Source organism: Flavobacterium columnare, from assembly GCF_014844295.1.
In the GTDB taxonomy this organism is placed as follows: domain Bacteria; phylum Bacteroidota; class Bacteroidia; order Flavobacteriales; family Flavobacteriaceae; genus Flavobacterium; species Flavobacterium columnare.
The window spans coordinates 2,074,115-2,131,785 of the sequence record NZ_CP054494.1 but is presented as its reverse complement, the minus strand read 5'-3'; the positions used below and the strand labels follow the sequence as shown (position 1 = coordinate 2,131,785).

Annotated in this window: 49 protein-coding genes (2 of these 49 running past the window's edge); 16 read left to right on the top strand and 33 right to left on the bottom strand. The window is 32.7% G+C overall.

The genetic code is table 11. The features are described 5' to 3' along the window. The 4 genes from rpoN to HUE53_RS09260 form a co-directional block, all read right to left on the bottom strand. Nucleotides 1–946, bottom strand: the 5' portion of a protein-coding gene (gene rpoN, locus HUE53_RS09275) for an RNA polymerase factor sigma-54 (RefSeq protein ID WP_192188432.1). The gene continues 524 nt to the left of window position 1, outside the view; the window shows 946 of its 1,470 coding nt (coding positions 1–946); its start codon is at nucleotides 944–946; its stop codon lies off the left edge, out of view. A gap of 79 nt (nucleotides 947–1,025) precedes the next feature. Next, a complete protein-coding gene (asnS, locus tag HUE53_RS09270; protein WP_014164721.1) occupies nucleotides 1,026–2,471 on the bottom strand; it encodes an asparagine--tRNA ligase in 1,446 nt (481 codons plus the stop codon). 954 nt (nucleotides 2,472–3,425) lie between these two features. Next, on the bottom strand, nucleotides 3,426–5,195 hold the full coding sequence (locus HUE53_RS09265; protein WP_097609327.1) for a MutS-related protein: 1,770 nt from the start codon (nucleotides 5,193–5,195) through the stop codon (nucleotides 3,426–3,428). A 96-nt stretch (nucleotides 5,196–5,291) separates the two neighbouring features. After that, nucleotides 5,292–7,712: an efflux RND transporter permease subunit gene (locus HUE53_RS09260; RefSeq protein WP_065213768.1), complete on the bottom strand. Its 2,421-nt coding sequence runs from the start codon at nucleotides 7,710–7,712 to the stop codon at nucleotides 5,292–5,294. 173 nt (nucleotides 7,713–7,885) lie between these two features. Here HUE53_RS09260 and HUE53_RS09255 point away from each other — a divergent pair, with 173 nt between their 5' ends. Continuing rightward, nucleotides 7,886–10,156, top strand: a complete 2,271-nt coding sequence (locus HUE53_RS09255) for a cation:proton antiporter (RefSeq protein WP_014164182.1) — start codon at nucleotides 7,886–7,888, stop codon at nucleotides 10,154–10,156. Here HUE53_RS09255 and HUE53_RS09250 read toward each other — a convergent pair. Next, nucleotides 10,139–12,373 carry a DUF5686 family protein gene (locus HUE53_RS09250; RefSeq protein ID WP_065213769.1) on the bottom strand — a complete coding sequence of 745 codons (2,235 nt, stop codon included), beginning with the start codon at nucleotides 12,371–12,373 and terminating at the stop codon, nucleotides 10,139–10,141. The genes HUE53_RS09255 and HUE53_RS09250 overlap by 18 nt on opposite strands. A 181-nt stretch (nucleotides 12,374–12,554) precedes the next feature. On the opposite strand from HUE53_RS09250, the gene HUE53_RS09245 reads away from it, so the two are divergent. The 5 genes from HUE53_RS09245 (at nucleotide 12,555) to HUE53_RS09225 (ending at nucleotide 18,559) form a co-directional block, all read left to right on the top strand. Next, nucleotides 12,555–13,226 carry a TetR/AcrR family transcriptional regulator gene (locus HUE53_RS09245; protein WP_014164180.1) on the top strand — a complete coding sequence of 224 codons (672 nt, stop codon included), beginning with the start codon at nucleotides 12,555–12,557 and terminating at the stop codon, nucleotides 13,224–13,226. Continuing rightward, nucleotides 13,223–14,875, top strand: coding sequence for a peptidase domain-containing ABC transporter (locus HUE53_RS09240; RefSeq protein WP_065213770.1), 1,653 nt, complete (start codon nucleotides 13,223–13,225; stop codon nucleotides 14,873–14,875). The genes HUE53_RS09245 and HUE53_RS09240 overlap by 4 nt, the downstream gene beginning before the upstream one ends. A 3-nt stretch (nucleotides 14,876–14,878) precedes the next feature. Then, nucleotides 14,879–16,231: an HlyD family secretion protein gene (locus HUE53_RS09235; protein WP_014164178.1), complete on the top strand. Its 1,353-nt coding sequence runs from the start codon at nucleotides 14,879–14,881 to the stop codon at nucleotides 16,229–16,231. Next, nucleotides 16,231–17,607, top strand: a complete 1,377-nt coding sequence (locus HUE53_RS09230) for a TolC family protein (protein WP_014164177.1) — start codon at nucleotides 16,231–16,233, stop codon at nucleotides 17,605–17,607. The genes HUE53_RS09235 and HUE53_RS09230 overlap by 1 nt, the downstream gene beginning before the upstream one ends. 349 nt (nucleotides 17,608–17,956) lie before the next feature. Continuing rightward, nucleotides 17,957–18,559: a hypothetical protein gene (locus HUE53_RS09225; RefSeq protein ID WP_065213772.1), complete on the top strand. Its 603-nt coding sequence runs from the start codon at nucleotides 17,957–17,959 to the stop codon at nucleotides 18,557–18,559. Nucleotides 18,560–18,874: 315 nt separating this feature from the next. Here HUE53_RS09225 and HUE53_RS09220 read toward each other — a convergent pair whose 3' ends face one another. The 9 genes from HUE53_RS09220 to HUE53_RS09180 form a co-directional block, all read right to left on the bottom strand. Beyond that, nucleotides 18,875–19,558: a porin family protein gene (locus tag HUE53_RS09220; protein WP_065213773.1), complete on the bottom strand. Its 684-nt coding sequence runs from the start codon at nucleotides 19,556–19,558 to the stop codon at nucleotides 18,875–18,877. Nucleotides 19,559–19,652: 94 nt separating this feature from the next. Next, nucleotides 19,653–21,455 (bottom strand): cytochrome c oxidase subunit I, encoded by a 1,803-nt coding sequence (locus HUE53_RS09215; protein WP_014164175.1) that lies wholly within the window; start codon nucleotides 21,453–21,455, stop codon nucleotides 19,653–19,655. A gap of 33 nt (nucleotides 21,456–21,488) precedes the next feature. Further along, nucleotides 21,489–22,667 (bottom strand): cytochrome c oxidase subunit II, encoded by a 1,179-nt coding sequence (locus HUE53_RS09210; protein ID WP_192188431.1) that lies wholly within the window; start codon nucleotides 22,665–22,667, stop codon nucleotides 21,489–21,491. A gap of 19 nt (nucleotides 22,668–22,686) precedes the next feature. Further along, the gene (locus tag HUE53_RS09205) at nucleotides 22,687–24,174 is read right to left on the bottom strand and encodes a cation-translocating P-type ATPase (protein ID WP_065213774.1); all 1,488 of its coding nucleotides are present in this window, start codon (nucleotides 24,172–24,174) and stop codon (nucleotides 22,687–22,689) included. A gap of 19 nt (nucleotides 24,175–24,193) precedes the next feature. Continuing rightward, nucleotides 24,194–24,742: a c-type cytochrome gene (locus HUE53_RS09200; RefSeq protein WP_060381574.1), complete on the bottom strand. Its 549-nt coding sequence runs from the start codon at nucleotides 24,740–24,742 to the stop codon at nucleotides 24,194–24,196. Nucleotides 24,743–24,749: 7 nt separating this feature from the next. Continuing rightward, a complete protein-coding gene (locus HUE53_RS09195) occupies nucleotides 24,750–25,274 on the bottom strand; it encodes a DUF3341 domain-containing protein (protein WP_014164171.1) in 525 nt (174 codons plus the stop codon). Between the two features lie 6 nt (nucleotides 25,275–25,280). Continuing rightward, on the bottom strand, nucleotides 25,281–26,687 hold the full coding sequence (nrfD, locus tag HUE53_RS09190) for an NrfD/PsrC family molybdoenzyme membrane anchor subunit (protein WP_014164170.1): 1,407 nt from the start codon (nucleotides 26,685–26,687) through the stop codon (nucleotides 25,281–25,283). Between the two features lie 26 nt (nucleotides 26,688–26,713). Continuing rightward, a complete protein-coding gene (locus tag HUE53_RS09185; RefSeq protein ID WP_065213775.1) occupies nucleotides 26,714–29,740 on the bottom strand; it encodes a TAT-variant-translocated molybdopterin oxidoreductase in 3,027 nt (1,008 codons plus the stop codon). 33 nt (nucleotides 29,741–29,773) lie between these two features. Beyond that, the gene (locus tag HUE53_RS09180; protein WP_014164168.1) at nucleotides 29,774–31,108 is read right to left on the bottom strand and encodes a c-type cytochrome; all 1,335 of its coding nucleotides are present in this window, start codon (nucleotides 31,106–31,108) and stop codon (nucleotides 29,774–29,776) included. Nucleotides 31,109–31,323: 215 nt separating this feature from the next. Here HUE53_RS09180 and HUE53_RS09175 point away from each other — a divergent pair, with 215 nt between their 5' ends. Then, nucleotides 31,324–31,713 (top strand): SPOR domain-containing protein, encoded by a 390-nt coding sequence (locus tag HUE53_RS09175; protein WP_014164167.1) that lies wholly within the window; start codon nucleotides 31,324–31,326, stop codon nucleotides 31,711–31,713. 67 nt (nucleotides 31,714–31,780) lie between these two features. Here the strand turns inward: HUE53_RS09175 and HUE53_RS09170 are convergent, their stop codons facing one another. The 16 genes from HUE53_RS09170 to HUE53_RS09095 form a co-directional block, all read right to left on the bottom strand. Further along, on the bottom strand, nucleotides 31,781–33,154 hold the full coding sequence (locus tag HUE53_RS09170; protein WP_192188430.1) for an NADH-quinone oxidoreductase subunit N: 1,374 nt from the start codon (nucleotides 33,152–33,154) through the stop codon (nucleotides 31,781–31,783). A gap of 60 nt (nucleotides 33,155–33,214) precedes the next feature. Continuing rightward, nucleotides 33,215–34,657, bottom strand: coding sequence for a complex I subunit 4 family protein (locus HUE53_RS09165; RefSeq protein WP_014164165.1), 1,443 nt, complete (start codon nucleotides 34,655–34,657; stop codon nucleotides 33,215–33,217). 12 nt (nucleotides 34,658–34,669) lie between these two features. Then, nucleotides 34,670–36,553 (bottom strand): NADH-quinone oxidoreductase subunit L, encoded by a 1,884-nt coding sequence (nuoL, locus tag HUE53_RS09160; RefSeq protein WP_192188429.1) that lies wholly within the window; start codon nucleotides 36,551–36,553, stop codon nucleotides 34,670–34,672. A gap of 6 nt (nucleotides 36,554–36,559) precedes the next feature. Continuing rightward, nucleotides 36,560–36,880, bottom strand: a complete 321-nt coding sequence (nuoK, locus tag HUE53_RS09155) for an NADH-quinone oxidoreductase subunit NuoK (protein WP_041253135.1) — start codon at nucleotides 36,878–36,880, stop codon at nucleotides 36,560–36,562. 1 nt (nucleotide 36,881) lies between these two features. After that, entirely contained in the window at nucleotides 36,882–37,391 is a 510-nt protein-coding gene (locus tag HUE53_RS09150) for an NADH-quinone oxidoreductase subunit J family protein (RefSeq protein WP_014164162.1), read from the bottom strand. Between the two features lies 1 nt (nucleotide 37,392). After that, on the bottom strand, nucleotides 37,393–37,929 hold the full coding sequence (gene nuoI, locus HUE53_RS09145) for an NADH-quinone oxidoreductase subunit NuoI (RefSeq protein WP_192188428.1): 537 nt from the start codon (nucleotides 37,927–37,929) through the stop codon (nucleotides 37,393–37,395). 6 nt (nucleotides 37,930–37,935) lie between these two features. Then, entirely contained in the window at nucleotides 37,936–38,973 is a 1,038-nt protein-coding gene (gene nuoH, locus HUE53_RS09140) for an NADH-quinone oxidoreductase subunit NuoH (RefSeq protein ID WP_192188427.1), read from the bottom strand. A 3-nt stretch (nucleotides 38,974–38,976) separates the two neighbouring features. Beyond that, complete coding sequence (locus HUE53_RS09135) at nucleotides 38,977–40,005, bottom strand: 2Fe-2S iron-sulfur cluster-binding protein (RefSeq protein ID WP_065213779.1); 1,029 nt, start codon at nucleotides 40,003–40,005, stop codon at nucleotides 38,977–38,979. A gap of 100 nt (nucleotides 40,006–40,105) precedes the next feature. Beyond that, on the bottom strand, nucleotides 40,106–41,473 hold the full coding sequence (gene nuoF, locus HUE53_RS09130) for an NADH-quinone oxidoreductase subunit NuoF (protein WP_088466307.1): 1,368 nt from the start codon (nucleotides 41,471–41,473) through the stop codon (nucleotides 40,106–40,108). 4 nt (nucleotides 41,474–41,477) lie between these two features. Further along, nucleotides 41,478–42,017, bottom strand: a complete 540-nt coding sequence (locus tag HUE53_RS09125) for an NADH-quinone oxidoreductase subunit NuoE family protein (protein ID WP_077225466.1) — start codon at nucleotides 42,015–42,017, stop codon at nucleotides 41,478–41,480. Nucleotides 42,018–42,021: 4 nt separating this feature from the next. Next, on the bottom strand, nucleotides 42,022–43,257 hold the full coding sequence (locus HUE53_RS09120; protein ID WP_014164156.1) for an NADH-quinone oxidoreductase subunit D: 1,236 nt from the start codon (nucleotides 43,255–43,257) through the stop codon (nucleotides 42,022–42,024). A gap of 15 nt (nucleotides 43,258–43,272) precedes the next feature. Beyond that, nucleotides 43,273–43,794 (bottom strand): NADH-quinone oxidoreductase subunit C, encoded by a 522-nt coding sequence (locus tag HUE53_RS09115; RefSeq protein ID WP_065213785.1) that lies wholly within the window; start codon nucleotides 43,792–43,794, stop codon nucleotides 43,273–43,275. A 1-nt stretch (nucleotide 43,795) separates the two neighbouring features. Further along, nucleotides 43,796–44,347: an NADH-quinone oxidoreductase subunit B gene (locus HUE53_RS09110; protein WP_065213786.1), complete on the bottom strand. Its 552-nt coding sequence runs from the start codon at nucleotides 44,345–44,347 to the stop codon at nucleotides 43,796–43,798. 80 nt (nucleotides 44,348–44,427) lie between these two features. Next, nucleotides 44,428–44,793 carry an NADH-quinone oxidoreductase subunit A gene (locus HUE53_RS09105; RefSeq protein WP_014164153.1) on the bottom strand — a complete coding sequence of 122 codons (366 nt, stop codon included), beginning with the start codon at nucleotides 44,791–44,793 and terminating at the stop codon, nucleotides 44,428–44,430. A 155-nt stretch (nucleotides 44,794–44,948) separates the two neighbouring features. Next, complete coding sequence (locus tag HUE53_RS09100) at nucleotides 44,949–46,496, bottom strand: Rne/Rng family ribonuclease (RefSeq protein WP_014164152.1); 1,548 nt, start codon at nucleotides 46,494–46,496, stop codon at nucleotides 44,949–44,951. 338 nt (nucleotides 46,497–46,834) lie between these two features. Beyond that, on the bottom strand, nucleotides 46,835–47,143 hold the full coding sequence (locus HUE53_RS09095; RefSeq protein WP_014164151.1) for an HU family DNA-binding protein: 309 nt from the start codon (nucleotides 47,141–47,143) through the stop codon (nucleotides 46,835–46,837). Between the two features lie 131 nt (nucleotides 47,144–47,274). Here HUE53_RS09095 and mutY point away from each other — a divergent pair, with 131 nt between their 5' ends. The 7 genes from mutY to HUE53_RS09060 all read left to right on the top strand — a co-directional run bounded on the left by mutY (nucleotide 47,275) and on the right by HUE53_RS09060 (nucleotide 53,732). Then, complete coding sequence (mutY, locus tag HUE53_RS09090; protein WP_014164150.1) at nucleotides 47,275–48,306, top strand: A/G-specific adenine glycosylase; 1,032 nt, start codon at nucleotides 47,275–47,277, stop codon at nucleotides 48,304–48,306. Nucleotides 48,307–48,348: 42 nt separating this feature from the next. Continuing rightward, a complete protein-coding gene (locus tag HUE53_RS09085) occupies nucleotides 48,349–48,771 on the top strand; it encodes a single-stranded DNA-binding protein (protein WP_014164149.1) in 423 nt (140 codons plus the stop codon). 2 nt (nucleotides 48,772–48,773) lie between these two features. Continuing rightward, nucleotides 48,774–49,337, top strand: coding sequence for a gliding motility lipoprotein GldD (gene gldD / locus HUE53_RS09080; protein ID WP_041253134.1), 564 nt, complete (start codon nucleotides 48,774–48,776; stop codon nucleotides 49,335–49,337). Between the two features lie 164 nt (nucleotides 49,338–49,501). After that, the gene (locus HUE53_RS09075; protein WP_041253299.1) at nucleotides 49,502–50,911 is read left to right on the top strand and encodes a TolC family protein; all 1,410 of its coding nucleotides are present in this window, start codon (nucleotides 49,502–49,504) and stop codon (nucleotides 50,909–50,911) included. Between the two features lie 16 nt (nucleotides 50,912–50,927). Further along, complete coding sequence (locus tag HUE53_RS09070; RefSeq protein WP_077225469.1) at nucleotides 50,928–51,881, top strand: HlyD family secretion protein; 954 nt, start codon at nucleotides 50,928–50,930, stop codon at nucleotides 51,879–51,881. 18 nt (nucleotides 51,882–51,899) lie between these two features. Beyond that, nucleotides 51,900–53,069 (top strand): ABC transporter permease, encoded by a 1,170-nt coding sequence (locus HUE53_RS09065; RefSeq protein ID WP_014164145.1) that lies wholly within the window; start codon nucleotides 51,900–51,902, stop codon nucleotides 53,067–53,069. 102 nt (nucleotides 53,070–53,171) lie between these two features. Next, the gene (locus tag HUE53_RS09060; RefSeq protein ID WP_014164144.1) at nucleotides 53,172–53,732 is read left to right on the top strand and encodes a Crp/Fnr family transcriptional regulator; all 561 of its coding nucleotides are present in this window, start codon (nucleotides 53,172–53,174) and stop codon (nucleotides 53,730–53,732) included. A 70-nt stretch (nucleotides 53,733–53,802) separates the two neighbouring features. Here HUE53_RS09060 and HUE53_RS09055 read toward each other — a convergent pair whose 3' ends face one another. The 3 genes from HUE53_RS09055 to rplU form a co-directional block, all read right to left on the bottom strand. Continuing rightward, the gene (locus HUE53_RS09055) at nucleotides 53,803–54,255 is read right to left on the bottom strand and encodes a 6-pyruvoyl trahydropterin synthase family protein (protein ID WP_014164143.1); all 453 of its coding nucleotides are present in this window, start codon (nucleotides 54,253–54,255) and stop codon (nucleotides 53,803–53,805) included. Between the two features lie 76 nt (nucleotides 54,256–54,331). Then, nucleotides 54,332–54,592, bottom strand: coding sequence for a 50S ribosomal protein L27 (gene rpmA, locus HUE53_RS09050; protein WP_014164142.1), 261 nt, complete (start codon nucleotides 54,590–54,592; stop codon nucleotides 54,332–54,334). A 25-nt stretch (nucleotides 54,593–54,617) separates the two neighbouring features. After that, complete coding sequence (rplU, locus tag HUE53_RS09045) at nucleotides 54,618–55,046, bottom strand: 50S ribosomal protein L21 (RefSeq protein WP_014164141.1); 429 nt, start codon at nucleotides 55,044–55,046, stop codon at nucleotides 54,618–54,620. Between the two features lie 203 nt (nucleotides 55,047–55,249). Between rplU and HUE53_RS09040 the strand changes: the two genes are divergently transcribed. Together HUE53_RS09040 and HUE53_RS09035 are read left to right on the top strand one after the other, a co-directional pair. Further along, nucleotides 55,250–56,551: a M16 family metallopeptidase gene (locus tag HUE53_RS09040; RefSeq protein ID WP_065213787.1), complete on the top strand. Its 1,302-nt coding sequence runs from the start codon at nucleotides 55,250–55,252 to the stop codon at nucleotides 56,549–56,551. Next, nucleotides 56,548–57,671, top strand: partial view of a M16 family metallopeptidase gene (locus HUE53_RS09035; protein ID WP_065213788.1) — the 5' portion only. Its footprint extends 241 nt past the window's final position; only the first 1,124 of its 1,365 coding nucleotides appear in the window; it begins with the start codon at nucleotides 56,548–56,550; the stop codon falls past the right edge of the window. The genes HUE53_RS09040 and HUE53_RS09035 overlap by 4 nt, the downstream gene beginning before the upstream one ends.

Here is a 57,671-nt window from a genome sequence, read left to right as displayed (position 1 = left end):
CCTTGTATGTCTTCATCATTTCTTGATAGTCTTTAGAAACATGAAGTTCCGGAGCATTTCTTCCATTTAAAGTCAATTCTAATTCATCGTCATTAATACGAATCATAAAATCAGGAACTATGTGCTCCGTAATTCTAGTATTGCCAGCAAAAGCCCCTCCTGGTTTAGGATTTAGTTTTTCAATCTCGTCAATTGCTTTTTTTAATTGTTCTTTAGAAATACCATATTTTTGGAGCAATTTTTCGTAATGCTTTTTAGTAAAGGCATCAAACTGTTCTTCTATTATCTTTATTGCCAACTCAACTGATTCTGTTGGTGTTTTGTGTTTTAACTGTAGGAGTAAGCATTCTTTCAAATCACGAGCCCCTACTCCAGACGGCTCTAACTCATGAATGATAGAACAAAGAATTTTGTTTACACGAGCTTCATCAGTATAAATAGCTTGCGTAAACGCCATATCATCTACAATATCCACAATACTTCTTCGTAAATAGCCGTCGTCATCTATACTTCCAATTAAAAACTCGGCTATACCATTTTGCTCTTCTGTTAAAACAAATGTATTGAGCTGATTGATCAGATCCTGATGAAAACTAACAGAGGCAACAAAAGGAGCTTCATAATCCTCATCATCATCGCTATAATTATTGTTCTGTGTTTTATAATCAGGTGTTTCGTCGTTGCTCAGATATTCATCTATATTTATATCATTGGCATCAATGCTTTCTGAATCATCAAAGTCATCATATTCATCGGTGTCAAATTCATCTTTTTCAAACTTTTCTTCATCCTCTACGATTCCCCCTTCTAAAGCAGGATTTTCGTTCATTTCCTCCATCAAACGTTGTTCAAAAGCCTGAGTAGGCAATTGAATTAATTTCATCAACTGGATTTGTTGAGGAGAAAGTTTTTGAGATAATCTTAAGTTTAAATTTTGTTTTAACATTTTTAATTATTCGATTATTGGTTGATTTGATTATTTAAGAAGCATTAATAAATAACCAAATCAACGAATCTATTTTTTATTAGAATTCAGCATTTTGTGGAGTTCTTGGGAAAGGAATTACGTCACGAATATTCGTCATACCAGTTACGAATAACACTAAACGCTCAAAACCTAAACCAAATCCTGAGTGAACAGCAGAGCCAAAACGACGGGTATCTAAATACCACCACAACTCTTCTTCATGAATTCCTAATGCTTTCATTTTTTCAATTAAAACCTCTAAACGTTCTTCTCTTTGTGAACCTCCCACAATTTCTCCTATACCTGGGAATAAAATATCCATAGCACGTACTGTTTCTTTTCCTGGCTCTGTATTTTCATTCAAACGCATATAAAAGGCTTTGATTTTTGCAGGATAATCAAAAAGAATTACAGGACATTTAAAATGTTTTTCTACTAAGAAACGTTCGTGCTCGCTCTGTAAGTCGGCTCCCCATTCTTCAATTAAATATTGGAATTTTTTCTTTTTATTAGGTGTTGAATCTTTTAAAATATCAATAGCTTCTGTATAAGACACACGTTTGAAATTGTTGTCTAAGACAAAACTTAACTTTTCTAAAAGGGCCATTTCGCTACGCTCTGCCTGCGGTTTTTGTTTTTCTTCATCTAACAAACGGGTTTCTAAGAATTTCAAGTCCTCTGTACAATTATCAACAGCATATTTGATTACATATTTAATAAAATCCTCTGCTAAATCCATATTGTCCGCTAGATCATTAAATGCTACCTCTGGTTCAATCATCCAGAATTCAGCTAAGTGGCGTGACGTATTTGAGTTTTCTGCACGGAATGTAGGTCCAAAAGTATAGATTTGACCTAATGCCATTGCGTATGTCTCTCCTTCTAACTGGCCTGATACGGTTAGATTGGTTTCTCTTCCAAAGAAATCTTCCTTAAAATTGATGTTCCCTTCTTCATTTTTAGGAGTATTTTCAAAAGGTAGAGCGGTTACACGAAACATTTCGCCTGCACCTTCAGCATCAGAACCTGTAATAATAGGGGTGTTTACATAGTAAAATCCTTTTTGTTGAAAATATTGATGCACAGCAAAAGACAAGGCTGAACGCACACGCATAACAGCCCCAAAGGTATTCGTACGAATACGTAAATGTGCATTTTCACGTAAAAACTCTAAGGAGTGTTTCTTAGGTTGCATTGGAAATTTTTCAGGATCACTGTCTCCTAAAATTTCCAATTTAGTAACTTGTATTTCGTATTTTTGACCCGAACCACGACTTTCTACTAATTCACCAGTTACTGCTATAGCGGCTCCTGTTGTAATTCTTTTTAAAGTACTTTCAGCTGTGTTTTCAAAATCTACTACACATTGGATATTATGAATCGTTGAACCGTCGTTCAAAGCGATAAATTGATTATTTCTAAAAGTTCTTACCCATCCTTTAGCGGTTACTTCATGTAGCGTTTTAGTGCTGTTTAGTAAGTCCTTAATTTTTGTATGTTTCATTTTATATCTATAGGTTTTAAAAATTAGAATTCAGAATGACTGAATCTAAAAAACTTTTTAATCTTATAATCTGCAAATATAGTGGATTTGCTCAAAAAGTGAAAGTTATTATCTTTAGTAAAAAATAAAGACAATGAGAATTGTTTGGGCTTTAGTACTCCTATTGGATTTATACTCTTACAAGAAAAAGAAGAAAACACTCCTTTTATTATTTCTCAAAAACGGAAGGAATACACAAACTACTTAAACACTCATCCAAAAGACCCAAGAAGGAAATACTTTACCTCCTCCTCCAAAATACAAATAGGAATATGGAAATCCAAACTTTATAATTGATGCTCCTTCTAATTTATATTACTATCAGTTCAGACCTACTTTACCAGAAATTTGTACTGATAAGAAAGAGGATACAATTCCTTTTTTCCAGAATTTAAAAATTTAAATACCTGTAGAAATTTCTATAAAATCAATTAATGATTTTGTAAAATTAAATAGTGTAAAAAGGAATACATAAAATAGTAAAAATAGTTTTTATGAAAGATACTTCAAATTCTGAATTTTATTGTCATTTAAAAACAGGTATTGAAGGAATATTTTGATTTTAAAAAGATCGAGATATATAGGTTATTTTTTCAATTATTCAAGAGGAAGATATTGTTTGGTATTATAAAAATGAAGACTATTATTTTTCAAATTATATTAAATCTAGATTACGCATTAGAAATTTATTACAAATAAAAATGATTTTGAATCTAAAAAAGCACTCATTTTTTGTCCTTCAATGCAACAAACTACAATTGGGATAACAATTTCTGTATCTTTTATCTTCTTTGCCCTTTTTATCTTCATGACAAAGACTGAGCACATACTCTGGGTTAAATGGCTTGTCAGGAGAGTCTTTCTTTTCCAAAACCTAAAGCAAGCAAATGAAATCAAAGTAGTTTTAAAGAGGTATTATATTATTCCCATTTTTTTCATTAGGAAAGTAGCGCTCTTATTTTTACAAATCCCTTCTCGTAGTTTATAATCAAACGATAATTCATTATCAATTATTTCTACTTCAAAACATTTGTTAAAAAGTTGATTTTCATAAGATTCACTCATTTTACACACTTCTAAATCATGTGTAGCAATACAACCAATTGCTTTTTTTGAAATTATTTTTTTAATTACCTCAATAGTTCCATTTTGTTTATCATCAGAATTGGTTCCTTTTAAGATTTCATCAAGTAAAACAAAACAAACTTCGTTTTCTAATTTTTGAACAATTTGCTTTAATCTTTTCACCTCAGCAAAAAAGTACGATTCCCCATCTGACAATGAATCTGATTGTCTCATAGAGACTATAACATCGTAAGGGTGTACATTTGCCTTAGTAGAACAAATAGGTGCTCCAATACCTACCAAAACCATGTTGATCCCTAAGGTTCTTAAAAAGGTACTTTTACCAGCCATATTTGAACCGGTAAGAATAACAAACTCATTAGCTTTTAATACAAACGTGTTACACACTCTCTTATTTGATTGTAGCAATGGATGTCCAATCTTTTCAAAATTAATTTCTCCATGCGTATTAATTTCTGGGAATACAAAGTTTGGATTATTATATGAAAAGTTAGCCAAGCTATTAAGTGCTTCAAACTCGCCTATGATTTGCAACCAAATTTTTATTTCCTTTGAAAATTGATCTTTCCATAAATATAATTTTCTCAGTGTATGAATATGATAAAGAAAAAAGCCGTTTACAAAAACAGCTCCTAAAACGTTTTGTACAGTATTAATATTAGTAACTATGGTAAATAGTTTTTGGCTGTTTTGAGAGGCTGATTGGTTTTCTTTTTGCAATTTGGATTGAAGTGCAATGAGTTTTAATTTTTCAAATTTTTCAAATTCAATTACTTTAAGGATGGAAGTATATGATTTTATAGATTGTAAAATTTCATTCGAATTAGCTATTTCTTTTTTTATTTTTTTTAACTGACTTACTGTTATTAACAAATTGATTATAAAAAAAGTAGATACTAAATTATAAAAAAATATGTTTTGGGAAAGAAAAGTTGCTAAAGCCACTAATAGAACAGTTATTGGTAACAAATAAGAAACAAAAATAATAGATGGTCTAAATGGTTTTTCTTTCGTATCTGCCCAATGAATTAGCTTTTCATATTTTTCTTGATTGTCTTCACCAAAACTTGCTAAAGCCAGTAACTGTTGCCTCCATTCAATTTTTTGAGATAATTCTTTTATTGCCTCTTGATTGTCTTTTATCTCTTTATTACTCAATTTTCCTTGAAGTAAGTTCGCTAATTTTTCTTTTCCTACGAAGGTAGCGGTTCTATTCAGATTTTGAAATAATGATTTTCTTCCAAATAAATCCAAGTCAAAAGAGCAAAAATGGTTCGAATCTATGTATTCTGTTCCCTCCTCAAAAGGAATGTCTTTTCCTTCTAAGTACTGAATTTCGTGGTTGTTAATTAAAATCAGTTTTTGGTATAATTTTTTATTCCATTTTATCTTTTGATGTTGATTAACCAAAACAAAAAAAAGGAGAATAGAAAAAAGACCAAGCACAAGAAAAAAAGAATCTTTATTTTTAAAGTAGTTGTAACTAAAAAATAGAAAAGAGCCAATAAAAAGAAATCGCATTAAACTTATTACTGTAAATTTTGTATTTAGTTTATTAACAATTAGAGTGTTTTGATCTATAAGTTGGTTGTATTTCATTTTCAATCACTAAATTTTAAAACTAATTAGAGGCTAATACTAGGATTTTTTATAATAATAGTTAGACTTAACTATATTATAAAAAAATCAAATAGGCTAACTTTTTTTCTTTTCAAAGGCTTCTACTTCCTCGTCAGTAGGTTCTAAAATATCAAAGATAGGCTCTGGCAATTCTTGTTTGTTGGCTAATTTTTTATTCAATGAAAGGACTAATGACGGCAACAAAACTAGATTAGACAACATTCCAAAACTTAAAGTCAAGGCTACTAACCCTCCAAGAGCTACAGTTCCTCCGAAGCTTGATAACATAAACACAGAAAAACCAAAGAAAAGTACTATTGAAGTGTAAAACATGCTAATTCCTGCATCATCAAATGTAGCAAATACTGATTTTTTAATCTTCCAATCGTTACGAGAAAGTTCTAAACGATACTGTGCTAAAAAACGTAATGTATCATCTACTGACATCCCAAAAGCAATCCCAAAAACTAAAATTGTGGAGGGTTTTAAAGGTATTCCTAAAAAGCCCATTAATCCAGCGGTCATCAATAATGGTAATAAATTAGGAATGATAGATACTAGTACCATTTTGAATGAACGAAACATAATAGCTACTAAAGCGGCTGTTAAACCAAAAGCCATTAATAAAGAGGAAAGTAAATTATCTAATAAATACTGTGTCCCTTTTTGGAATACAGACGGTTTACCCGTTATAATAACGTCATAGCGTGGCGATGGAAATAGTTTATCAATTTTGGTACGCAATTGGGCTTCAATTGCCTCCATTTTTTCACCGTTTTCATCTTTAATAAAAGTAGTTATTCGTGCATAGCGTCCTGTATTATCGACATAACTTTTCATTAAATTTTCTTTCGAATTTTTAGTTGCATTTTTAGCATACGAAAGGATAAAGGCTTGCTCTTGAGCAGTCGGCAACTCATAAAAATCAGGATTGCCGTTGTAATATGCTTGTTTAGCGTATTTTACTAAATTAACAACAGAGAGAGGTTTTGAAAGTTCAGGAATGTCATGAATTGTTTCCTGTAACTCTTCCATACGTTTAAGCATTGAAAGTTTCATTACCCCTTTTTTACGTTTAGTGTCAATCATAATTTCTAAAGGCATCACACCATCAAACTCTTTTTCAAAAAAACGAATATCATCAAAAAAAGCTGTTTTTTTAGGCATATCCTCTATTATTGACCCTGATATTTTGATTTTGTGAATACCAATCATTCCAATGATTAGTAAACAAATAGAAACGGCATATACACCTACCTTGTTGTGTTTTACTGTATCAACAATCCATTTAAAAAAAGAAGTTAAATATTCTCTTTTTAAGTGCCCTAAATGCCTTGAAATAGGAGCTGGTATATAACTAAAAAACACAGGTATAATAAGTACACACAGTATATAAATAGCCAAGATATTAACTGAGGTAATAACTCCAAATTCAACTAATAATGTATTATTTGTAGCAATAAAAGTAGCAAAACCTAAAGCTGTTGTTAAATTGGTCATTAAGGTAGCAGTACCTGTTTTAGTTATGACCCTTTGTAAGGATTTAGCTTTGTTTTTGTGTTTGTAATATTCTTGATGATACTTGTTTATTAAAAAAATACAATTGGGTATTCCTATAACAATAACTAATGTAGGAACCAAAGCAGTTAATACCGTTATTTCATAATTCAGCAACCCTAGTAAACCAAAGGACCACATAACACCTATTATGACTATTACAAGCGAAATAGCTGTAGCTCGAAAAGAACGGAAAAAGAAAAAGAAAATAAGTCCTGTAACTAACAAGGCTGCGCCTATAAAAAGGCCTATTTCATCAATAATAGTTTTAGCATTCAGTGTGCGAATATAAGGCATACCTGACTTATGAAGTCTAACACCTGTATTTTTTTCAAATTTTTCTAATTCAGGAATAAGTTTGTTTAATACGTAATCTTTCCTTTTTTTAGTATTAATTATTTTTTTATCTAGATAAATGGCGGCACGAATAGCACCTGACTGTTTATTATATAGGAGTCCCTCATAAAAGGGCAAACTATCTAATAACGCTTTTTTAAGGTTTGTTAAGTAATTGGGCTTACTGATTTGGGTAGAATCCACAAGATTTTTTAACGTAAAGGTGTGTTGTGCATCCTCTTTTACAAGTGTTTTTAAATTATCTGGTGAAATAACTAAATCTACTTCTTGATGCTTTTGAATCTTACGGATCATACCTCCCCAAGTTTTAAAAACTTTAGGCGTAAATAATTTAGCATCTTTGGTAGCAATAACTATTAAGTTTCCCTCTTCTCCAAAAGTGTTTAGAAAATGTGTATAATCAACATTGATTTTGTCATCTTCTGGTATTAGGTTCGCTTCTGTTTGAGTAAAACGGATGTATTTCCATTGAGAAGCTAATCCTATTGTTAATACAATAACAATTGATAGTACTGTGATTTTATTTCGTAAAATGAGTCGGGCAATTAATTCCCAAAAACCAAGGCTTAATAATTTTTTCATATTCTATAACAGCGATTACAAATTTAGAAAAACCAATTCTATTTTTTAGGTCAATTGGTCTAACTTTTATTATTAAAACTTTGTAGAATTATTTTTTGATTAAATCTTAGGATTATTATTTTATTTGAATACATATTTTAGCATATTTGTAAACATTATGTATTTATGAAAAAATGAAAAAACTTAAAAACGCTATTTTCTATTTTACTGTTACTGGAGTTTTTACAGCTTTGATGTACTGGATTGTACAACAAGGCAAAAACCTAGAAATAGGAAGAAAAGTTACAGCTCCTAATTCACATAATACATTATGGGGACAATTTTTAGAATCACTTATTCATAATGTAAAACATCCTTTAGCTATTTTATTAGCACAAATTATTACGATAGTCATAGTCGCTCGATTTTTTGGTTGGATTTTTAGAAAAATTGGACAGCCATCCGTAATAGGAGAGATTATTGCGGGTATATTTTTAGGGCCCTCCGTTGTGGGGATGTATTTTCCTGAGTTTACTACTCTTATCTTTCCAATAGAGTCATTAGGCAATCTGCAGTTCTTAAGCCAGATTGGTTTAATCCTCTTTATGTTTGTAATAGGAATGGAGTTAGACTTAAAAGTATTAAAAAACAAAGCCAATGATGCCGTGGTAATAAGCCACGCCAGTATCATCATTCCTTTTGCTTTAGGTATGGTATTAGCCTATTTTGTATATCATAAATTTGCTCCTCAAGGGGTAGAATTCTTATCTTTTGCTTTATTTTTAGGTATTGCCATGAGTATTACCGCCTTTCCTGTTTTAGCACGTATTGTACAAGAAAGAGGATTGCATAAAACAAAGTTAGGAACAATCGTTATTACTTGTGCGGCAGCTGATGATATAACCGCTTGGTGTTTACTAGCAGCAGTTATTGCCATTGTAAAAGCAGGTACTTTTGCTAGTTCATTATATATAATTGCACTGGCCGCCATTTATGTTTTAGTAATGCTGTTCTTGGTAAAACCCTTCTTAAAAAGAGTAGGTGATTTATATTCAAAAAGTGAAAGTTTGAGTAAACCTGTAGTAGCTATTTTCTTTTTAACCTTAATTATTTCATCATACTGTACTGAAATCATAGGAATCCACGCCTTATTTGGTGCTTTTATGACAGGAGCTATTATGCCTGATATTGCCAAGTTTAGACACATATTCATTGATAAGGTTGAGGATGTTTCATTAATCTTATTGCTTCCATTATTTTTTGTTTTTACAGGATTAAGAACACAAATTGGATTAATTAATGAGCCGTATTTATGGAAAATAACAGGATTTATTATCTTAGTTGCTGTAACAGGCAAATTTATTGGAGGAGCATTAACCTCTAAGTTCGTTGGGCAAACCTGGAAAGATAGTTTTATAATTGGAGCTCTGATGAATACCCGTGGTCTAATGGAATTGGTCGTACTAAATATCGGGTATGATCTAGGAGTACTTACCTCTGAAATCTTTACCATGATGGTTATAATGGCTCTAGTTACAACCTTTATGACAGGTCCTGCTTTAGATTTAATTAATTTTATTTTTAAAACTAAAGATCAAATTGTTCCTGAAATCACAGAGGGTTTCCATAGATTTAAAATATTAATTTCTTTTGGAAATCACGAAAAAGGCAAATCCTTACTAAAAGTAGCCAATGCTTTAATCAAAAAAGAAAAAGAAAGCTCTGTTATTACCGCTATGCACCTCTCTGTAAGTGACGAAATGCACGGTTACAATACGGAAGAATATGAAAAAGAATCCTTTATTCCTATTTTAGAAGAATCTAAAAGCTTAAATCAAGAAATATCTACTATTTTCAAAGCAACTGTAGATATAGAAACTGATATTGCTGAAGTAGCTGGAAAAGGAGATTATGATTTATTATTAGTTGGTTTAGGAAAATCAATTTTCGAAGGTTCGCTTTTAGGAAAAGTAATTGGCTTTACAACTCGATTAATCAATCCTGATCGCTTATTAGACAAATTAACAGGAAAAGAAGGTTTGTTTACCAATTCTATATTTGACGAGAGAACCCAGCAAATAATATCTAAAAATAAAACGCCTCTGGGAATATTGGCTGACAACGAATTGCAATCTTTAGATAAAATTTTTGTCCCCTTATTTTGTTCGGAAGATGCTTTTCTGGTAGACTATATTCAAAAATTTGTCTACAATAATAATTCTAAAGTAAATTTAGTAGTTGTAAAACATCAACTAGAAAATAATTATTTAATAAAAAATGCTATTGAATCATTAAATAAAGAATTTCCAGATAATATTTCTGTAGTTAAAGAAAATCAAGTTCAAAAAGCATTTTTAGTTAAACAAGATTTAATGTTAATAAGTCTTGAAAGCTGGAAAAAACTAGTCGCTTCTAATAATTTATGGTTAAGCAATTTACCCTCTGTATTAATTATCAAACCCTAAATTAATCTGTAGACTTAACTTTATAGCTAGATTATCTTTAAAAGAAGGTAGCTGATTAGACCCAAATCTATAAAAACTTGATATTCCCAAGCCATTATAGATTTGGGCTATTTCTATACCCGATTCCCAGTAACCTTTTTCTAATGTTTTGAAAACAATTTCTTTATGATTTTCTTTCGAACTAAGACTTCCTATTCCATACCTAAGCACCGTATTAAAAACAGGTTTTATTTGCCTATTTATTTCCCATTTCGGGAACTGATATCGAATATGCGTATAGAGTTGTTTATTGGAAAAAAATTCGTTGAAAAACATTGTTTCAAAACTATCTTTTCCTGCAAAGTTAACCCGTTCAATCATCTTTTCTTTTTGTAAATTATTTGGCGAATGATTATACAAATGTGTAATAGGAACTATACCATCTATAGAACCCACCTCTAATTGAAAATCAATTTTATGGTTATTAAATACTTTCTTATAATATTCTAATCGAAAGTCATACCGTTTATACTGAAACAAGTCATTCGATGAATTAGGAATTGTTTTTGAAAACTGAAAAGTAAACTTTGGATATTCATTTTTGTATTCTATCCTACCACTAGGGATTTGCATATATTTACTAAAAGGATTCCATTGCATAGAGAATGTAAATGTATTTAAATAAAATTCTTTATATAAATCACCCTCTAATTCATAATGATAGTTAAATAGAGGTGCAATAACACTCCTAGTTACTTGAAGAATAGATTCTGTCTTAGGTATTATTTTGTTTTCTATAAAAATTTTAAGAGTTCGATGGTTATAAAAAGTAGTTAAATTAAAAGGTCTTGAATCATAAATTTTAAATGTTTTTTTATCTATTTCAAGATTCTCATTAGCTATTTCAGTTACATCCTCTTGATACCCTACCCCGAACCATGTTTCAGAAGCACGATCCAACAAAAAAGTAGCGGATCCCCCTTTTTTGAAATCGTAATCTTTAGTACCATATCCAAAATAAGCCTCTGCTCTAAAGTACTTAGAGAAAGAATCATTAGTAATACCACCTAGTCCTAAACGTACCCCTTCGTGATTATTATATTTAAAAAGGTATCGCAAATCCATATCAAAAAAAGGTATAGGATAATATCCCTTTATGATTTTACGTCCCATTTTTAGTTTGTTTTCATATTTCCTAGCAGTTATTAAACTGTCTAGGGAAATATAGGTAGGCAAACTTCGTTTATCTATAGAATCCTTAAACGACTCAAACCAAATAGCCTCTTTTCGTTTAGTAGCTTTATTAGATAATGATATAGGAAAATATCTTTTTTTTATAGGAAAATCCCCTAATGTTAATTGTGAATATTGAGTAGTAACGATTATTTCTATAAAATCAGTAGCATATTTTTTTCCTCTGGGATTGTATTTTTTTTCTGAGTCTTCAAAAGTAATGTATTCTCCTAATATTTTTATAGGGTATTTACTATTTCCTTTTTTTAAAATTAATTGTGTTCGTGAAGGAAGCCAATTATTTGCTGTTTCACTATATGTATAGGAATGAACTGAATGGCATTCTATTTTTCCTAATGTATAAAAAGTAGCTTTAGCGATATTAAAATTTTTAGTATCTACAAGCAATTCTCCTCTTACTAGATTCAAAGCTTTGGCATTTTTAGGATCGAATGTTATCCGAACCAGTTCACGGTTTTGTTCAAAAGCATAATTAGTCACAGAAAAGATGTATTTAGTCAACCCTTTTTCTGAAATGGGATTTATGTATTCTTTTTCTACTATTTCTAATTTAGGATCGTATAATTCAAAAGGATGCAATTGCAATGTAAAATATTCCGCTATAGGCTCCTTAAAACCAGCCATACGGGTAGCAACTATCTCTTCTTTGATCCTTTTATTGTTTTTTGTGATTACTGAAATTTTCTCTGCTTGGTACAAATGTTGTTTTGAAATTATTTTTTTAAATATATAATCAGACGAATCAATTTCTTTAATAATTTTATTTCCTTTCTTAAATTTATAAAGAGTGTCTATATGACCTTGAGAGTTTTTAGGATTAGCTGTAATAATAAGATTATTATAACTTGTCAACTGATAATTAACAAGTTGGCTATTGTGTTGACAAAATACAATTTTCTTTATATAAAACTCAGCATTTTCCTGTCCATGCAAACACATAGAAAACAAAAAAAAACAGATTATCAAGTAATTGTATTTGTTCATTGGGCTTTTTACCCAAATTTACAAAAAGCTTTTTTATATTTTTTAGTTTTTTACGTTTTATCATTTCGATACCCAAAAAATAGCTTGTACACAATAATCATTAATGAACTATATAAAAGTTTAACTTTTTAAATCAATAGTAATACTATTATTTTTTATATCTTTGTTCAAAAGAATAAAGATGAAACATCTTCTCTCAAATATAAAAATAGCGATCAATGACAAATTGTATGTCAAAGACCCTGAAACTTCGGAATTAGGAAGAAAAATCATTGAGCACAGTATCGTCCTTATTAACGAAATAGGATTTGAATTATTTACATTCAAAAAACTAGGTGAACGTATTCAATCGAATGAGAGTTCTATTTATCGCTATTTCGAAAATAAGCATAAGATGATGTTGTACTTATCTACTTGGTATTGGGCATGGATGGAGTATCATATTGTTTTTAGTACAACCAATATCTCCAATTCAATAGAAAAGTTAGAAAGAGCTATTCAAATCGTTTCTCAAAATATAAAAGATGATACAAATACCCCCCATATTAATGAAGCTCTTTTAAATAAAATTATCGTTTCTGAATTTACAAAAACCTTCTTAACCAAAGAAGTAGACGAGGAAAACAAAGAAGGTTTTTTCTTGGTATATAAAAGAGTCATAAACCGAATTTTTGATATTATTAATGAAATAAATCCATCGTATAAATACGCTAAGAGTTTAGCTTCTACCATAGTAGAAGGATCATTACATCAACAATTTATAAAACAACATTTTAAAACTATTACTAACTTTAATGAAAAAGATGATGTGTCTGACTTCTTTATTGACTTAGCTAAAAAATCTATATTATGACCCCTTTTGAACGATTTAAAAAACTTATTTCTTTAGATAAAAAAGACATTTCTCAGATCTTTTTGTATGCTATTTTTTCAGGCATAATAAGTCTATCATTACCATTAGGAATACAATCTATCATTAACTTTATACAAGCGGGACAAGTAAGCACCTCTTGGATCGTATTAGTTATTGTAGTAATTATAGGCGTTGCCCTAGTTGGTATTATGAAAATTATGCAATTCCGAATTACTGAAAACTTGCAACAAAAAATATTTGTCCGAGCTTCTTTTGAGTTTGCATACCGATTTCCAAGAATAAAAACAAGTGAATTTCGTGACGAATACCCCCCTGAATTAGCCAATCGTTTTTTTGACACCTTAAATATTCAAAAAGGTGTTTCAAAATTACTATTAGATATTTCAACAGCTTTATTACAAATTCTATTTGGAATTGTACTACTATCTTTATATCATTCTTTTTTTATTTTTTTCGGAATTATATTAATAACACTATTGTACCTAATCTACAGAATGAACTTTAGAGCTGGATTAGCAACCAGCTTAAAAGAATCTAAATACAAATACAAAGTAGCTCATTGGTTACAAGAAATTGCCCGTAATCATATTAGTTTTAAAAATCAAAATCTATTTCTATTCTCTTTAGAAAAAAATGATAAGTTAGTAAATGAATATTTAGAACAAAGAGAAAACCATTTTAAAATCCTTCGTAAACAGTTTATTCAATTAGTTGGTTTCAAAATCTTACTAACCGCTGGTTTATTAATAATAGGAGGCATTTTAGTACTCAACCAACAAATGAATATAGGACAGTTTGTAGCTGCTGAAATTGTAATTTTAAGCATTGTAGCTGCGGTTGAAAAATTATTTTCAGGTTTAGAATTGTTTTATGATGTTCTTACTTCCTTAGAAAAACTAGGAGCAGTTGTAGATAAAGAAGTAGAAACACTAACCACTGATAAAGGATTGTATAAATTAAAAGAAATAACAGCTCTAAGCATAGAAACAAAAGATTTAACTTTTACATATAAAGGATCCGACACCCCTACATTATCTAATATAACTATTAAAATAGAACCAAAAGACAAAGTAGTAATCAAAGGAGATAATGGTGCTGGAAAAACAACCCTTATCCGTTTATTAGCACGTTTAATTGAACCTACTTCAGGAACAATTTATCTTAACGAAACCAATTATAAAAAATATTCATTAGAAGAGTTTAGAACCAAAATAGGCGTTATTACCCTTAATGAAGCCCCTTTTGAAGGAACCATTCTAGAAAACATTACTTGCAACAACCCTTCTATTACCATGAAACAAGTAATAGATATTTTAGAAAAAGTAAAATTAACAGAGGTCATTAAAAATCTTCCTAACGGATTAGACACTCAACTTTTCCCCGAAGGCAAACAAATTAATTCATCGGTAACTCAAAAAATTGTTTTGGCACGTTGCATCATTCAACAACCTAACATTCTATTTCTTGAAGATCCTGTAGATAAATCAGATGATACATCCGCTAAAGAAATAATTGATTATTTAACCAGTAATAAAAATGATTGGACACTAGTTGTGATCAGCAAAAACCCTTATTGGGAACAAAAATGCAATAAAACATTTAAGATAGATAACGGTCATTTAGTATAAGTCATGCTTAATATAACTCACAATAGAATAGAAAAATCAGTTGATTTACATAAATATAAATCAACAAAAGTATTTGCTGAAAATGGGCAATACAAACTTATAAAACGAATTTTTATCAGCACAGGAATTCTTTTAGTCCTATTTCTTTTCCTTCCTTGGACACAAAATATAAAAGGAAATGGTTATGTAACAACTCTTAAACCCAATCAAAGACCACAAGAAATTCAAACAGCCATAGCAGGACGTATAGAAAAATGGTTTGTACAAGAAGGCGATTTTGTAAAAAAAGGAGATACAATTGTTTACATTTCTGAAATTAAAGAAGACTATTTTGACCCCAACTTGATTGAAAACACAGGCAGTCAAGTTAAAGCTAAAGAAAATGCTGTAACATCCTATAATCAAAAAGTAAAAGCATTAGAAGGACAAAAAGACGCTATAGAAACTGAAAAAAACTTAAAATACAAACAGGCTCAAAACAAACTAAAACAATCGTTTCTAAAAGTAAAAAGCGACAGTATTGATTTAGAAGCTATAAAAACCCAACTAAAAATTGTTCATACGCAATTCAATCGTTCTGTAAGCCTAAACAAAGAAGGATTAAAACCCTTAACTGATGTAGAAGAAAAAAGAGTAAAACTTCAGGACGTAGAAGCCAAACTAATAACTCAAGAAAACAAATGCATTTCAGCTAAAAATGATGTGCTGAATGCACAAATGGAACTCAATCGTATTCAAGCTGAATACGCTGAAAAAACAGCTAAAGCAAGTAGTGATCAACAAACAGCTTTAAGTTCACAATATGACACAGAAGCACAAGTAAATAAATTAAAAAATCAATACGCTAATTATAAAATTCGTAACAAACTATACTATATTACAGCACCACAAGATGGCTACGTAAATAGAGCTTTACAATCAGGCGTAGGAGAAACCATAAAGGAAGGAACTCCTATTGTAAGTATAATGCCTGCTAATTTTGAAATTGCCGTAGAAACCTATATAGATCCTATTGACTTTCCTTTAGTTAACAAAGGAGAAAAAGTTCGTGTATGGTTTGACGGATGGCCTACTATTGTATTCAGTGGATGGGCTGGTATTTCTTACGGAACTTTCGGAGGAATTATCGTAGCAAAAGAAAATTTTATTAGTGATAATGGCAAATACAGAGTCCTGATAGCACCCGATTCAAAAGATAAAAAATGGCCTAATTTATTAAGTATTGGTGCAGGTGCAAAGACCTTAGCTTTACTCAATGATGTACCCATTTGGTTTGAAATCTGGAGAACCCTAAATGGCTTTCCTCCTAATTTTTATAAAAACAATACTAAATCTAAAGAAGAAAAGAAAAAATAATGAAACAACTACTTTCAATACTTTTTTTCATTCCAATAGCAATGATTGCACAAACTAAAGAACTTACCTATAATGAGTTTTTAGGTTATGTAAAAAAATACCATCCACTAGTAAAACAAGCTAATCTAAATATATCTGAATCACAAGCCCAATTAATGCAAGCAAGAGGTGCTTTTGATCCTAAAATAGAAGTTGATTTTAATAGAAAAAATTTTAAAGATAAAAATTATTACACCCTTTTTAATAGTAGCTTTAAAATCCCTACTTGGTACGGAATTGAGTTAAAAGCTGCTTTTAATAATAGCGAAGGTATTTTTATTAATCCCGAAATGACCACACCTAATCAAGGATTAACATCCCTTGGAATTAACATACCTATTGGACAAGGATTATTTATAAATCAACGAATGGCTGACATTCGAAAAGCTAAATTAGCCCTTACACTCAACACTGCTGAACGTGATTTACAAGCTCTAGAAGTAGTATATGAAGCATCAATAAGTTATTTTAATTGGAAACGAGTTTATCATGAAGTCCAATTATACGAATCCTATTTAAAAAATGCTTTTATCCGCTTTGAAGGTGTTAAAAAACTCATAGAACAAGGCGATAAACCCGCTATAGATAGCACAGAAGCTTCTATAATAGTAAAAAATCGTCAACTAAATCTAGAAGAAGCTAAATTAAAACTAACAAAAGCAAAATTAGAAGTTTCTAATTATATATGGACTGAAAATGCTATTCCTTTAGAAATAGATGATACTCTTTATCCCGAAATTGCACTAGAAAAAACAGTTCGAAATACTTTATTAAAAACTAAATGGAATGAATTTACTATTGAAAATCATCCAAAGATTAAAGCATTAGATACTAAAATAAATATGTTACTTATTGAACAACGCCTAAAAGCCAATGCCCTTTTACCTAAGCTAGATGTCAACTACAACTATCTTTCTGAACCTGATTATTTTACCAAATATCGCCTTCAAGATTCTAAATTAGGATTAAATCTTACAATGCCTCTTTTTTTAAGAAAAGAAAGAGGAAGTTTAAAATTAGCCAAATTAAAACTACAAGACATACAATATAGTCTGCAATTTGAAAAACAACAATTAAAAAATAAAATAGAAGCATTAAATCAAGAACAAATTTCTCTAGAAAAACAACTTCAAATAAATAAAAAACTAGTGTCTGATTTTGAAAAAATGCTATCAGCAGAAGAGCGTTTATTTACAATGGGTGAAAGCTCTTTGTTTTTAATTAATTCAAGAGAAAACTCCTTAGTAAGTTCTAAACTTTCTGATATTACTTTAGAAAACAGGTTTTATAATTTATTGATTAGTGTTTATAAATTATTAGGTAATTATAATTTATAAAAAAGTTGTGAACTAGGTTCCGCATTTCATTTTTATTTCGTGTTACTATACAAAAGTATGCCTCAAAATAAGTAGTATTAAGGGCGGGCATACTAATAAAAAGGAACCTAGTCCAACTTTATGTTACCCCTTTTACACCATCAACTCATCAAAAAAATAAAAGATACTACTTTTCTTATAGCATTGCAAAGTATTATTTTAAAAAAATAGAAGTCTTTTCCTTTTAATCTATTAAAATAGCATACATAAAACCTCTTTTTTATGGAGTATAATTCGCAAAAGCAATAATTAAGAGTATCTTAGAAACGTGATTTAAAAAGTTGATTAATCCTTTTTCTTATTCTATAAAATGAAACAAATATTTTCTCTTTTTTCTTATATATTTCATCCTTTATTCATTTCCTTTTATACAATACTTTTTCATACCTCCTTTAGCTCTGAATTTAATAATTCTAATAATTACATATATAAAGCATTTATCATCACAATATTTATCCCTCTAATCATTTTCTATCTTTTAATACGAATAAAAAAAATAGAAAACAGCATGATAAATAATGTCAAAGAACGCAAAATACCGCTTACCCTTCAATTGGTCTTATATAGTATTATTATATTCTCGTTAATTAACCCTGAGAAAAACCCCGAATTGTTAGATTATTTTTTAGCCAGTAGTATCAGTACCCTTATTGCGTTATATTTTGCTACCCTAAACAAAAAAATCAGCCTACACATGCTCAGCATAGTAAGTACAAGTTTATGGATAGGGCTTAATTATACAAAAGTAAGTTCACATATCCTCTTAATAATTATACTTACAACACTCATAAGTTGTGTAGCTATTTCAAGATTGGTAATGAAAGCTCATACTCCAATAGAATTAGTACTCGGTTCTATTATTGGAGCCTTTCCTCAATTGATCTTTTTTTTATCTAGAGAATCTTTCTGCTAATTACACATTAGAAACTCATCACAGATAAAATGTGACCTTGAATCTAAAAAAGTAATCCTTTCTTTGTCCTCAATCTAGCAAAACTATAGCTTCAGAAAAAAATCCGTCATTTTTATCTTCTTTGCTCTTTACATCTTCATCACAAAAGCTAACACATAATCTGAATTTAAAAACAACACGACTTGAATCTATAAAAACCTCTTGAATCTCTTAAATTATAAACTTTTTTAAGACAAAAAAACTAAAATAGAAATCATCCGTTTAATATTCATCCAATTTAAAAATTTAAGCCTTTCTTCTTTTAAGATCAAACAGTTATAAAATATAAAACATCAATCCTAAATTCAAAGAGCGAAATTTCCCTGAATTTTCGTTAAAAAAGGATTTTCTAAAAAAATCGTTTAATCCATAAGATACATAAAAATTCCCACTATTATATCCCGCTGTCAGAAAAACAGAATAAAGAAAACGATTAAAATCTGGATTATTTGTTACTTTATATTCATATTTAGAATTAATAAACTGAGATTGATTGTATAAGACATAACTTGCCTTTATTCCCCCATAAATTCTCCAAAAACGATGACTTTGAGGAGTAGAATTACGCCAACGAAACTCTAATGGAGCATCTAGTGTTACAAATGAAAAACGATTTTTATCATACATTTCATCTTTAGAAATAATTGAATAATCAATACTTTCCCCATTATCTTTAATAAGTAAATTTTGTTTAAAATTAGAATAAGAAAAACCAATACCTGGAGCAATCGCCAAGGTACGCAATTTATTAATAGGCATATCTCGTAAAAAACCCAAAAAAATACTTCCTGAAGTTGAATTTTGAGAAACCCCTTGTGGTTTATTATTAAGTATATTATAAGTAATCCCTAGATAGAATTGATCTTCTCTATACAATGAATCCAATACTTTTATTTCAGGCAAATTTTGTGAAAAACCAAAAAACGAAATAAAAAAAACAAATAGATAAAAGTTCTTCATAAATACTAAAATTCTTAAAATCAATAACAAAAGAAAAGATAAAAATAAAAAAAATGCCTCTCAAAAGAGAGGCATCTAAAGAAAGTTTTTATAATTAAGCGTGATGTAATTCTTGTTCTCCTTCTTTCATTGGAACCGTTTGAGGAACAAAATCTTCCTCATGTCCTGGTTTAGAATAATCATAAGCCCAACGATGTACAGTTGGTAATTCACCAGGCCAGTTACCATGCACATGTTCTACTGGTGCAGTCCATTCTAATGTATTAGATTTCCAAGGATTTTGTTCAGCTTTTTTACCAAAGAAAATACTATAGAAGAAATTCCACATAAATATTAACTGAAAGGCAGCTCCTACCAATGCAAAAACGGTAATTAATACGTTAACATCAGCTAAATCGTCAAACAAAGGAAAATTTGAATTCGTATAATAACGACGTGGTAAACCAGCCATACCTATAAAGTGCATTGGATAGAAAACACCATAAGCACAAACTGCAGTTATCCAGAAGTGAATATAACCTAACGTTTTATTCATCATTCTACCAAACATTCTAGGAAACCAGTGGTAAACGCCAGCAAAGAAACCATATAAAGCAGAAATACCCATTACCAAGTGGAAGTGAGCCACTACGAAATACGTATCATGAACATTAATATCTAAGGTTGAATCCCCTAAAATAATACCTGTTAAACCTCCCGAAATAAAAGTTGAAACTAAACCTATAGAAAATAACATTCCTGGATTCATTTGCAAGTTCCCTTTCCATAAAGTAGTAATATAGTTGAATGCTTTTACTGCAGAAGGAATTGCAATTAATAATGTTGTAAAAGTAAACACTGACCCTAAGAAAGGATTCATTCCTGATAAGAACATATGATGCCCCCAAACAATGGTTGATAAAAACGCAATAGCCAACATTGAAGCAATCATAGCACGGTAACCAAAAATTGGCTTACGAGCATTTGTAGCTATAATTTCAGATGTAATACCTAAAGCTGGTAATAATACAATATATACCTCAGGGTGACCTAAGAACCAGAATAAATGTTCGAATAAAACGGGAGAACCTCCTTGGTAGTGCAATACCTCACCTGAAATAAAAATATCGGACAAGAAGAAAGAAGTACCTAAACTTCTATCCATAATTAACATTAATGCCGCTGACAATAATACAGGGAAAGAAACAATACCAATAATTGCTGTAATAAAGAAAGCCCAAACGGTTAATGGTAAACGGGTCATAGACATTCCTTTAGTTCTTAAGTTAATAACTGTAACCACATAGTTCAAAGACCCCATTAAGGACGAAGCAATGAATATAGCCATAGAAGCTAACCATAAAGTCATCCCTGTACCTGAACCTGGAATTGCTTGTGGTAAAGCAGATAATGGAGGATAAATAGTCCAACCTGCTGATGCTGGTCCCGACTCAACAAATAAGGAACAAATCATTATTACTGCAGATAGGAAAAACAACCAATAAGAAACCATATTCATAAATCCTGAAGCCATATCTCTAGCTCCAATTTGTAATGGAATAAGTAAATTACTAAAAGTACCACTTAACCCTGCTGTCAATACAAAAAATACCATGATCGTACCATGTATTGTAACTAATGCTAAATAAATATCATTGCGCATTACTCCACCTGGAGCCATTTTTTCACCTAAAAGCATTTTGAAAATTCCAAAAGACTCTTCTGGCCATGCAATCTGCATACGGAATAATAAAGACATTACTACCCCAATGATTCCCATTATAATACCTGTAATAAGGTACTGCTTAGCAATCATTTTATGATCAATACTAAAAATATATTTAGTAATGAACGTATCTTTATGGTGGTGTGCGTGATCGTGATCGTGTGCGTGATCGTGCTCATGTGCTGCTGCCATATTTTTCTATTTAAATTTCTTGATTACGTTATATTATTTTTTAACAGCTGTTGAATCAGCCACTTCAGCTACTACTACAGTATCTGCTTTTTTTGGAGCTTCTACTTCTTTTTTAGCACCAGCAGCTTCAGCTGCTTTTGCAGCTTGCTCTTCTTTTACAGCTTTAAAGATAGTACCTTTATCCTTTAACCATGCTTGGAACTGATCTGGTGTATCTACAACAATTTTCATTTGCATATTGTAGTGAGATGCTCCACAAATCTTGTTACATAAAACTAAATAATCAAAAGTATAAGGATCTAAAGCCGTTTTACCTTGCGCTATTAGTTCAGCACTTTTCTTAGCTCTTATCTTATTAATTGCTGCCACTTTTTCTACAATTGCAGGATCTTGACGCATTTCATCCGTTGTCATAGTAGGCGTAAAAGCAAATTCAGTTACCATACCTGGAACACAGTTCATTTGGGCTCTAAAGTGAGGCATATAAGCAGAGTGAATAATATCTTGTGAACGTAATTTAAACAATACTTTTTTCCCTTTAGGAATATGCAATTCTTGAACTGCAATATCATCTTGCGCATTTGGATCATTTAAATCAATACCTAGAGTATTAACTCCTTCTATTAAGCGCACATTAGCCTTACCTAACACATTATCCTTACCAGCATAACGAGCCTCCCAGCTAAATTGTTTTGCATATAGCTCAACAACTATTACATCATCATCTTTATCAACAAACATAATATTTGTCCAAGTATACAATCCGTAAAGGATTAAACCTGCTAAAGTTATTACAGGAATAATAGTCCAAATAAACTCTAATTTATCGTTATCTGCATAATACAAAGCTTTTTTACCTTTTTCTCCACGATATTTAAAAGCGAAATAATGTAATAATACTTGTGTAATTGCCTGTACTAAAAATATAATCCCTAATGAGATACTCATTAATCGATCATAATCAGGTCCATGTTCAGATGCTGGTGTGCCTAAAGCTAAATGTCCCCATTTTAACAATCCATAGATCATGAAAATGTAAAGGAATGCAAGAAAACCAATCATTAAATATCCATGAACTTTATTATCATTATCGGTAGCAATTTGTGAATCATCATCCTTTCTACCCACTTGAGTCAAGTCGAAAATTTTAGTCATTTGCCATATAGCAATCGATAATAAGACTAAAACCGTTAGAACCAACAAAGTTGTCATCTGTTTTCTTGTTTAATTATTAATAATGAAAATGTTTACTTTCTTCTATATAAGGGTTACCTTTTGCTAATAAAGGAGCTTTAGTTAAAGCAGTAAATACAACGTAAATAAATAAACCTGCAAAGAAAGCTACCGATCCAATTTCTGCTGCACCAATAAACCATTGATCTCCTACCGTAGCAGGGAAAATCATATTATGGAAATCTAAATAGTGACCACATAAGATTACAACACCAGCCATAGTAATAATCCAAGGCACACGTTTGAAATCAGAATTAATTAAAATTAACAATGGAAAAATGAAATTCATTACAACCATACCAAAGAATGGTAAATTGTAGTTTTCAATTCTAAATTTAAAATAAGTCACCTCTTCTGGAATATTAGAATACCACATTAACATGAACTGTGAAAACCATAAATAAGTCCAAAATACAGAAACACCAAACATAAATTTAGCTAAATCATGAAAATGGCTATTATTGATAAACTCTAAATATCCATTCACTTTTAAGTATAAAGTAATTAAAGCAATTACTGTGATACCACTTACAAAGAAAGAGGCAAATACATACCATCCAAATAAGGTAGAGAACCAATGTGGATCTACTGACATAATCCAATCCCAAGACATCATAGACTCAGAAACTAAGAAAAATGCTAAGAATGCCGCAGATGCTTTAAAATTCTTTTTATAGTAAGATAAATCTTTTGTTTCATCTAAAGCTAATGAGTTTTTACGAGTATAATGACGATAAAACATCCAACCTCCTAAAAATATAGCAGCTCTAATTAAGAAAAAAGGTACATTTAAATAACCTGATTTTCCTTGAATTAAATGATCATGAGCCACTACTTCTGGATCCATCCATATAAATAAATGATTGATATGAACCCCTGCTAATACTAAAATTACAAATACGAGTATCCCACCAGGTACAATATAAGAAGTGATTGCTTCCATTACTCTAAATAAAGCTGGAGACCAACCTACTTGAGCTGCCCATTGAATAGCATAAAACGCTAATACTCCCAATGAAATCAAGAATACAAATAATGCACCCACGTACAATGCTGCCCATGGTTTATTTTGTAATTGATGGAAGACATGCTCAACATGCTCTTGGTGATCATCATGTGAAATTGCTTCAGTACCTGCTACAGCTTTTTCTTGATGTTTTACTTCTTCATGAGAAGCTGCTTCCGTATGCACAACTTCTTTTACTCCTTTAGCCACAGTATCTAATCCTTCTGTTTTAGCTACCGCAGAATCAGTTGCAACCATTTTATCTGCATGGGCTTCTTCTTTATGTTCAGGAGCCATTTCATGCTTAGTGTCAGCATGTGCTGGTGCAACATGGTGTTCACCATGTGCATCAGCTGCTAATATTTTTTCTACGTCCTCAGTAGTCTTAGGTGCATTGAAAAAACCATACCCTATTCCTAAAAGACCAAGTGCCATCAGGACAAATGATAAGGTTCTTAATTTGCTTGAAAATGTATACATAACTTAATCGCGTATTTTATTATTTTAATTCAGACTTAAGTTTCATTACGTACTCAGCCACTTGCCATCTTTCTTTTTTATTCAATTGATTAGCATGTGAACCCATTGCATTTAAACCATACGTTTCTACGTGAAAAACACTACCTACAGTAATTGCACGATCTTTATAACTAGGTACTCCTAAGAACTTCTCTCTTTGAACTAACTTACCTTTTCCATCTCCTTTTTCGCCATGACAAGAAATACAGTAAATATCAAATAATTCTTTACCTTTTTCCATATTAACAGCAGAAGAATCCAAAGGAGACTTCATTGCTTTTGATGCTTCATATCCAGCTGGAGTATTTGGTAATTCATAAGGAACAAAACCTCTCTTGATAGAGCCTTGAGCAGGTAACTGTCCTTCTTTACCATTTTTGAAAGCATTTGATTCAGAATAAGTCTCATAAGCCACTGACTCATACATATTTGGAAAAAACTGATAGTTTGGCTTATCATCACTTTTACATGAAAACAGTAATGAAGATAACCCCATTATTGCTGTTAAGGAATATACTACTCTTCTCATAATCTTATTAATGCTTTTCTACCACTTTCACTTCCACAGCACCTGTGCTTTGTAAGAAAGAAGTTAATTCGTCTTCATTATTATTAACAGCAACCTCCATTAAAAAGTGGTCATCTGTTGTACGTACATCTGGATTTTCAGCTTCTTTAAATGGCCATAATTTACTTCTCATATAAAAAGTAATTACCATTAAGTGAGCAGCAAAAAATACAGTTTCTTCAAACATTACCGGCACAAAGGCAGGCATATTCTGATAAAATGCAAAGCTTGGTTTACCTCCAATATCTTGAGGCCAATCACTAATCATGATATTATTTAATAACCAAGTGGCAAATGATAAACCAGTACATCCATATAAGAATGCTGCAATAGCAATTCTTGTAGGTGCTAACCCCATTGCTTTATCTAAACCGTGAACCGGGAATGGAGTATAGACTTCTTCGATGTGGTGGTGTGCTTTACGGGTAGCTTTTACGGCATCCATTAACACATCATCATCATTATATAGTGCATGTATAACTTTATGACTCATGACTTATTAGTGATTATCGTGATTATGACCATTTTTTTCTCTATCTGCTTTGTAATTATCACCAGATGTTTTCAAGATTGTTTTAACCTCTGCTTGTGCTACTACTGGGAATGTTCTAGAATATAACAAGAACAATACAAAGAAGAAACCTATTGTACCAACAAAAATACCTATATCAACAAATGTTGGAGAGAACATTGTCCATGAAGAGGGTAAATAATCACGGTGTAATGAAGTTACGATAATTACGAAACGTTCAAACCACATACCAATGTTTACTACAATTGAGATAATGAATGAGAACATGATACTTGTTCTTAGCTTCTTAAACCACATAAATTGTGGAGAGAATACATTACAAGTCATCATTGCCCAGTATGACCACCAGTAAGGACCTGTAGCACGGTTTAAGAAAGCGTATTGCTCATACTCTACTCCCGAATACCAAGCAACAAATAACTCAGTAATATAAGCACATCCTACAATTGATCCTGTGATCATGATAACAATATTCATTAATTCAATATGTTGGATCGTGATATAGTCTTCTAAATTAGACACTTTTCTCATGATAATTAACAACGTATTTACCATCGCGAAACCTGAGAAAATTGCACCTGCAACGAAGTACGGAGGTAAGATGGTAGTATGCCATCCTGGAATAACCGAAGTAGCGAAGTCAAAAGATACAATCGTGTGTACCGAAAGTACTAACGGAGTAGCTAAACCAGCTAATACAAGAGAAACCTCTTCAAAACGTTGCCAGTCTTTAGCTCTACCCGACCATCCAAAAGATAGTACTGAGTAAATATGTTTTGTAAATGGCGTCACTGCACGGTCACGTAACATAGCAAAGTCAGGTAACAAACCAGTCCACCAGAAAACCAATGAAACTGATAAATATGTTGAAATTGCGAATACGTCCCATAATAATGGGGAATTGAAGTTAACCCATAACGAACCAAACTGGTTTGGTATAGGTAATACCCAATACCCTAACCATGGACGTCCCATGTGAATGATAGGGAATAAACCAGCCTGAACTACTGAGAAAATAGTCATTGCCTCAGCAGAACGGTTAATAGCCATTCTCCATTTTTGACGGAATAATAATAATACAGCAGAAATTAATGTACCTGCGTGGCCGATACCTACCCACCATACAAAGTTGGTAATATCCCATGCCCAACCTACTGTTTTATTTAACCCCCAGGTACCAATACCTTCGGTTATAGTGTATAGCATACAACTAGCTCCCCAAAGGAACATAGCTAATGCGATATAAAATACTGTCCACCATTGTTTGTTCGCTTTTCCTTCTACAGGACGAGCTACGTCTACCGTTACATCATGGTAGCTTTTGCTACCAAGTACTAAAGGCTTTCTGATAGGTGCTTCGTAATGAGACGACATAATCCTTTATCTTATTTCAATTAATATTAATTTCTAACTTTAACTTGGTAAACCACATTTGGTTGAGTACCTACATGCTCTAATAAATGGTAAGAACGTTCTCCAGCAGCTAATTTAGCCACTTGCGATTCTTTATCATTTACATCACCAAATATCATCGCTCCTGACGTACACGCATTAGAACACGCCGTTTGGAATTCACCATCTTTGATAACACGCCCTTCATTTTTCGCTTTTAAGATAGTAGCTTGAGTCATCTGGATACACATTGAACATTTTTCCATAACCCCACGAGAACGTAAGTTTACATCTGGATTTAATGCCATACGCCCTAAATCATCATTCATGTGATAGTTAAACTCATCATTTTGGTTGTATAAGAACCAGTTGAAACGACGTACTTTATAAGGACAGTTATTGGCACAGTAACGAGTACCTACACAACGGTTATATGCCATGTGGTTTTGTCCTTGACGCCCGTGTGATGTAGCCGCTACAGGGCATACCGTTTCACATGGAGCATGGTTACAGTGCTGACACATTACCGGTTGAAATACTACTTGTGGGTTTTCTGAAGCTGATTCTAATTCGATATATTTATTTCTCGAATCTAGTAATCCAGACGCTGAGTGTTTTTTCTCATTATCCCCTTCAAAAGTAGTTTCAGAAGAATAGTATCTATCAATACGTAACCAGTGCATATCACGGCTTCTTCTTACTTCTGATTTACCTACTACTGGAACGTTGTTTTCAGCATGACATGCAATTACACATGCTCCACAACCTGTACAAGCGTTTAAGTCGATAGATAAATTAAAGTGGTGACCGATTGTTCTATCAAAAGACTCCCATAAATCTACTGATGTAGAAGGCACTTCTTTATGATCTAAAGATACTAGAGGCATTACATTCCACTCCGCAGCATCTTTTGTATTAAAAATTTCTAAAGTAGTTTCTTTAATGATGTCATTACGACCCATTAATGTTTTTTGTAACTGTACACAAGCAAATTCATGCTCATCATTCCCTTTTTCAACAGCAACATTTTGTACCGTATTAAAGTTTACATAAGCAGGATAAGCATTAACACCTACTTGCATTTCTTCCTTTAAAGAAGCTTTGCGACCATAGCCTAAAGCTAAACCAATAGTTCCTTTTGCCTGACCTGGCTGGATCATTACTGGTACGTTTTCTAATTTCACACCCCCTATAGTAAGAGTAGCTGTATGGCCATTTAAGCCTCCATTAGCAACATTCCAATTTTCAATACCTAATTTTTCAGCATCGGTTTTAGACATTGTTACGTAATTGTCCCAAGAAGCCCTTGTAATTGGATCTGGGAATTCTTGTAACCAAGGGTTATTCGCTTGTTGTCCATCTCCCATACCTGTTTTAGTATATAATACTAACTCCATACCTGCTGATTTAGCATTTACTAAAGTAGCTGCTGCTGTATTAAAATCAGCTCCAGCACCACCAGCCGTAGGTAAAGATATAAATTCAACTCCATCGTGTACTAATTGGTTCCAAGTTTTTAAACCTGCATAAGAACCACGAATGTAGTCATAATAAGATTGAGCATTTTCAGTCCATGATAACAAAGCATCTTGGAATTGAACGGTATCAAATAATGGGCGAATAGTAGGTTGTGTAATAGCATAACTCCCTTTTACAACACTTACATCACCCCATGATTCTAAATAGTGAGGAGTAGCTATAGCGATCGTAGAAGCTAAAGCAGTCTCATCTTCTTTCATTGTGAAAGTAATCGCTAATTTTACTTTTTTTAATGCGTCTGTAAACTCTTTACTATTTGGTAAAGTATAAACAGGATTAACACCACTCATAATTAAAGTATGAACAGCACCTGCATTCATATCAGCAATTAATTGTTTAACATCAGCATTATTCCCTTTACGAATCTGACGTGTATTTCCTGTAATAAAAGCCTCGCTTGATAAAGCACGATTAATTGCTAATACTAATAATTGAGCATTTTTATCATCAATACCACAAACCAAAACACCTTTAGATCCAGCCGCTTTTAATTGTTGAGCTGCTTTTGCAACCTCAGGATTATTAGCTGAACCAACAGCCGAACCTGTTACAATATTATAAATTTGAACTAGAGCTTGTTTTTGCTGTGCCACTGTCATTGGAACACGTTTATCAGCAGCAGCACCAGACAATGTCATATTAGCTTCAAACTGATAGTGTTTAGACATTTTACCATTTTGAGGAATGCGTCCTTGAGCGTAACCTGCATCAAAACCGCCACCTTGCCAATCCCCTAAGAAATCCGCTCCAACTGATACAATTACACTTGCTTTAGAAAAATCATAATCTGCTAAAGCTCTTTCACCATAAACCATTTGGAAAGCATCCAAAGCTTCTGATGAAGATACTGCATCATAAACCACATGCTTTGAATTAGGTGTAACGGTTAAGAATTGACCAATTAAACGATCCGTAGATGGAGAAGCAGAAGTATTAGTTAATAATACAATTTTACCTCCTTTAGTTTTTGCTTCAGCAATACTAGCTTTAATCATAGCATTTGCTTCAGTCCAAGAGGTGTCTTTTCCTGCTATTTTCGAAGTTTTTAAACGTAAGCTATCGTACAATGATAGCACAGACGCATGAACACGAGCATTAGCATGGAAGTTTGCACCTTCTATTTTGTTATTTTCAATCTTAATAGGACGACCTTCTCGAGTCTTTACTAAGATATTAGCAAAATCAAAACCATCCGAGAATGAAGTAGCATAATAATCTGCAATTCCAGGAATGATTTCCTCAGGTTGAACTACATAAGGGATAGACTTATGCACTGGACCTTCACAAGCAGCTAAAGTTGCAGCCGCTGTACTGAATCCTACATACTTAAGAAAATCACGACGTGTTGTATTAGACGATGCAAGTGTAGCAGCATCCCCTAAAAACTCATCTGTTGGAATTTCTTCAACAAACTCGTTATTTCTAAGCGTCTCAACAATAGAGCTATTTTCGTTTAGCTCTTCAACACTTTTCCAGTATTTTTTGTTTGATGACATATTATATATAAAAATTAGCTTCTTAATAAATTATTAGTAGTGACATTTACCACATTCTAGACCTCCCATTTGTGCAGCTGTTAACTTGTCTACACCATATTTTTTAGAAAGTTCGGCATGGATTTTCTCGTAGTAAGCGTTACCTTCTACTTTTACGGCTGTTTCACGGTGACAATTTACACACCATCCCATAGTTAATGGAGCGTGTTGCTTCATGATTTCAAAAGTTTCTACAGGACCGTGACATTTTTGACATTCAATTCCAGCAACTGAAACGTGTTGAGAGTGGTTAAAATACACGAAATCTTGTAAGTTGTGAATTCTAACCCATTTAACTGGTTTTTGCTTTCCTGTATATTTTTGAGCTGTTTTATCCCATCCTACTGCATCGTATAATTTTTGAATTTCAGCCGTATAGAATTCTTTAGTATACTCAACATACGTAGAATCTTTATCCCCCTGGAATTCAGAAATATTTTTGTGACAGTTCATACAAACATTCAATGAAGGAATACCTGCATTTTTACTAGTACGAGCAGCTGAGTGACAATATTTACAATCGATACCATTATCCCCTGCGTGAATTTTGTGTGAATAATGAATAGGTTGAATAGGTGCATAATTTTGATCTACCCCTACTTGCATTAAATAACCATACGCAAAATAAGCACTTACTAAAACCAATAAAATAGTAGATACCAACACTAAGAATTGATTTCTAGCAAACGATTTCCATAAAGGCAACAAGCTGAACTTACGATCTTTCACCTCTACTCCATTAGCAGCAGAAATCTTGCGCAAGGTACTGTAAACCATATACAACATCCCAACTAAAATTGCTAACACAACCGCTAACAACCCTAACACTACATTGTTAGACACACCAGAAGAATCGGTATTTCCACCATTTACAGCTGAGCCAGCTGCTGGTGCCTTTACTTCCTCTTTAGGTTCTGAAGTATACGCTATAATGTTATCAATATCAGCATCTGATAACTGAGGAAAGGCTGTCATTGGAACCTTATTAAACTCCTCAAAAACTTTCACAGCATCAGCATCTCCTGATGCAATTAAACCTTTTGAATTTCTAATCCACTGTCCTAACCAAGCTCTATCACGACGTTCTGCAACACCACGAAGCGCTGGACCTGTCATTTTAGCATCTAACTTGTGACAAGCTGCACAATTTGCGTTAAACAAAGCCTTCCCTGCAGCAGCATCTCCGGCAGCAGCTGGAGCCGCAGCAGCATCAGCTGACGCTGAAGCAGCAGGTTCTTGAGCAAAAGAACTTAAAGAAACAGATAATAGAAACGCTAGATTTAACGCTACTACTCTTAAAAACGATTTATGGTTTCCCACCTTTTTCATAAATTAAATGGTTATCATCTAAATTTGGTATATTCTTTACAGTACAAATCGTACGAATACAATATACCATTTAAAAAACTCTGACAAAAATACGACTTATGAAGTATTCTCAAAACCTTAAATATATCTTAAATATTAATTTATAATTGTTCTAAATAATTTAAAAGACATTCTTTTTTAATTATATCTTACATTTGCTCAAAAAATGATTTATTATGAATATTTTAACATTTTGTAAATCTGTACTTTACATCAGTATTCCTTCTTTTTTCTGCCTATCTATAAATGCACAAAATCCACAAAAAAACATTCAACAAGATCCAAGATTTGAACAACTTTTGAATGAAAAAAGAAAAATAAACAACAATATTCCTCTTTATGATTATTTTAAAATTCAAATTTTCACAGGAGAAAATGAAGAGGCGAAAAAAACGTTGATTGAATTCCGAAAAAACAATAAAAATTTAGAGGGAACTATTGTATTTCATACGCCTATTTATAAAGTTTGGATTGGGAATTTTAGAACTCGAATAGAAGCAGAAAAGAAGTTATCCGATTTAAGAAAAAAATACCCTAATTCGTTTTTAATAAAGCCCAATAAGTAATATTTAGCTCATAAAAAAAGGGAACTATCTAAGTTATGATAGTTCCCTTTTTTATTTAAAGTATTTTTTATCGAATCAAATTCAATATTAGATTTGGGAAAAAACTGATCATCAAATTGGCTACCAACCCTATTACGCCTAACACTAAGTATACCGTAGGCATTTTTTGTTTTTCCTCGTCACTTGGAGCTTTTGTATACATAACTATGATTACTCTAAAATAGTAGCCTGCACTGATTATAGATGCAATTATGGCAGCAACAATTAGAACAATCCAACCTGAATTTATGATTTGATTCAATAAGAAAAACTTAGCAAAAAAACCTGAAAAAACAGGAATACCTGCCATAGAAAGTAATGAAGTGGTTACAATTAATGAAGCAATAGGATGCGTTTTTCCTAAACCATTAAAAAGATCAATGGTTTCATTCTCTTTTCCTTTTGTAACATATAAAACCACAGCAAAAATAGCCAATCCTGAAATAGTGTAGGCTGTTGCATAATAGAACAATATGTTTGCAGAAAAATTAGGAACAATTAAAGCCATTAACATAAATCCTGCATGAGAAATTCCTGAAAAAGCTAACATACGTTTTACGTTATTTTGACGTAATGCCATTATATTTCCAACTATCATAGATGCAATTGAAAGCACTACAATTAATAACTGGAAGTGGTACGTTTGAAAAGGAACTAATAGAGTCGTTAATTTTAATAAAGCGGTCATAGAAACCACTTTTGCTAAAGTTGCCATAGTAGCTGTTGTAAGTGCAGGCGAACCTTCATATACATCTGGCGACCAAAAATGAAAAGGAACAATAGCCACTTTAAACAGCATACCTATTAGAAGAAATATCAAACCAATATTATACCATTGTGGATAATTAGTTGTATGAACTGTTTGATAAATTGTTTGTAAATCAAAACTTCCAGTAGCTCCATAAATCAAAACAATACCAAACAATATAACACCGGAAGCAAATGCTCCCATTAAAAAATATTTCATTCCCGCTTCATTACTACGCAGATTCAAACGGTTACTTGCTGCTAAAACGTATAATGAAATAGAAAGAACCTCAATCCCTAGAAAAAACATGGCTAAATTACCAAAAGATACCATAGCTACTCCTCCTGCTAATAGGAAAACTTTTATAGAAACAAAATCTGAAATTCTAGACATTTTTTCTTTATAAAACTCACCTCCCATTGCAATAAGAAAAATGGTAATTACAATAAACAAGCTAGAAAAAGCGACAGAAAAACGGTCTACAAACATCATGTTGTTTAAGTAGGTACCCAAAAGATTGTACTCAGAAATATTAAAACCTAAAATAGCTAATAAACCTACAATGGTTAAAGGCACAATAGCTTTCCTTGCATTTAGCATTTCAGCTAACATGACAACTACTCCTAATCCTGATATAGCAATTAATGTATTCATCTATACTAATGTTTAAGACATTTGTTCTTAGACTTTCAAATCTAAAAACAAAATCTCAATTTAATTTATATTATTAATTTTTAAAACTATTTCTTTTAATGTTGGTGTAATTAAATCATTGATTGGTTTAGGATATAAACCAAAAAATAATAAAACGACAATCAATACAACAAAAACAGTAATTTCCTGTACCGTTACAGCGGCAAAAGACTTAGCATTTACTTCACCTAACATTACATTTTGAAACATTTTGAGCATATAAAAAGCACCTAATATAATGGTTGTACCAGCCACCACTGCAAATCCAATATTTACATTATAAATACTATATAAAGCGGTAAACTCCCCTATAAAATTAAATGTAGAGGGTAATGCTACTGATGCTAACATAATAATCATAAAAAGAGAAGCAAACTTTGTATCTTGTATACGAATCCCTCCCATATCAGCAATTTCTTGTGTATTAAAACGTCTTTCAATAACTTCCGCAGCAAAAAACAAACCTACTACTACAAAACCGTGTGCAATCATTTGTAATACAGCACCCCTCAAACCATCTAATGATAGTGTGTAAGTTGAAGCCGCGATTAATCCAACGTGCGCTAATGAAGAATAAGCTAATAATTTTTTTAAATTACGTTGCTTTAAAGCTACAATGGAACCGTAAACCACACCAATAATACTCAATCCTAGTAATATATTGATCATTCCTTTAGCTGCTATTGGTGTTAATGGCAATTGCCAACGAATTACACTATACAATCCCATTTTAAGCATAATACCTGACAACAACATAGTACCCACAGCAGGTGCTTTCTGATATGTATTAGCTTGCCAAGTGTGAAATGGAAAAATAGGTATCTTAATAGCATAGGCTAAGAAAAAACCTAAAAATATCCAAAACTGCTCTTTTTCTGTTAATTTAATAGCATATAAATCTATTAACAATAAGGAACCTGCTTTTTGGAATAAATACACAAAAGCAGCTAACATAAATAAGGAACCCGCTAAAGTGAATATAAAAAACTTCATGATAGCGCGTTTACGTTCTTCCACATCTCCATTGCCCCATAATAAGGCAATAAAATAAATGGGCAATAACGCTAATTCCCAAAAAATATAATACACCAGCCCATCCGCACTTAAGAAAGTTCCTACCATGGCAAAGTTCATAAAAACAACTAATGAATAGAACACTTTGCTATTTTTAAATGAATTTCCAAAAGATGAATAAACAATTATTGTTGTAAGTGTAGTTGATAACAAAATCATAACTAACGATAAGCCATCCACTTTTAACGCTGCATATACATTAGGATATTCAATCCATTGTTGAATAAAACTAGGATTTATACCTCTTTGAAAAACATTCAAGGTATAAAAAGAAAATACGGTGGCAGCTAAACTAAATGTGAGAGCTACCATTTTTGCCAACTTATTTCCTGATAAATAAGTAGCAACTGATCCGAATAATAATAAAACAAGTAAAAATGATACGTTCATTGTACTATCGTATTAAAGTAAAAATATATAAACCAAAATCGAAGATAGTCCTATCACAAAAGCTAATAAGTAAACCCCAATATTTCCATTTTGAATTAATTTTCCTTGATTTGCTAATAATTGAGCTGTTTTAGCAAAACCTAATATTATTTCTGAAATAATTACTTCAGTATATTTTCTAAAGAAATGAGATAATTGATAAATAGGTTTCACGATAACCGCTTCATACATTTCATCTACATAGAACTTATGATAAGCAACTTTGGCAAAACCTTGTAACTGCTCATCTTGAACAGGTACTCCTTTTTTGGCAATATATTTTGAATATGCTAAATAAATTCCAACTAAAGCACCTACTGTAGCAATTGCCATTAACATATATGCAGTACCATCTAAATGATGTGCCTCATGTGCTTTGTGGAATAAAGGCGCTAAATAATGCGATAACCAAGTGCTACCAGGTAAGTTGATGGCACCACCCACTACAGCTAAAGCTGCTAAAATCATCAAAGGAATAGTGATTAACTTTGGACTTTCGTGTAAATGTTTCTTTTGTGCTTCTGTTCCTCTAAATTCGCCAAAGAAAGTCAAATACATCAATCGGAACATATAGAAAGCAGTCATTATTGAAGAGACTGAACCCACTACCCATAAAGCTTTACTACCATGGAAAGCGGTCATCAAGATTTCGTCTTTTGACCAGAAACCAGCAAAAGGAAAAATACCTGAAATGGCTAAGGTAGAAATCATCATGGTCATATACGTAATAGGCATCACTTTTTTCAAACCACCCATGTTGCGCATATCTTGCTCACCATGTAAAGCGTGAATAACTGAACCCGAGCCTAAGAACAAACAAGCCTTAAAGAAAGCATGTGTAATTACGTGAAAAACGGCTACTTCATAAGCTCCTAAACCTAAAGCTAAGAACATTAATCCCAATTGAGAAACGGTAGAATAAGCCAATACTTTTTTAATATCGTTTTGTACTAAACCAATAGCTGCTGCTAAAACTGCTGTTGCAGCACCTATAATAGCAATGATTTGTTGTACCGATGGTGCTAAATCAAACACGAAGTTCAAACGCGTTACCATAAAAATACCTGCGGTAACCATGGTTGCAGCGTGGATTAAGGCCGAAACTGGCGTAGGTCCCGCCATCGCATCAGGTAACCAAGTATATAAAGGCACCTGTGCTGATTTACCAGTTGCTCCAATGAATAAGCATAAAGCGGCAACCGATAATAATCCAGCATTTTTAACTGCTAATCCTTTTTCAAAAATACCATTAGCGATTTCTGAATATTCTAAACTTCCAAAAACAAAAGCTAAGATGAAGATACCAATTAATAAACCTAAATCTCCAACACGGTTCATAATGAATGCTTTTTTAGCAGCATCATTATACTCTTGGTTTTTATACCAAAATCCGATAAGTAAATAAGAACATAATCCTACACCTTCCCAGCCAATGAAAAGAATCAATAAGTTGCTACCCATTACTAACATAATCATAAAGAATACGAATAGATTTAAGTATGCAAAAAACTTATGCATATTCTCATCGTCATGCATATAGCTTGCGGAATACATGTGAATCAATGTACCAATACCCGTTACGAATAGTAACCATAATACGGATAATTGGTCTAACAAGAACGAAAAGTTAATGTTGAATTTTTCCAAAGAAATCCATTGGAATAAATCAATTTGCACTCCTTTTCCAGTCGATTGGATTAACGTGAAAAAATACGTGGTAGCAAAGAAGGAGATTAAAATAGATAATGTTCCTAACAGTCCTACAAATCCTTTACCTGCTTTTTTACCCCAAAATATATTGGCTAAAAATCCAAATAAAGGCGCTAACAATAATACTAAAGCTAAATTTTTTTCCATTAGTATTTATCCTTTTAAATTCTTTAAATTATCTATATCAATCGAGCCTGTGTTTCTGAAAATAGAAACCAAGATAGCCAATCCAACAGCTACTTCCGCAGCAGCAACGGCCATGGAGAAAAATACAAAAACTTGTCCTTGTGCATCTTGATGATAGGTTGAAAAAGCAACTAACAATAGGTTAACCGCATTCAACATAATTTCAACCGACATAAACATAATAATCGCATTACGACGGTACAATACCCCGAAAGCTCCTATACTAAACAGCAACACTGCTAAGTAAATATAGTTTTCAATTCCTATTTGTGATAAAATATTCTCCATCTTATTGAACTGATTCATCTTTTTTAGACAATAATACCGCACCAATCATAGCTACTAATAACAATACAGAAGCAAATTCAAACGGTACCATATATTCATTTAACAATACTTTACCCAAAACTTTGATAGATTGGAAATCAGCTCCTGTGTTTTTATACTCCTGAATTTTAGGCATAGCCTTTACAAAAGTAGCTAACAACACAAAGCATAATAATCCAAATGCAAGTGTAGCGGATATTTTGGATAACATATCCTTATTAGGTTCATTTTCTTTGTTCAAGTTCATCAACATGATGGTAAACAATATCAAAACCATGATAGCACCAGCATATACAATGATGTGTACTAAGGCTAAGAATTGCGCATTGAATAACAAGTAATGCCCACCAATGCTAAAAAAACACAATACCAAATAAATGGCACTATGGATAGGATTTTTGCTCACTACAGTCATGAAACCAGTAGCAAGAGTAATCGCCGCTAAAATATAGAAAAGTGTAATTATCGACATTTTAGTTTGTTTTTGAGTTCTTAATTGCCATATCTAATGGCATTACCAATTTATCTTTTCCGTAAATAAAGTCTTCACGGTTTGATGCTGATTTTACAATCACTTTTGATTCTGTCAAATAAATCGCATCTTTAGGACAAGCTTCTTCGCATAAACCACAGAAAATACAACGCAACATATTAATTTCATACGTTGAAGCATATTTTTCTTCTCTATACAAATGCTCTTCTCCTTTTTTACGTTCGGCTGCTGTCATGGTAATTGCTTCTGCTGGACAAGCTACGGCACACATACCACATGCCGTACAATTTTCACGACCTTGCTCATCGCGTTTCAACATGTGTTGTCCACGATAAACAGGACTGAACGGGCGTACTTGTTCTGGATACTTAATGGTAACCTTTCTTTTGAACAAGTGACGAATCGTTGTAAACAATCCTTTCACAATCGCAACCAGATACAAGCTTTCCCAGAAAGTCATCTTTTTATTAGAGACCTCCTTTTTTCTGCCTGATAATGAAATATTTTCTATTGACATCTCTCTTTACAATTTATCAGCTAATACAATCACAATTCCTGTTATTGCTACATTGGCAATCGCTAAAGGAATTAACATTTTCCAACCTAAATTCATCAACTGGTCATAACGGAAACGAGGAATAGTCCAACGAACCCAGATATAGAAGAAGATGAAAAATAATATTTTAGCAAACAAAGCCATGATTCCGATAATGTTCGCAGCATTTTGCCCTAAAGCTTCTGCAACCATATCCATGAAAGGATAATTGTATCCTCCAAAATATAAGATAGAAATAATAGCTGAAGAAACAAACATAGCCGCATATTCACCAAATAAATAGAATCCCATTTTCATAGATGAATATTCTGTGTGGTGCCCACCTATAAGCTCCGCCTCACATTCCGCTAAGTCGAAAGGCGTTCTATTCGTTTCGGCAAAAGAACAAACTAAGAAAATAATGAACCCTAAAGGTTGGTAAAACACATTCCAGTTCATACCATGTTGTTGGTTGGCAATTTCTCTCAAACTTAAGTTGCCATTCATCATAATTACTGCAATAATGGATAATCCCATAGCAACTTCATACGAAATCATTTGCGATGATGCACGTAAAGCAGACATTAAAGAATACTTGTTGTTTGATGCCCATCCACCTATCATAATCCCGTAAACGCTGATAGATAAAACAGCAAATACGTATAAGATGGACACATCTAATTCAGCCGCTTGAAGAATTACCGTTCTACCAAAAATTTGAATAGAATCACCCCAAGGTAAAACAGCACTTGTAATTAATGCCATACTCATAGAGATAGCAGGCCCTAATATGAATAAGAATTTATTAGGCGTATCAGGCATAAACTCTTCTTTGGCAAATAGTTTTAAACCATCCGCTAAGGGTTGTAAAATACCTCCTTTACCCGCACGGTTAGGACCGATACGGTCTTGCAACCAAGCTGCAATTTTACGTTCTGCTAACGTTGTGTACATAGCGGCCAACATAGTGATGGCAAAAACAGCTACGATGATAATTCCTTTTTCTATAATTAATGCTTGTTCCATTGCTTATTGATTTGAATTATCGTTGTTCTCTAAAGGAACATTGGTCATACTAATTTTTTTACGGTCTTGCTCACGTCCAAACAAAATCTGATTTTCTGTTTTGATTTCTACTTTTGGAGCATTAAGCGCATATTTATTACGGTTGATAACCGAGAACTTTTCGAATTTACGAGGGCCTTCAATTGTCCAATCGCTAACTTCTTTTTTGTCAAAACGACATGTATTACAGATAAATTCTTCTACTTCATGGAATTCGTCTTTACGACCAGTTACACGTTGGATTTCATTACCAAACATCCAAACTGTTGTTTTTCCGCAACATTTGTCACAATCTCTGTGTGCATCATAAGGTTTGCTAAACCAAACACGTGATTTGAAACGGAATGTTTTATCTGTTAAAGCACCTACTGGACAAACATCAATCATATTTCCTGACATTTCATTGTCGATAGCTTTAGAAATACAAGTTGAGATATTTGCATGATCCCCTCTATCCATTACCCCATGTACACGGTGATCTGTTAATTGGTCAGCAACTGCCACACAACGTTGGCATAAGATACAACGATTCATGTGTAATTGAATGTTTGGACCGATATCTTCGGGTTCAAACGTACGTTTTTCTTCAATAAAACGCGTTTCCGATTTACCGTGTTGGAAACTTAAATTTTGCAAATCACACTCACCCGCTTGGTCACAAACAGGACAGTCTAAAGGGTGATTGATTAACAAAAATTCCGTTACCGATTTACGTGCTTCTTCCACACGAGTCGAATTTTTACTGTTCACTTCCATACCGTCCATAACACCTGTTACACAAGAGGCAACAAGTTTAGGCATAGGAGTTGGGTTTGCATCACTACCTTTGGTCACTTCCACCAAACAACAGCGACATTTACCACCAGTTTTTTCTAACTTCGAATAATAACACATCGCAGGGGGCACACTCTCGCCTCCTATCATACGAGCCGCTTGCAGGATAGTTGTTCCTGGTTCGACTTCTATCGATTGTCCGTCTATGGTTACTTTCATATTATCAGCCCCCTAACCCCCAAAGGGGGGAATCGGGAAATTAAAATTAATATTATCTATTCTCCTTCTCCTCCCCTTTGGGGAGGTTGGGAGGGGCTCTTTATACAGTTTGCTTCGCTACTAAATGTCTTACTTTTTCGAAAGGCTCATTTACGTAGTGGTCTCTATTTTTAATTTTTTCAGGGAAACGAACGTGGTACTCAAATTCTTCTCTAAAATGACGAATCGCCGCAGCCACCGGCCATGATGCCGCATCACCTAATGGACAAATCGTGTTTCCTTCAATTTTAGATTGGATACTCCACAACAATTCGATATCTTCTTCTCTTCCTTGTCCGTTTTCAATTCTCCAAAGGATTTTTTCTAACCATCCTGTTCCTTCACGACATGGGGTACATTGCCCACAAGATTCGTGGTGATAGAATCGAGAGAAATTCCAAGTGTTACGAACAATACAAGTAGTATCATTGTACACTATAAAACCTCCTGAACCTAACATGGAACCTGTAGCAAATCCTCCATCAGATAAGGATTCGTATGTCATTAAACGGTCGTCACCATTGGCAGTTTTGTAAATTAAATGCTGTGGTAAAATTGGCACCGAAGAACCACCAGGTACTAACGCTTTTAACGGTCGGTCATCCATCATTCCGCCTAAATATTCGTCAGAATTCATGAATTCTTCTACCGAAAGACCTAATTCAATTTCGTAAACCCCAGGATTTTTAATATGTCCAGAAGCTGAAATCAATTTAGTTCCTGTAGAACGACCAATACCTATTTTAGCGTATTCTTCCCCTTTATTCAAAACAATCCAAGGCACCGCAGCAATAGATTCTACATTGTTTACTACTGTTGGATTTGCCCATAACCCTGAAATGGCGGGAAATGGGGGTTTAAGACGAGGGTTTCCTCTTTTACCTTCTAACGATTCGATTAAAGCAGTTTCCTCACCACAAATGTAAGCTCCTGCACCACAGTGTACGTGTAAATCTAAATCGTATCCAGTTCCTAATATATTTTTTCCTAACCAACCCGCAGCGTAAGCTTCTTTAATCGCTCTTTCAAGCGTTTTGAAAACCCACATATATTCTCCACGGATGTAGATATAAGATAAATTAGCGCCCAAAGCATACGAAGAGGTAATCATCCCTTCGATTAATAAGTGCGGAATGTATTCCATTAAGAAACGGTCTTTGAACGTTCCTGGCTCCGACTCATCGGCATTACAAACTAAATGACGTGGTTTTCCTGATTTTTTGTCAATGAAGCTCCATTTCATCCCTACTGGGAAACCTGCTCCACCACGACCACGAATTCCTGAAGTTTTTACTTCTTCAGTAACTTCGTCAGGGGTCATTTGTTTTAACGCTTTTTCCACCGAAGCATAACCTCCATTTTGACGATATACTTCGTAGGTTTTAATACCTGGAATATTTATTTTTTCTAATAATATTTTTCTTCCCATAGTATTATTTATCTAACATTTGTACTTTACCAGCTTTACAATCGTCGATAAGCTGGTCAATTTTTTCTTTCGTTAAATGTTCGTGATAAAAATCTCCTAACTGTAACATAGGAGCATAACCACAAGCACCTAAACACTCTACACCACGAACTTCAAATAATCCGTCTGCAGTAGTTTCACCTAATTTCACACCTAGTTTATCGCAAGTGTAATCCATTAAATTTTCTACACCACGAGTCGCGCAACAAGAGGTTTGACAAAATTCAAACATATATTTACCAATAGGTCTTCTGTTGAACATGGTATAGAAAGAAACCACTTCGTAAACTTCCACGGGTTTGATTCCTAAAATCTCCGCTACTTTGTCTTGCAACGCATAGCTCAACCAATGGTCGTGTGCATCTTGTACTTCATGTAGTACAGGAATTAAAGCCGATTTACGTTTGTCCTCTGGATAATGACTAATTAACTCATTAATACGAGTCATTAGTTCAGGCGTAATATTTATTTCTTGTTTATAATGGGTATAATCGTGTTTTTCCATAGCATTAAGCGTCTAATTCTCCAGCAATAACATTCAAACTTGATAAAGTAGCAATAGCATCTGATAGATTTTGCCCTCTTACCATATCGATATATGCTTGGTAATATATAAAACAAGGTCTTCTAAAGTGTAAACGATATGGGGTACGGCTTCCATCAGTAACTAAATAAAAACCTAACTCACCATTTCCTCCTTCAACCGCTTGATATACTTCTGTTAATGGAACTGGTACTTCGCCCATAACAATTTTGAAATGCCAAATTAGCGATTCCATTGTAGTATATACATCTTCTTTTGGAGGTAAGTAATATTCAGGAACATCTGCATGGAAAGGTCCTTCAGGCATTTTTGCTAATGCTTGCTTGATGATGCTGATACTTTCCCAAACTTCTGCGTTACGCACACAAAAACGGTCGTACGTATCTCCTGATTTTCCAACTGGAATATTGAATTCGAAATCTTCGTAAGACGAATAGGGTTGTGCTACACGCACGTCATAATCGATACCCGCGGCACGTAAATTTGGTCCAGTAAATCCGTAGCTCATGGCTTTTTCAGCAGAGATAGGTCCCACATTGATGGTTCTATCCATAAAGATACGGTTACGGTTTAAAAGACTTTCAAACTCTGCCCAAACCGCTGGAAAATCCGCTAAGAAAGCGTCAATTTTTTTCCAAACTTCAGCAGACCAATCTCTTTCAAAACCACCAATACGTCCCATATTGGTTGTTAAACGAGCACCACAAATTTCTTCATAGATTTCGTAGATTCTTTCACGGTATTCAAATACATAAAAGAAACCTGTCATGGCTCCTGTATCAACTCCTAAAATCGAGTTACAAATAATATGGTCTGCAATACGAGCTAACTCCATTACAATCACACGCATGTATTGTACTCTTTTAGGAACATCTATCCCTAAAGCTTTTTCAACCGTCATCCACCATCCCATGTTATTGATAGGCGATGAACAATAGTTCATACGGTCTGTCAATACATTGATTTGGTAAAACGGACGATTTTCTGCAATTTTTTCAAAAGCTCTATGAATGTATCCTACAGTACCTTCCCCATCAATAATTCTTTCTCCATCCATCAATAAGATGTTTTGAAAAATACCGTGGGTAGCAGGGTGTGTAGGTCCTAGGTTTAATATGGCTAGTTCGCTACCATCTTCGTTTCTTCTTTGTTCGATGATGCTAGCGTAACGCTCTTCTGGTTTTAATAATAACTCTGACATTGATTTTCAGTTTTATTAACAATTATGAGTAGTTCTTCCAAAGAAACGGTCGTCTTTATCCGTACGTCCACCATCTTCAAGTGGGAATTCTTTACGCATTGGGAATACGGTCATTTCATCCATATTTAAAATACGTTTTAATTGAGGATGTCCTTTGAAAGTAATTCCGTAGAAATCGAACGTTTCGCGCTCTTGCCAGTTAGCACCTAAAAACAAAGAAGTAACTGAGTCAATTTCAGGATTGTCGATAGGAAGAAAACATTTGATGCGGATACGAACACCATCAATCCAGTTGTGCATGTGATACACAACGCCTAGTTGACGATTCGCTTCATATTCTGGATAATGTACACCACAAAGATCCGTTAGGAAGTTGAAACGCAAGGTAGCGTCTTCTTTTAAGAATTTCATAACTTCTACAATAGCATCAGAAGCTACTTCGAAAGTCAAAATATCATGAAGTTGAACAAATTCAGATACTTTTAATCCAAATTGGTCAATTAATTTTTGTTGAATAACAGCGTTCTCTAATGCCATATTATTTGATGTTATAAGAACCTAATAATTCTTTGTATTCGTCAGAACTACGACGGCGAACCGATTCATTTTTTACAATTTCTTGCAAACGCATAATTCCGTCTAAAATTTGTTCGGGTCTTGGTGGGCATCCAGGCACATACACATCTACTGGTATTACTTTATCAATACCTTGTAAAACAGAATACGTATCAAAAACCCCACCAGAAGAAGCACAAGCCCCTACCGCAATAACCCATTTTGGTTCTGACATTTGCTCATATACTTGACGTAAAATAGGTGCCATTTTTTTTGAAATAGTCCCCATTACTAAAAGCATATCCGCCTGACGAGGCGAGAAACTCATACGCTCCATACCAAAACGTGCCACATCGTAATGCGCACCAGCTGTTGCCATGAATTCGATACCACAACAAGAAGTTGCGAACGGCAAAGGCCATAGTGAATTAGCACGAGCCAAACCTACCACATCGCTTAATTTTGTAGCAAAAAAACCCTCACCAGCATATCCTTGTGGTGGCGCTACAGTTGTATATTTTGAAGAATCACTCATTTCAAATTATTTTGAATTTTGAATTTTGAATTTTGAATTATTCATTTATAATTTAAAATTCATCATTTAAAATAAATTTTTTACTCCCACTCCAGTCCTTTTTTCTTGATTACATAGTAGAAACCGATTACTAAAAGCAGCATAAAAATCCCCATTTTAGCCAGTCCGTCTACCCCCATTTCGCGGAAATTTACTGCCCAAGGATACATAAATATTACCTCGACATCAAATAACACGAACAAAATAGCAACTAAGAAATACTTTACTGAGAAAGGAATACGCGCATTCCCTATTGATTCAATACCACACTCGAAGTTTTTATCTTTATTAGCCGAATGTCGTTTGGGACCTAACAATCCTGAAATAAAGATAGTAGCTCCTACAAATCCAACAGCTAGTCCTACTTGCATTAGAATAGGTATAAAATCCAGTTGATTTGATTGCATAATTATGATAATTAATCCAAGCTACAAAGATAAGGGCGTAGGGCGAAATATCAATTTTTGTAGAAGAAAATCGACTAAATAACTGTTATTTTTATTCATTCTAAACAAATTTATAAACACAAAAAAACCGCTTAGGGATCTAAGCGGTTTTTTCATTAATCTTCTACAGGATTTCCAGTTTCATCTAAAAACCTATATTCCAAATACGTGTATGCGTCACGCGGTATAATTTTAACCCATTTTTTATGTTCAAAAAACCATTTTGAACGTATAGATGGAAAACCTTTTGTAAGGTAAGCAGCAATAAATGGATGCACGTGCAAACGCACCTTTTTATACTTCTTAATAATTCTTTCCAACTCAGAGGCTATTTTATCTACTATAACGATAGGAGCATCAATTTCTCCTTTTTCATTATTTGGATCTTCCTCTCGAGTCTTAATACTTACCTCTGGTCGAACACGCTGGCGCGTTATCTGCACTAGACCAAATTTGCTTGGAGGCAAGATTTTATGTTTTGCTTTATCATCACTCATTTCTTCTTTTAAGAAATCAAATAAAACTTTACGGTTATCTGGGTTTTGCATATCAATAAAATCGACTACAATAATCCCTCCCATATCACGAAGCCTCAACTGTCGTGCCACTTCCGCAGCTGCAATTAGGTTAACTTCTAAAGCGGTATCTTCTTGAGAGGTTGCTTTATTTGATCGGTTTCCGCTATTTACATCAATGACATGCATAGCTTCTGTATGTTCAATGATCAGATAAGCACCTTTGCTCATCGAAACAGTTTTACCAAAAGAAGTTTTTATTTGACGTTCAATCCCGTATTTTTCAAAAAGCGGAATTTCTCTTGAATTATAGAGCTTAACGATTGATTCTTTCCCAGGAGCTATTTCTTGCAAATATTCCTTAGTTTCTTGCAACAACTGTTCATCGTCTGTTAATATTGAGGTAAAAGTATCATTAAAAACATCTCTTAGAATAGAAGACGCTCTGTTTAATTCACCTAATACCCTAGAAGGATGATGAGCCGTTGGAATTCGTTTACACATTGCAGACCACTTGTCTAACAAATTTTGTAAATCTTTGTCAATTTCAGCTACTTTTTTGCCTTCGGCTACTGTGCGAACAATAACCCCAAAGCCTTTTGGCTTGATGGATAATACCAAACGTTTTAACCGTTCTTTCTCTTCTTTTGAGTGTATTTTTTGTGAAACAGACACTCTTTCTGAAAAAGGGACTAAAACGATGTATCTACCCGCTAAGGATAACTCAGAACTAATTCGAGGTCCTTTGGTAGATATTGGTTCTTTTACAACTTGAACTAAAATTGATTGATTAGCATTTAACACATCTGTTATAACACCATTTTTATCAATTTCAGGTTCAAACTGAAACGTTTTTAGGAAAAAATCGTTGAATTTACCTGTGCATACTTGTTTAATAAATTTCAATTGAGAAGATAAATTAGGCCCTAAATCATGATAATGTAGAAAAGCATCTTTATCAAAACCTAGATTAACAAATGCGGCATTTAATCCTGCCACTGGTTTTCTAATTTTTGCAATGTAGATATCCCCTACCTGAAAGGCACCCGAACTATCTTCGTCTTTATGTAATTCTATTAGTTTTCCATCTTTTAATAAGGCAAAATCTACAGCACTTTCACTTGATCTAATAATTAGTTCTTTATTCACGGCGTAAATTTTTATCCCAACTTTTTGGCAATAGGAAATAAGCAAAAACGCTTACAACCTGTAGCTAATTGTAAGGATGGATTAAACATTTCTTTTACAGGAATAAACCCGTAGGATTTAAGATTTAAATTTTAGACGCTGATTTTAGAATCTTTCTAAAACTAACAACCCTAAATCTCATTTTCAATGAACGTTTAAAAAGAAAAAAGTAGTTTAAGAACTACTTTTTCTTTTTATGACGATTAGCTCTCGCTCTTTTTTTACGTTTGTGAGTCGCTACCTTATGTCTTTTTCTTTTCTTACCACTTGGCATAACTTTGTTGGTTTTATGTTAATAATTATTTCGATTCTTCTAATACTTCTACGTTAACTTTTTCTTTTACACCTTCAACAAATACTTTTGCAGGTTTAAAAGCTGGGATGTTATGAGCTGGAATTTTGATAGTTGTATTTTTTGAAATATTTCTACCTGTTTTTTCAGCTCTTGTTTTGATAATAAAACTTCCAAATCCTCTCAAATAAACATTATCACCTGTTTCTAACGAATTTTTAACTTCGTCCATAAAAGACTCTACTGTAGCCTGAACATCTCCTTTTTCTAAGCCTAATTTATCAGCAATTTTAGCTACGATATCTGCTTTTGTCATTTTATATAATAATTAAGTTTATTGCATTTTTTTGAGTTTGCAAATATAGAAATAAAAAAAAGAATAATTCAAGTATAATTGATTAAAATTTAATCACATAAAGAATTATTTTTGCGTACCAATTTAAGAGCATGAATTTTAGCAATATAATTATAGCTTGGTACCAGCATAACAAAAGAGATCTTCCTTGGCGCAGAACAACAGATCCTTACTTGATCTGGCTATCCGAGATAATTTTACAACAAACCCGTGTGGTTCAAGGTCTTCCTTACTACTTAGCCTTTACAAAACAGTTCCCTAAAATACAAGATTTAGCAAAAGCTGATGAAGAAGAAGTTCTTAAATTATGGCAGGGTTTGGGCTATTATTCCAGAGCGAGAAACCTTCATACTACAGCTAAATACTTAACAGAACAAAACAATGGTTTATTCCCTAACAACTACCAAGATCTTCAAAAACTAAAAGGAATTGGTGAATATACAGCTGCTGCTATTGCCTCTTTTTCATACAATGAATGCGTCCCTGTAATAGATGGCAACGTATATCGAGTAATTGCTCGTTATTTTGGCTTGGATCTAGACATTAGTTTATCTAAAACGAAAAAATCTTTTTTTGAAATGGCTTCTGAGGTTATTTGCCCTAATCAACCGGCTCAATTTAATCAAGCCATTATGGAATTTGGAGCTCTACAATGTATTCCTCAAAATCCAAATTGTGCTATTTGCCCTCTACAAAATAGCTGTTATGCATTAAGCACAAATAACATAGCCAATCTACCTGTTAAAACAAAAAAAACAAAAAAAACCAATCGGTATTTTCACTATTTACTTATTATTGATCAAAATCAAAAAGTACTATACCAACAAAGAACAAAGAAAGACATTTGGCAAAATTTGTATGAATTACCTCTTATTGAAACGTCTAAAAAAGAAGAAGCAAATGAGATAAAAAATTATATCTCGAAACAATATTCCAATATTAAAAGAATAACTCTTTTAGAACATGAACAAATAATTCACAAACTCTCTCACCAAAATTTAGATATTAATTTTTGGAAAATAGAAATTAATGTACAGCATAAAGTAGGTCTGTCTTACCATGAATTGAAAAAGCTCCCAACCCCTATTGTCATTTATAATTTCTTAGAAAGGACTCCATATTAAATTTTTAACTATATTTGGTATTATTAAATACTATAAGCCATTATGAACGGTACATTAAATAAAGTGATGCTAATTGGGCATTTAGGAGATGAAGTAAAAATGCACTATTTTGACGGGGGTAACTGTATAGGTCGATTTCCACTAGCAACAAACGATATATATATTAACAAAACAACTGGAGAAAAAATAACTTCTACCGAATGGCATAATGTTGTTGTACGAAATAAAGCTGCCGAAATTTGTGAAAAATACCTAACAAAAGGAGACAAAATATACATTGAAGGACGTATCAAATCCAGACAATGGCAAGCAGAAGACGGATCTACAAAATACACAACTGAAATACAAGTAACAGAATTTACCTTTTTAACTACAAAAAAAGACTCTGAATCGTTTAAAAATTCGTCAGAAACACCTAAAAGTGCTAATTTTGACAACCCAATAGAAAACGATTTACCATTTTAAACATGAATAAAAACATAAAAAGGCTTTTATCTGCACTCATAATTTGTTTAAGCATAACGAGTTGCAAAAATGACATTATGCCTAAACCTAAAGCCTATTTAAGCCTAGAATACCCGAACCCTCATTATATCAACTTCAAAAAAGCTTGTGGGTATGATTTTCAATACAATTCATTAAGCACAATAAAAGATCAAGGTGAATGTAATTTTCATATTGATTATCCTAAATTAAGAGCTACTGTCTATCTAAATTACCGCCCTGTACAAAACAATATCGAAATTCTTTTACGCGATGCTCAAAAGTTAACTTATGAGCATGTTGTCAAGGCGGACAACATTACTGAACAGCCTTACATTAACTCTGAGCATAAGAAATTTGGCATGTTTTATGAAGTTGGAGGCAACGCCGCCTCCCAATCTCAGTTTTATGTAACTGACAGCACTAAACACTTCTTAATGGGATCTATTTATTTTTACGCAAAACCTAATTTTGATTCCGTTTTGCCAGCAGCTCACTACATCAAAAATGATCTAAAAATTTTAATGGAAAGCTTAAAATGGAAGTAAGAACTAACGACTCTCTTTTTTAATTTTTAAAAACGAACTTCTACCGCTATAGTATCCTTTTTTTTGTAAAATTCTTTTTCAAACATTTGTTTATCTTTTTGATATATATCAAAAGATTTCATTTTTTTTAGTTAAAACTTTGCAGTGTAAATCAAATGAAAAAAATGGAACATTACAAGAAAATCATTTCTACATTGCTTTTGTTAATTCCTCTTATCCTTAATGCTCAAACAGCACCGAGCCTTGAGACGCTAATTAACGAAGCTCTAAAAAGAGACGCATCAATAAAAAATCAAGTTTTAGAATCCAAAACGATTGCATTAAATCAACAAAAACTTAAGGATATATTTTTACCCAAGGTAGATATATCGGGAAAAGCGGGATATCTTAACATTACAAACATATCGCATTCTAAAGCAATTAATATTGCTCCTATCAACCCAATCTTTCCTGGAATAACAGTTCCAGAAGGAGCTTTAGACAATAATTTTAATTTATCAGGATTTGAAGGAGCAGCAAAAATTGACGCAAAAGCTCTTATTTATTCTGGCGGAAAAATAAAATATTTAAAACAGGCTCTTGAAGAAAAGAACAGAGCAATAATAGCACTTAATACTAAAAACGAAGACGAAGTAGTCACTCAAATCATACAATCTTACGATCAATTTGCTTTACTAGTTGAATCAAAAAAGGTCTTGAATGAGGGGCTAAAAAGATTAGCCGCTAATAAAAAATTAGCAGAGAAAGCATTGGGCTATGGACTGATAACAAAATATGATTATCAAAAAATAGATTTAGCCGAAGCAACACTCAACTCAAAAATAGTTGAATACGAAGGTAAAAAAGACCTATTAACGGCACAATTACATATTCTAACAGGTATAGAAACTGAAAAAATTGCTCTAATAGAACCTATACTTCAAAAAATAGATTACGCTGTTTTAAACAATAATATTGATAATCGAGCAGAATTAAAAGCTCTGAATCACGGGATGAAAGCCATAGATTCTAAAATAAAAGCTGATAAAACTTGGTGGATTCCAAAAGTTCAAGCTGGTACATCTTTATCTTACTTAGGGTTTTATAATGGCCATCTATCTTCGTCAAAAAATTTATTTCCAAATATCAATAATAGCAAACTAAATCAGGATTTAACCAACAAACATCTTTTCCCTATATTCCGAGTTGATTTAGGTTTTAAATGGGAGATTTTTGACGGGAACGAGAGTAGTCATGAAATAGAAAAATCTAAAATTGAGAAAGAAGTTTTGGAAAACAAAAAGTCAGACACTGAAAGAAAATTATTATTAAATCTAGCGAACAATCAAACAAACTACAATATAGCTAACGCACAAATAGGTCTAAGAGCAAAAGCAAAAGAAATTGCGCAAAGCGCTTTTAATCAAGCGGAAAAAGAATTTAAATATGGCTTGATAAAATCCAATCAATTAATTGAAGCAGAAAACGATTTACAAATGGCTGAGCTAGAATATCAAACATCTATTTTTAATCAGAGAAGAGCCGCAATAGAACTGATGAAATCAACTCAAAGCTTAGATATTCAAAAATTTTAAAATCAAACTTATTATAATGAAAAAAAATATCATAAAAACATTAGCTATTATTAACTTATGTACACTAATAGCCTGCAATACCCCTGTAAAAGAAATAGAAGGTAAAACTAAAAAGGAAACAATTTCTTTTGCTCCAAAAGTTACTGGCAGAATTTTAAAAATATATGTTGAAGAAGGACAAATGATACATGCAGGCGACACATTGGCTCTTTTAGATGTACCCGAAGTATCTGCAAAGATTGCACAAGCAAAAGGAGCAACAGCGGCGGCAATTGCACAGGCTCAAATGGCAAAAAACGGCGCAACATCTGATCAATTACTTCAATTAAGAGCTAAACAAAAAGGACTTTCTGAACAATTTGAATATGCTAAAAAATCATATAACAGAGCTCGAAATATGTTTAATGATAGCTTAATGGCTCAACAACAATACGACGAAGCATTTGCCAAATACCAAGGTGCTAAAGCACAATTAGACGCTGTTAATGCCGAATTACATGATGTTGAAATTGGCACAAGAATTGAAAAAATAAGCATGGCAGAGGGACAAGCTTCACAAGCAAAAGGAGTCTTACAGGAAGCCAGTGTAGCATATTCTGAACGCTACATTATAGCAACAAATGCTATGGAAATTGAAACAATATCTTTAAACGTAGGCGAGTTAGCAACTGCTGGATACCCTTTATTTAATGGTTATATCCCTAACTCAACATTCTTTCGTTTTACGATACCAGAAAGCAAAATATCTCACTACCAAAAGGGTATGAAAATCAATATAGCGTCTACTTATAGTGATCAAAAATTTACGGGAAACATAGTGGCTATAAAACAACTGGCTAAATATGCTGATATTACAACAGCGTACCCCGATTATGAACCAGGAGAAGCTGTTTATGAAATAAAAGTTATACCAACGGATCGAGTAAAACTAAACAATCTTTTAGTAAATTCAAGAGTTACTTTAAAATAATCTTAGCATCTAAAAAATATGACACAGTTAAGATATTTATTAAAAAGAGAGTTTCAATTATTCATAACCAATAAAACAATACTTTCTGTCTTTTTTATTGGTCCTCTTATTTACGCATTATTACTAGGTTTTACTTACCAAAAGGGAAAAATTACAGACATCCCTGTAATGGTAATCAATCAAGATCAATCTCCTATGTCCTATCAGGTAATTGAAATGCTGGAAGATAACAAAACAATTAAAGTTTTGAATTATGTAAACGAACCTTATAATTTAAAAGAAGAAATAATAAAAACCCAAGCAAGTGCTACTATAATTATACCTAAAAGATTTGAAGCGAATATTCTTCAAAAAAAATATCCTGAAATAAATGTGTATTTCAACAACTCTAATGTTCTAACGTCTAATTTTGCTTCAAAAGCCATTCAGTTAACACTAGGTACATTTTCCGCTGGTGCAGAAATAAAATCGTTTCAAAGAAAAGGAATGAATTTTAATCAAGCCAAAGAAAACATAGAGTCTTTTAAAACTAATTATATTTCATTATTTAATACTACAGGGAATTACCTTCTTTTTATGTGGCCTGCTATAATGGCCGTTGTATTACAACAGGTAATTCTTTTAGCTATGGCAGTTACTTTTTCGGAAGAATTTAAAAGAGATTCCTTTGTAAGAGATTTTACGGGAAAACATAAATACCCTATTTTGGTAATGTTTATTAAATGTTTACCTGTTTGGTTATTTTCGTATCTAAACATTTTTGTGTTTTATCTCTGTGCTTTGTATTTTAGAATACCTATTCCTGATAACATTATCAATTTCTTTTTACTAACGAGTGCATTTATAATTGCCACAACTAATTTAGGTGTCTTTTTTAGTATATTAATACCTGATGCTCTTAAAGCAACACAAGTTTTGATGGTAATAGCATCTCCCGCATTCATCATTAGTGGTTTTACTTGGCCAAGTAATGCTATGCCTGTATTTATAGAAAATTTTAGTAAAATAATCCCTCTAACACCTTATTTGGAAGCAATGAAAATTATGGTGATAGAAAAAGGGCCAAACTATTTAACTTTAAAATTTTTCTGGCATTTATTCATTTTAGGTTTAGTCTTTTTCCTTCTAGGATGGATGGTTTTAAGAATAAAAATCAAAAAAATATTTAAAGACCTCAACATTTCATAATTTTTTCTCATCGTAACACAAATTACATCAAAACTAAACAGTGAAGACGTTTCAAAGTATTGGAACGTCTTTTTTTTATATTTTTGTAAAAACGCTGTGAATATGGATTTGATTGAGGAACTAAAGAAGCATATAAAATTTGATAATGAAATTGAACGTTTTTTAAAAGAAGAATGCAAAACTAGAAGCTTTAAAAAAGGTGATATATTGAGCCAGCACAATCAATTCAACCATACTGTTTTTTTTGTAAACGAAGGTTTACTAAGAATGTTCTATTTTGAAAATGGTAAAGATATTACCACAAACTTTTATGCTGAAGGAAAGATAACTGCCAATATTGATACTCTTTTTGAAAACAAACCCACTCGTTATAACATAGAAGCTTTGGAAAATTGTATCATTACAACTTGCAATTATGAAAAATTAGAAGAATTATGCATGAACTCTCTAACAGCCGCTAATTTCAGTCGGTATATTTTAGGAAAATTCATGCTTCAAATGTCTAAAAGGATCTCTTCACTTCAATATATGACAGCCAAAGAGAAGTACATACAACTCTTAGAAGAAAATAGAAACATTATTCAAAGAGTTCCCTTAGGTATGATTGCCTCCTTTTTAGGAATATCACAAGAAACTTTAAGTCGCATAAGAAGCACTATTTGATTTTGTACTACTTATGCTTTCTATTTCTTTTAAAACTCTTATCGTCTTATAAAAAACAAGGAGCTTCTTTTTATAGATTATCACTTGCGTACCATTCTGCAAAAGAGCTTTCTGTTTCTTGTAATCGCAATGAATGCAGCTTAATTTGAGAGGGCAGATGTTTTGAAATTTTAGCGGCAAAATCAATTACCATATTTTCACTAGTAGGTTGATAATCTACTAATATAACATGATGTCCTCTTTGTTTTAATTCATTTGCTAATTCTATGTGTGGTGTAGTTGCATTAAAAACCGTGGCATGATCAAAGACATCTACGATTTCATCTTTCACTATTTTTTTTAAATCCGAAAAATCAATAACCATTCCATATTTTACATTTTCCCTATCCGCTATAGGACTTCCAATAACGGTTACAGAAAGCTTATAGCTATGACCGTGTACATTTTTACACTTACCATCATACCCATAAAGAGCATGTCCTGTTTCAAAATTAAACTGTTTCGTAATTCTAATTTTACTCATAATAAAAATAAAAAGCAAAGGTATAAAAAAAGCGCTCGCTATGCGAACGCTCTGGATTTTTATTGTTCTATAAAGACTATGCTTCAAAAGGAACTACAGAAACATAAGACTTGTTGTCTTTCTTTTTCTGAAATGCTACAACACCGTCAACTTTAGCGTGTAAAGTATGATCTTTACCCATATAAACGTTTTCACCAGCATTGTGTTTTGAACCTCTTTGTCTTACAATGATGTTCCCTGCAAGAGCAGCCTGACCACCAAAAATCTTAACACCTAAACGTTTCGATTCTGATTCTCTACCATTCTTAGAACTACCGACACCTTTCTTGTGAGCCATGATGTAATGGTTTTAAAAGTTAATATTATTCGTTAGTATCTTCTTTTTTAGCTTTAGGAGCTCTTTTTTTAGGAGCTGCCTCTTCAGTAGCTACTTCTGCTTTAGGAGCTGCTTCTTTTTTAGGAGCTGCTTTTTTTGCACCACTAGCAGATATACCTTCTACTAAAATTTGAGTAAGATACTGTCTGTGACCGTTTCTTTTTTTGTAACCTTTTCTTCTTTTCTTTTTGAAAACGATTACTTTGTCACCTTTTAAGTGTTGTAATACTTTTGCTTCTACTGAAGCACCTTCTATAGCTGGGGCGCCTAAAGTTACGTTTCCGTTATCATCTAATAAAAGAACTTTGTCAAAAGTAACTTTTGAACCTTCTTCATTAGCTAGACGGTGTACGAATACTTTTTGGTCTTTGCTTACTTTAAATTGTTGCCCTGCTATCTCTACGATTGCGTACATAACAATAATGGTTTATTAATTTTTAAGTTTGCAAATATACAATTTCTTTCGTAATCAACAACTTATCATTTGAAAAAATATAAATATCTATAAAAAACACTAATCCCTTTTAGCACAATCATTTAAAAATGTATTTTTGGTATCTATTATGTGAAAAATATTTTTCTATAATCATAACTTATAGTACTTTTTAAAACTTGCCTATGCGCACACTTGATACATCGCCTTTAGGAGGCGCACTTCAAAACACCCCACTACGTTTTACTCTTTATACCTTAGAAAACGGATTAGACGTTATTTTATATCCCGACCATACCATTCCAGCAGTAGTTACATCTATAATGTACCATGTAGGCTCAAAAGATGACCCAGAAAACAGAAAAGGCTTTGCTCATTTCTTTGAACATCTTCTTTTTGAAGGCACTCAAAATATAGCAAGAGGAGAATGGTTTAAATTAGTTTCAGCCAATGGAGGCACAAACAATGCTAATACCAATGATGATAGAACTTATTATTACGAAATGTTTCCTTCACACCAATTAGAACTTGCTCTATGGATGGAGTCAGAACGCTTACGTCATGCTATTATCAATCAAATAGGAGTTGACACACAAAAAGAAGTAGTAAAGGAAGAAAAAAAAATGCGTTATGACAATCGTCCTTATGGCCAATTATTAGCACAAGTTAAAAAACATCTTTTTCCAACCCATCCTTATCAGAATACAACCATTGGAGAAATAAAAGATATTGAAGCTTCTACCCTAACGGAGTTCCAAAACTTTTACACAAGATATTACACTCCTAATAATGCCGTTTTAGTAGTAGCGGGCCATTTTGAAACTGAACAAACAAAAAACTGGATTCTAAAATATTTTGGCTCTATTGCTTCTGGCTCTAAAATTGAACGCCAGAAGATAATTGAAGATCCTATCAAAAACACCCTTTTTGCCGAATATCAGGACGAAAACATACAAATTCCTATGTTAGTCCTTGCTTATCGTACTGCTTCTATGAAGGAAAAAGATTCAAGAGTATTAGACTTTATTTCTAGTTATTTTAGCGACGGACAAAGTTCTAAACTCTATAAAAAATTAGTAGATAAAAAAAAGATGGCACTTCAAGTTGGTGCTTTCAACCTTTCTTTGGAAGATTATGGGTTATACATTATTTACGCCCTACCTATGAATGGAATTGATTTAAATGATCTAAAGAAAGAAATTGATGAAGAAATACAACAATTACAAAAAAATCCTATTTCTGATCACGATTTCTTAAAATTAAAAAACAAATACCAAAACCATCTGATTGACAATAAAGCTAATTTAGAAACCATTGCTCATGATTTAGCTACTTTTCATCTCTTATACAAAAACATCCACTTAATCAATACTGAATTTGACTTATTAGACAATATTAACCAACAAGAAATTCAATTAATTAGCAAAAAATACCTAAACCCCAATCAACGATTAGAATTAATATATAAGCCTAAAAACACACTATGAATTTAGATTTAAACATACAACCTCTGGCAGGCATACTTCCTGAGTTATATTTCCAAGAACCCAATCGTTTTGAACTCTCTAATGGTTTAAAAGTTTTGGTTGTTGAAAATCATAAACTCCCTCGTGTTTCTCTACACTTACAAATCGACAGAGATCTTTTTACGGAAGGTAACAAAAAAGGGGTGGATGCACTTACCTCCTCCTTACTAGGCAAAGGCTCAAAAAAAATATCTAAAGAAAATTTTTATGAAGAAACTGATTTATTAGGTTTCGAACTCTATTTACATTCTACTGGAGGGAAAGCCGTGGGTTTATCAAAATATGCAGGTCGCATGATAGAACTCTTCGCACAAGCTCTTTTATTTCCTAATTTCACACAAGAAGAACTGGAAAAAGAACGTTTAAAAATGATAGAAGCATTACGATCAAACGAAAAAAATGTTCAAAATACGCTGACTAAAATAGAAAACGCATTAATATTTGGTCCTTCTCATCCAAAAGGTGAATTTATAACCGAAGATACCTTAAAAAATGTGTCACTTGCTGATATACAAAACAATTACAATACCTCTTTTAGGCCCCAAGATGCTTATCTGATAATTATCGGTGATATTCAATTGGATGTTGTCAAAGAAAAAATTAGATCTGAATTTTCTGATTGGTCGAAAAATAGTTCGCCCACACAAATCCTCTCCATTCCCCCAACAATTGATACGACTGAAATCAATTGGGTTAATCTTCCCAATGCTGTTCAAACAGAAATTAGTGTTGTAAATACCATTCATTTCCCCATGAATAGTCCCGATTATTTTTCAGTTATCATGGCTAATCAAATTTTAGGCGGAGGTGCTGATGGTCGTTTGTTTCTAAATTTAAGAGAAGACAAAGGCTGGACTTATGGCGCTTACTCTTCTGTATCGGCAAGTAAAACTACAACAAAATTTAAAGTTTCAACACAAGTTCGTAACGAAGTAGTTGCTAACGCTATTGATGAAATAGTAAAAGAAATTCAAAAATTACGGAATGAATTAGTAAATGACTCGGAATTATCATTAGTCAAATCAAAATATATTGGTCATTTTATTATGCAATCTCAAAAATCAGAATCTATAGCCCGCTA

Bases quoted from the DNA above. Each gene is read 5' to 3' on its own strand.
- asnS (WP_014164721.1), bottom strand. From the start codon at position 2,471: ATGAAACATACAAAAATTAAGGACTTACTAAACAGCACTAAAACGCTA.
- HUE53_RS09265 (WP_097609327.1), bottom strand. From the start codon at position 5,195: ATGAAATACAACCAACTTATAGATCAAAACACTCTAATTGTTAATAAA.
- HUE53_RS09260 (WP_065213768.1), bottom strand. From the start codon at position 7,712: ATGAAAAAATTATTAAGCCTTGGTTTTTGGGAATTAATTGCCCGACTC.
- HUE53_RS09255 (WP_014164182.1), top strand. From the start codon at position 7,886: ATGAAAAAACTTAAAAACGCTATTTTCTATTTTACTGTTACTGGAGTT.
- HUE53_RS09250 (WP_065213769.1), bottom strand. From the start codon at position 12,373: ATGAACAAATACAATTACTTGATAATCTGTTTTTTTTTGTTTTCTATG.
- HUE53_RS09245 (WP_014164180.1), top strand. From the start codon at position 12,555: ATGAAACATCTTCTCTCAAATATAAAAATAGCGATCAATGACAAATTG.
- HUE53_RS09240 (WP_065213770.1), top strand. From the start codon at position 13,223: ATGACCCCTTTTGAACGATTTAAAAAACTTATTTCTTTAGATAAAAAA.
- HUE53_RS09235 (WP_014164178.1), top strand. From the start codon at position 14,879: ATGCTTAATATAACTCACAATAGAATAGAAAAATCAGTTGATTTACAT.
- HUE53_RS09230 (WP_014164177.1), top strand. From the start codon at position 16,231: ATGAAACAACTACTTTCAATACTTTTTTTCATTCCAATAGCAATGATT.
- HUE53_RS09225 (WP_065213772.1), top strand. From the start codon at position 17,957: ATGAAACAAATATTTTCTCTTTTTTCTTATATATTTCATCCTTTATTC.
- HUE53_RS09220 (WP_065213773.1), bottom strand. From the start codon at position 19,558: ATGAAGAACTTTTATCTATTTGTTTTTTTTATTTCGTTTTTTGGTTTT.
- HUE53_RS09215 (WP_014164175.1), bottom strand. From the start codon at position 21,455: ATGGCAGCAGCACATGAGCACGATCACGCACACGATCACGATCACGCA.
- HUE53_RS09210 (WP_192188431.1), bottom strand. From the start codon at position 22,667: ATGACAACTTTGTTGGTTCTAACGGTTTTAGTCTTATTATCGATTGCT.
- HUE53_RS09205 (WP_065213774.1), bottom strand. From the start codon at position 24,174: ATGTATACATTTTCAAGCAAATTAAGAACCTTATCATTTGTCCTGATG.
- HUE53_RS09200 (WP_060381574.1), bottom strand. From the start codon at position 24,742: ATGAGAAGAGTAGTATATTCCTTAACAGCAATAATGGGGTTATCTTCA.
- HUE53_RS09195 (WP_014164171.1), bottom strand. From the start codon at position 25,274: ATGAGTCATAAAGTTATACATGCACTATATAATGATGATGATGTGTTA.
- nrfD (WP_014164170.1), bottom strand. From the start codon at position 26,687: ATGTCGTCTCATTACGAAGCACCTATCAGAAAGCCTTTAGTACTTGGT.
- HUE53_RS09185 (WP_065213775.1), bottom strand. From the start codon at position 29,740: ATGTCATCAAACAAAAAATACTGGAAAAGTGTTGAAGAGCTAAACGAA.
- HUE53_RS09180 (WP_014164168.1), bottom strand. From the start codon at position 31,108: ATGAAAAAGGTGGGAAACCATAAATCGTTTTTAAGAGTAGTAGCGTTA.
- HUE53_RS09175 (WP_014164167.1), top strand. From the start codon at position 31,324: ATGAATATTTTAACATTTTGTAAATCTGTACTTTACATCAGTATTCCT.
- HUE53_RS09170 (WP_192188430.1), bottom strand. From the start codon at position 33,154: ATGAATACATTAATTGCTATATCAGGATTAGGAGTAGTTGTCATGTTA.
- HUE53_RS09165 (WP_014164165.1), bottom strand. From the start codon at position 34,657: ATGAACGTATCATTTTTACTTGTTTTATTATTATTCGGATCAGTTGCT.
- nuoL (WP_192188429.1), bottom strand. From the start codon at position 36,553: ATGGAAAAAAATTTAGCTTTAGTATTATTGTTAGCGCCTTTATTTGGA.
- nuoK (WP_041253135.1), bottom strand. From the start codon at position 36,880: ATGGAGAATATTTTATCACAAATAGGAATTGAAAACTATATTTACTTA.
- HUE53_RS09150 (WP_014164162.1), bottom strand. From the start codon at position 37,391: ATGTCGATAATTACACTTTTCTATATTTTAGCGGCGATTACTCTTGCT.
- nuoI (WP_192188428.1), bottom strand. From the start codon at position 37,929: ATGTCAATAGAAAATATTTCATTATCAGGCAGAAAAAAGGAGGTCTCT.
- nuoH (WP_192188427.1), bottom strand. From the start codon at position 38,973: ATGGAACAAGCATTAATTATAGAAAAAGGAATTATCATCGTAGCTGTT.
- HUE53_RS09135 (WP_065213779.1), bottom strand. From the start codon at position 40,005: ATGAAAGTAACCATAGACGGACAATCGATAGAAGTCGAACCAGGAACA.
- nuoF (WP_088466307.1), bottom strand. From the start codon at position 41,473: ATGGGAAGAAAAATATTATTAGAAAAAATAAATATTCCAGGTATTAAA.
- HUE53_RS09125 (WP_077225466.1), bottom strand. From the start codon at position 42,017: ATGGAAAAACACGATTATACCCATTATAAACAAGAAATAAATATTACG.
- HUE53_RS09120 (WP_014164156.1), bottom strand. From the start codon at position 43,257: ATGTCAGAGTTATTATTAAAACCAGAAGAGCGTTACGCTAGCATCATC.
- HUE53_RS09115 (WP_065213785.1), bottom strand. From the start codon at position 43,794: ATGGCATTAGAGAACGCTGTTATTCAACAAAAATTAATTGACCAATTT.
- HUE53_RS09110 (WP_065213786.1), bottom strand. From the start codon at position 44,347: ATGAGTGATTCTTCAAAATATACAACTGTAGCGCCACCACAAGGATAT.
- HUE53_RS09105 (WP_014164153.1), bottom strand. From the start codon at position 44,793: ATGCAATCAAATCAACTGGATTTTATACCTATTCTAATGCAAGTAGGA.
- HUE53_RS09095 (WP_014164151.1), bottom strand. From the start codon at position 47,143: ATGACAAAAGCAGATATCGTAGCTAAAATTGCTGATAAATTAGGCTTA.
- mutY (WP_014164150.1), top strand. From the start codon at position 47,275: ATGAATTTTAGCAATATAATTATAGCTTGGTACCAGCATAACAAAAGA.
- HUE53_RS09085 (WP_014164149.1), top strand. From the start codon at position 48,349: ATGAACGGTACATTAAATAAAGTGATGCTAATTGGGCATTTAGGAGAT.
- gldD (WP_041253134.1), top strand. From the start codon at position 48,774: ATGAATAAAAACATAAAAAGGCTTTTATCTGCACTCATAATTTGTTTA.
- HUE53_RS09075 (WP_041253299.1), top strand. From the start codon at position 49,502: ATGGAACATTACAAGAAAATCATTTCTACATTGCTTTTGTTAATTCCT.
- HUE53_RS09070 (WP_077225469.1), top strand. From the start codon at position 50,928: ATGAAAAAAAATATCATAAAAACATTAGCTATTATTAACTTATGTACA.
- HUE53_RS09065 (WP_014164145.1), top strand. From the start codon at position 51,900: ATGACACAGTTAAGATATTTATTAAAAAGAGAGTTTCAATTATTCATA.
- HUE53_RS09060 (WP_014164144.1), top strand. From the start codon at position 53,172: ATGGATTTGATTGAGGAACTAAAGAAGCATATAAAATTTGATAATGAA.
- HUE53_RS09055 (WP_014164143.1), bottom strand. From the start codon at position 54,255: ATGAGTAAAATTAGAATTACGAAACAGTTTAATTTTGAAACAGGACAT.
- rpmA (WP_014164142.1), bottom strand. From the start codon at position 54,592: ATGGCTCACAAGAAAGGTGTCGGTAGTTCTAAGAATGGTAGAGAATCA.
- rplU (WP_014164141.1), bottom strand. From the start codon at position 55,046: ATGTACGCAATCGTAGAGATAGCAGGGCAACAATTTAAAGTAAGCAAA.
- HUE53_RS09040 (WP_065213787.1), top strand. From the start codon at position 55,250: ATGCGCACACTTGATACATCGCCTTTAGGAGGCGCACTTCAAAACACC.